The organism is Pseudomonas sp. 5.2 (assembly GCF_059025405.1).
Window position 1 is genome coordinate 1 of the sequence record NZ_JBYBHH010000019.1, and the last position, 57,671, is coordinate 57,671.

Genomic DNA, 57,671 nt, shown 5'->3' on the forward strand with positions numbered 1-57,671 from the left:
CGTTATTGGCCGAAAACAAACGTAGGAGCGAGCGTTGCTCGCGATGCGCCGCGCGGGCGGCGCTCGATCTCACAGGCGCCAAAAATTGCCTGACGAGCACCACTGGCCCCAACCCCTACCAACTCCGCTATCATGCCCAGCACGTTCCACCTCGCGAGTCCGCCATGCGCCGCCTGTTTCTCCTGCTGTTCCTGCTGCTGGCCAGCCCTGCCTTCGCCACGGGCCTGCTCGACAACCGCCCCAGCGCCACCCTCGGCGCCGCTTCGCTGTCCAACGCTGCCGATTTCCTGCCCGTGCACGAAGCGTTCAAGCTCAGCCTGATCCAGGCCGATGCCCAGAGCATCAAGCTGCGTTTCGTCGCCACCGACGGCTACTACCTCTACCGCCACCGCTTCAATTTCCGCACAGAGCCGGCCGACGTGGCCGTGGGCACGCCCAACATCCCCAAAGGCGAAGCCAAGCACGATGAGTTCTTCGGTGACGTCGAGGTGTACCACGGCGTGCTCGACATCGAACTGCCCCGCACCGACCCTCGCGCGTTCACCCTGCTGGTGGGCTACCAGGGCTGCGCCGACAAGGGCCTGTGCTACCCCCCGGAAACCGCGCGCCTGAGCATCGATGGCGAAGGTGGCATCCCCAGCGCGGCACCGGCCACAGGTGAACAGGCCTGGAGCTGGAAATCCCTGTTGCTGTTCTTCCTCGCCGGCGTCGGCCTGACCTTCACCCCTTGCGTGCTGCCGATGCTGCCCATCCTCTCGGGCGTGGTGCTGCGTGGCCAGGCAAACGGCTTGCGCGGCCTCGCGCTGTCGCTTGCTTACGTGGTATCGATGGCCGCCAGCTTCGCCGTGCTGGGCGCGCTGATGGGCCTGTTCGGCGCGGGCTTGAACCTGCAGGCACGGCTGCAGTCGGCCTGGGTGCTGGTGCCTTTCGCGTTGTTCTTCGTGGTGTTCGCCCTGGCCATGTTCGGCCTGTTCGAATTGAAGCTGCCGCAGGCCTTGAACAATCGCCTGGACTCGCTCGCCCACCGCACCAAAGGTGGCTCGCTAGTCGGCGCGGCAGTGCTGGGCGTGCTTTCCAGTTTGCTGGTGTCGCCCTGCGTGTCGGCGCCACTGGCCGGTGCCCTGCTTTATATCAGCGCCAGCGGCGATGCCCTGGGGGGTGCACTGAAACTGTTCGCTCTCGGCCTGGGCATGGGTGCGCCATTGCTGCTGGTGGCTACCGGTGGCGCAGCCTGGTTGCCGAAGAGCGGCCCTTGGCTGAACACGGTGAAAAACGCCATTGGTGTGCTGTTGTTGGGGCTGGCCATCGGCTTGCTCAGCCGCGTGCTGCCTGGCCAGGTGACGTTGCTGCTGGTCGGCTTCCTGGCTGCCGGCGTGGCGCTGTTCCTCGGTGCCCTGGAATTCGTCATCAAAACCCCGCGCCAACGCCTGGCGCAATTGCTCGGCCTGGCGTTGCTGGTCTACGCCCTGGCCTGCTGGTACGGGGCACTGAACGGCCAGGGCGACCCCCTGCGCCCCTTGCCTGCCCCCGCAGTGGCCACGGGCAGCGCCAGCCCGGCCGTCAAGGCCGATGCCTGGCAGACCCTCACCACCCCCGCCGCGCTCGACGCGGCACTGGCCCAGGCCAAGGCCGCGGGCCAGCCGGTGTTGCTGGACTGGTACGCCGACTGGTGCATCAGCTGCAAGGTGATCGAGCACGACGTACTCACTGCGCCGCAGGTGCAATCGCAACTGAGCGCCTTCAAATTGCTGCGTTTCGACATCACCGAGAGCAACGCCGAGCAACGTACGCTGCTCGACCGCTACCAGCTGTTCGGCCCGCCTGCGCTGCTGTTCTTTGCGGCGAACGGCAGCGAAATGACCGCTGATCGGGTCATAGGCGAGATAAACGCCGGCGATTTCGCCGAGGTTCTGACGCGCGTGCGCGGCAAACTCGGTCTATAACTTCCGGCGAGCTGCGAAAAATCCTCGAGACAGTGACCAGATTTAATTATCCGGTCACATACTTCGCGCGAATCTCGGACATCGTGCTGGCTATTGCCGGGAACTGGACACTTGCCGTCGCTTTACGGCACACTCGCCGCGCTGTGTCGAATTGCCCTACAAATCCAAGGAATCCGCAGATGGCTACGCTACTGGTGCTTCACGGCCCCAACCTCAACCTGCTCGGGACCCGCGAGCCGGGCCACTACGGCGCCGTGACCCTGGCCCAGATCAACCAGGACCTGGAGCAACGTGCCCGCGCCGCGGGCCACCATCTGCAGTACCTGCAGAGCAATGCCGAATACGAACTGATCGACCGCATTCACGCCGCACGCAACGAGGGTGTGGACTTCATCCTGATCAATCCGGCTGCTTTCACCCACACAAGTGTCGCATTACGTGACGCATTGCTTGCGGTGAGCATCCCATTCATCGAAGTGCACCTGTCCAACGTGCACAAACGCGAACCGTTCCGTCACCACTCCTACTTTTCCGATGTGGCCGTAGGGGTGATTTGCGGCCTGGGCGCCAGCGGTTATCGCCTGGCCCTGGAGTCCGCGCTGGAACAACTGGCTGCCAACGCACAGCCCTGATGACAGAGACCCTGGCCTAAGTGGGCCGGGGTTTGAGAGAAACGTTTTAGACACGTTTTCAATTACGCCCCCTGACCGAACCTTTGGGAGTTGATGATTAATGGATATCCGTAAAGTCAAGAAACTGATCGAACTGCTGGAAGAGTCTGGCATCGACGAACTGGAGATCAAGGAAGGCGAAGAGTCGGTCCGTATCAGCCGTCACAGCAAGACCCCAGCTGCCCAGCAGTTCTACGCACCCGCCCCAATGGCTGCTGCCCCTGTAGCTGCCCCGGCTGCCGCTGCCGCTGCCCCTGTCGCCGAAGCTGCTGCCCCGGCGCTGAAAGGCACCGTGGTTCGCTCGCCAATGGTCGGTACCTTCTACCGCAAGCCATCGCCGACCTCGCCTAACTTCGCTGAAGTTGGCCAGTCGGTGAAAAAAGGCGACACCCTGTGCATCGTCGAAGCGATGAAGATGATGAACCACATCGAAGCCGAGATCGGCGGTGTCATCGACGCCATCCTGGTAGAAGACGGCCAGCCGGTTGAGTTCGACCAGCCGCTGTTCACCATCGTTTGAACCGCGGAGAGCCAACGATGTCTGCGAAGCTCGAAAAAGTCCTGATCGCCAACCGCGGGGAAATTGCCCTGCGGATCCTGCGTGCCTGCAAAGAGCTGGGCATCAAGACCGTCGCCGTGCACTCCACGGCTGACCGCGAACTGATGCACCTGGGCCTGGCAGACGAGTCGGTCTGCATCGGTCCCGCGCCATCCAAGGATTCGTACCTGCACATCCCGGCGATCATCGCTGCCGCCGAAGTGACTGGCGCCACCGCGATCCACCCGGGCTACGGCTTCCTGGCCGAAAACGCCGACTTTGCCGAGCAGGTTGAGAAATCCGGTTTCGCCTTCATCGGCCCGAAAGCCGACACCATTCGCCTGATGGGCGACAAGGTTTCGGCCAAGGACGCGATGATCAAGTCCGGCGTACCGACCGTACCAGGCTCTGACGGCCCGCTGCCGGAAGACGAAGAAGTCGCCCTGGCGATCGCCCGTGACGTCGGCTACCCGGTGATCATCAAGGCCGCCGGTGGCGGTGGTGGTCGCGGCATGCGCGTGGTGCACAAGGAAGAGGACCTGATCTCCTCGGCCAAGCTGACCCGTACCGAAGCCGGTGCTGCGTTCGGCAACCCGATGGTCTACCTGGAGAAGTTCCTGACCAACCCACGCCACGTGGAAGTTCAGGTACTGTCCGACGGCCAAGGCAACGCCATCCACCTGGGCGACCGTGACTGCTCGCTGCAGCGCCGTCACCAGAAGGTTCTGGAAGAAGCGCCAGCACCGGGCATCGACGAGAAGGCCCGTCAGGAAGTCTTCAAGCGTTGCGTCGATGCGTGCATCGAAATCGGCTACCGCGGTGCAGGTACTTTCGAGTTCCTGTACGAGAACGGCAGCTTCTACTTCATCGAGATGAACACCCGCGTACAGGTTGAGCATCCGGTGTCGGAAATGGTCACTGGCATCGACATCGTCAAGGAGATGCTGAGCATCGCCGCTGGCAACAAGCTGTCGTTCCGCCAGGAAGACGTGGTGATTCGTGGTCACTCGCTGGAGTGCCGGATCAACGCTGAAGACCCGAAGAAGTTCATCCCGAGCCCAGGCAAGGTCAAGCACTTCCACGCCCCAGGTGGCAACGGCGTTCGCGTCGATTCGCACCTGTACAGCGGTTATTCGGTTCCGCCGAACTACGACTCGCTGATCGGCAAGCTGATCACCTACGGCAAGGACCGCGAAGAAGCCATGGCGCGCATGCGCAATGCTCTGGACGAGATCGTCGTCGACGGCATCAAGACCAACATCCCACTGCACCGCGACCTGGTGCGTGATGAAGGTTTCTGCAAAGGCGGCGTCAACATTCACTACCTCGAGCACAAACTGGCCAGCCAGGAGTGATCGCGTAGTGTGATGTACCAAAACCCCGGACCTGTTCCGGGGTTTTTTTATGGGCTTTAGGGATAGGTGGTGCTGGCAGGTGCATGCCTTGAGGGGGGGTGTTGCCGGTGAGATCGAGCGCCGCCCGCGCGGCGCTTCGCAGCACAAGGCTGCTCCTACATCTGTTTCGGGCCAGTGAGGCCTGTGATATTGGCGCGCGACCGCCTCGTTGGTTCGACTCGATATCGTGTCAGGCGCCAAGGGACCGCGCGCCGATGCCACAGGAATATTGGCCCGAAACAGATGTAGGAGCAGCCTTGTGCTGCGAAGCGCCGCGCGGGCGGCGCTCGGCCTCACAGGCGCTGAAAATCCTGAGACGAACCCATCACCCTTTCATTCTAGGCATCTCGATCCGGTGCTCATGCACCCGCCGATACAGCGTCGCCCGCGATATCCCCAACGCCCGCGCCGCATCAGCCGGCTTCCAGCGGTGCCGGATCAGCGCATCCAGCAACAACTGCCGCGCCGGGCTGGAGGCCTCCGTTTCAGTAGAAGCAACCGCATCGCCGCGTACCTCCTGCGGCAAATCCTCAAGCCGCACCCACCCGCCCTCACTCACCGCACAGGCATAACGCAACACCTGCCGCAGTTGGCGCAGGTTCCCCGGCCAACGGTAAAGCAGCAGCGCCTGCAATGCATCGTCCGCCAACACCACCTCTACCCCGCACGCTTCGGCTTCTTCGGCTAACAGTTGATGAATCAAACCCAGCCGATCCTCACGCTCACGCAACGGCGGCAGCGCGAACCGGGCGTTGGCCAGGCGGAAGTACAGGTCCTCACGAAAACGCCCATCCGCCACCATTGCCGCCAGGTCTCGGTGTGTCGCACAGATCACCTGGATGTCCACCCGCTCACGCCGCGCCGCGCCCAAGGGCGCCACTTCGCCCTCCGCCAGCACGCGCAGCAGCCGGGTTTGCAGGTTCAGTGGCATGTCGCCGATTTCGTCGAGAAACAGGGTGCCGCCATCAGCTTGCTGTAAAAGCCCTTGCATACCTTTGCTCGAGGCGCCGGTGAAGGCCCCGGCTACATAGCCGAACAGCTCGCTCTCGATCAGGCTCTCAGGGATGGCCGCACAGTTCAGCGTGACGAAAGGCCCCTCGCGCCGCTGGCTTTGCCGGTGCAACTGGCGGGCGAAAACCTCTTTGCCCGAGCCCGTTTCGCCTTGCACCAGCACCGCCAGGCTACAGTCCTTGACCCGCGTGGCCAGGCGCAGGTGCTGCTCGATGCGCGCGTCCTGTGCCTGGCGCAAAGGCTGCGGGCGCGGGCGCCGTTGCGGTGCGCTGACGCGGCCATACAGTTCGCCCCAGCCTGGCAAGCGTTGGGCCGAGGCCTCGTTACTGCAGCGCAGCTGGCCCAGGTCGAACAGCTCGCTGATATGCTCAGGCAAGCGGCCAAGGCGCTCCACCAGGCGCTGCCGGGCCAGGCTGTTGATTGCCTGCAGCCGGCCATCTGCATCCCAGGCCAGCAGGTAGTCGGGCTGGCTTTCGACATAGCCCGGCGTGCCATGCGCGCGCATCACCCAATGGCCCTGGGCACTGTGCATGAAGAAGGCGTTTTCTATCTCGCGCGCGGTCTGCTCGACCAACTGCCGAATCAGGTGCTGGCTGCGGCGGTCGTCCGGGGATTGCAAGGCCGAGACATCCACCACGCCCAGCAGCTCGCCCAGTGGATCGAATACCGGTGCCGCCGTGCAGGTCAGGCCGATGAAGGCGGCGCGAAAATGATCGCGCTTGTGCACCGTGACCGGCGCCTTGCTGGTCAGCACAGCCGCCACCCCGCAGGTACCCTCCTCGCCTTCCGACCAGCAGGTGCCCAGGTACAACCCGGCCTTGCGGCAGTCATTGCGGATGGCGGACTCAACCCGGTAATCGATAGTCTGCCCCTGGGCATCGGTGAGCAGCACGCAATAGTCGGCGCCGCGGACCTGCTCATGCAGCCGTGCCACGGCGTCGCCGGCGATGCGCAGAAACAGCTCGGCACGTTCGCGGCATTCGTTGAGCAGGCTTTGCGAAAGGATGCGTGGGCCCTGCTGGGAGCCTGGGTCGAGGCGATACAGGTGCATGGAGCGGCGCCAGGAGTCGAGGATCAGCGGCGGCACCGGTGCCTGTGGCAGGCGGTCGGCGTTTTTCAGCACCCGGCTGACGCAGTCGACATGGGCTCGGGAGTTCGCGGCAAGCATTCAGGCCCTCCGGTTCTCATTGCTGTTTTTATCGTTGTGCGGCCATTAAGCGCTTCCGGGCATGCCCCGACAAGCACTGTGTGAATACCGGCTCGCTTGAGACGCAGCGTCTCAGCGTCTCGGCAAAAGCCGCCGCAGCCTGGCACCCCGCGTCTCGCCGGGCATGCTGGGCGCACGCCCTTTCCTACGCACAGACCGCTCTGGCACAGCCACTTCAGGCAGATGAAACAAAGCTGGCACCTCCCTTGCTCTGTCCCTGACAAACAAGAATTCGAGGTGCGCCATGCCGCAACCCACCACGACTGTCGGGATCATTGCCAACCCTGCCTCCGGCCGCGACCTGCGCCGCCTGACCGCCAGTGCCGGGCTCTATTCGAGCACCGACAAGGCGTCGGCGATCCAGCGGCTGCTGGCCGCCTTCGGTGCCACCGGCATCGGCCGGGTGCTGCTGCCAACCGACATGACCGGCATCGCCGCCGCCGTGCTCAAGGCCAGCCAAGGCCCCGCTGCCCGCGACCAGCACTGGCCGAATATCGAGGTGCTCGACCTGCCATTGACCCAGACCGTTGCCGATACCCGCCTGGCCACCCGACGCATGGTCGGCCAAGGCGTGGCGATGATCGCGGTGCTCGGCGGCGACGGCACCCACAAGGCAGTGGCAGCAGAAGCCGGTGACATCCCACTGCTGACCTTGTCCACCGGCACCAACAATGCCTTCCCGGAATTACGCGAAGCCACCAGCGCCGGCCTGGCGGGCGGCTTGCTCGCCAGCGGCCGCGTGCCCGCCAGCATCGGCCTGCGCCGCAACAAGCGCTTGCGGGTGAAGGTGCCCGAGCAGCAGTTGGACGAGTGGGCACTGGTGGAAGTCGCCGTGTCGCCCCAGCGTTTCATTGGCGCCCGCGCCCTGAGCCGCAGCGAAGACCTCAGCGAGGTGTTCGCCTGCTTCGCCGAACCCCATGCCATCGGCCTGTCGGCCCTGTGCGGCTTGTGGTGCCCGGTGTCACGCCAGGACCCGCACGGCGCCTGGGTGCGCCTGAACCCCGGCGCCGAGCAGGCCCTGCTCGCGCCCCTGGCGCCTGGCCTGCTGCAAGGCTGCGGCATCACCGCCAGCGGCGTGCTGACGCCGGGCGTCGCCCAACGCCTGAGCCTAAGCAGCGGCACCCTGGCCTTGGATGGCGAACGCGAGATCGAATTCGCCGAGCACGACACCCCCACCATCACCCTGGACCACCAAGGCCCGCTCACCGTGGACGTCGAGGCCGTGCTGGCCCACGCCGCCCGCCATCACCTGCTGGCCGTGCCGCGCGGCCACCGGCTACACCCTGCAACCGCGTGTTGAGACAACCCTGGAGAACAACAAGATGTCCAATCAACTCAGTACAGAACAACTACTGCATGCCTATGAAGTGATGCGCACCATCCGCGCTTTCGAGGAACGTCTGCACGTGGAATTCGCCACCGGCGAAATCCCCGGCTTCGTCCACCTCTATGCCGGCGAAGAAGCGTCCGCCGCAGGCGTCATGGCCCACCTGCGTGACAGCGACTGCATCGCCTCGACCCACCGCGGCCATGGCCACTGCATCGCCAAGGGCGTAGACGTGTACGGCATGATGGCCGAGATCTACGGCAAGAAGACCGGCGTGTGCGGCGGCAAGGGCGGCTCGATGCACATTGCCGACCTGGAAAAAGGCATGCTCGGTGCCAACGGCATCGTCGGGGCCGGTGCGCCATTGGTTGCAGGCGCCGCGCTGGCCGCCAAGCTCAAGGGCCGCGATGACGTGTCGGTGGCCTTCTTCGGCGACGGTGCCTCCAACGAAGGCGCCGTGTTCGAAGCCATGAACATGGCCTCGATCATGAACCTGCCGTGCATCTTCGTCGCCGAGAACAACGGCTACGCCGAGGCCACGGCGTCGAACTGGTCGGTGGCCTGCGACCACATTGCCGACCGCGCTGCCGGCTTTGGCATGCCGGGCGTGACCATCGATGGCTTCGACTTCTTTGCCGTGTACGAAGCCGCAGGCGCTGCCATCGAGCGGGCCCGGTCCGGGCAAGGCCCCTCGCTGATCGAGGTCAAGCTCAGCCGCTACTACGGCCACTTCGAAGGGGATGCGCAAACCTACCGCGCCCCGGATGAAGTGAAGAACCTGCGCGAGTCCCGTGATTGCCTGATGCAGTTCCGCAACAAGACCACCCGTGCCGGCCTGCTCAGCGCCGAGCAACTCGACGCCATCGACGCGCGTGTCGAAGACCTGATCGAAGACGCCGTGCGCCGCGCCAAATCCGATCCCAAGCCACAGCCCGCCGACCTGCTCAGCGACGTCTACGTCAGCTACCCCTGAGCCGCGGATTACAAGAACAAGAGGAGAATCACCATGGCAAGAAAGATCAGCTACCAGCAGGCCATCAACGAAGCCTTGGCCCAGGAAATGCGCCGCGACAGCACCGTGTTCATCATTGGCGAAGACGTGGCTGGGGGTGCCGGTGCGCCCGGTGAAGAGGACGCCTGGGGTGGCGTGCTGGGCGTGACCAAGGGCCTGTATCACCAGTTCCCTGGGCGGGTGCTCGACGCGCCGCTGTCGGAAATCGGCTATGTCGGCGCCGCCGTGGGTGCCGCAACCCAAGGCCTGCGCCCGGTGTGCGAACTGATGTTCGTCGACTTCGCCGGCTGCTGCCTGGACCAGATCCTCAACCAGGCCGCCAAATTCCGCTACATGTTCGGCGGCAAGGCCGTGACCCCGCTGGTGATGCGCACCATGTACGGCGCTGGCCTGCGCGCTGCGGCCCAGCACTCGCAGATGCTCACCTCGCTGTGGACACACATCCCCGGCCTCAAGGTGATCTGCCCGTCCTCGCCATACGATGCCAAGGGCTTGTTGATCCAGGCGATACGCGACAACGACCCGGTGATCTTCTGCGAGCACAAGCTGCTCTACAGCCTGCAGGGCGAGGTGCCGGAAGAGGTCTACAGCGTGCCGTTCGGCGAAGCCAACTTCCTGCGCGACGGCGACGACGTGACCCTGGTGACCTACGGGCGCATGGTCCATGTGGCGCTGGAAGCCGCCAACAACCTGGCCCGCCAAGGCATCGACTGCGAAGTGCTGGACCTGCGCACCACCAGCCCGCTGGATGAAGACAGCATCCTGGAGAGTGTCGAGAAAACCGGCCGCCTGGTGGTGATCGACGAAGCCAACCCGCGCTGCTCCATGGCCACCGACATCAGCGCACTGGTGGCGCAGAAAGCCTTCGGCGCCCTCAAGGGCCCGATCGAGATGGTCACCGCGCCGCACACGCCGGTGCCGTTCTCCGATGCGCTGGAAGACCTGTACATCCCCGACGCGGCGAAGATCGAGGCCGCCGTGCGCAAAGTGATCGAAGCTGCAAGGAGCGCCGCATGAGCCAGATCCATACGCTGACCATGCCCAAGTGGGGCCTGTCGATGACCGAGGGCCGGGTGGACACCTGGCTCAAGCAGGAAGGTGACCCCATCAACAAAGGCGACGAAGTGCTGGACGTCGAGACCGACAAGATCAGCAGCAGCGTCGAAGCCCCCTTCAGCGGTGTACTGCGCCGCCTGGTGGCCCAGCCAGATGAAACCCTGCCGGTCGGCGCGTTGCTGGCGGTGGTGGTGGAAGGCGAAGCCGACGAGGCCGAGATCGATGCCGTGGTGCAGCGCTTCCAGGCCGAATTCGTCGCCGAAGGTGGCGCCGACCAGGCACAAGGGCCAACCCCGCAAAAAGCCGACGTGGGCGGCCGCCTGTTGCGCTGGTTCGAACTGGGCGAAGGCGGAACGCCGCTGGTGCTGGTGCATGGCTTTGGGGGTGATTTGAACAACTGGTTGTTCAACCACCCGGCGCTGGCGGCCGAGCGCCGCGTCATCGCCCTTGACCTGCCGGGGCACGGGGAGTCGGCCAAGGCGCTGCAACGCGGCGACCTGGATGAACTGAGCGAAACCGTGCTGGCACTGCTCGACCACCTGAACATCCCCCGCGCCCACCTGGCCGGGCACTCGATGGGCGGCGCTGTCAGCCTCAACGTGGCGCGCCTGGCGCCACAGCGGGTGGCCAGCCTCACCCTGGTGGCCAGTGCTGGGCTTGGGGCTGCAATCAACGGGCAGTACCTGCAAGGTTTCGTGGCTGCAGCGAACCGCAATGCACTCAAGCCGCAAATGGTGCAGTTGTTTGCCGACCCGGCGCTGGTCACCCGGCAATTGCTGGAGGATATGCTCAAGTTCAAGCGCCTGGAGGGCGTCGATGCGGCGCTGCGCCAGCTGGTGTCGGCCATCGCCGAGGGCGACCAGCAGCGCCACGACCTGCGCGGTGTGCTGGGGCAGCACCCGGCGCTGGTGATTTGGGGCGGCAAGGACGCGATTATCCCGGCCAGCCATGCCGACGGGCTGGAAGCCGAAGTGCTGGTACTGCCGGACGCTGGCCATATGGTGCAGATGGAGGCGGCTGAACAGGTCAACCGGAAGATGGTGGATTTCTTGCGGGGGCATTGAGGGAATGAGGGGCATGGCTTGGGGTGGTGTCTGGGTTTAGAAGTGCATGCCTTGAGGGGTTCTGCGCCTGTGAGATCGAGCGCCGCCCGCGCGGCGCTTCGCAGCACAAGGCTGCTCCCACATCTGTTCCGGGCCAGTGACGCCTGTGCCAGCGCACGCGGCCGCCTTGTTTGTCCGACGCGATATTGAGGCGGGCACCAAGAAGGCCGCGCGCCCATGCCCCAGGAATAATTGGCCCGAAACAGATGTGGGAGCAGCCTTGTGCTGCGAAGCGCCGCGCGGGCGGCGCTCGATCTCAGAGGCGCTGCCCTAATCAAGGCATGCACCTGTCAGCCCCCACCTAATCCCCCGACATGCACCCCGCCATCGCGCGATCTGTAAGGTATTTCCGAACCTGAAACGAAATGCTTCAGCTCTCATCATCAAGCGAATTATCCTACGAGCCTGTCGGAGGTCGCTCCATTGTCGGGGAAACATCTCAGGGATAACGTCTCAGGGTCGCCATGTTTGGTGACCGGGCGTGAGAAACCCGAAGGTGTGTGATTGCGGCATTCGTCATGGCAGCCGTGCGCGGGCAGGCTTCGGCCTGGCCGAGCTCACACGTCCTCGGATTTCTCACCCCGTGCACGGTCGCCACCCTAGTCCCGTGAGAAAGGACCCTGTGGAGGCTATTTTCTGAACCGACGTGTGAGTTGTGATTATGAAGAAGATTGTCCCAGATCCACCCAAAACGCTGACTTCCCGCCCCTTCTACAGCATCAACCAAGACATGCCCTCGGTAGACGCCGTGATCCATGCTCTCCAGTTGATGAGCGGTATCGAAGACACCCTGGACGAATACATCTGCGCCAATGCGGGTGAGCCAGGCATCAACATGCTGGTCAATGCGGTGTATCACGTACAGATGACCAAAGCGCTGGCCGAGTTGCTGTTGCGTCGCCAGGCCGGGAATATCACCTAGCATTGATACTGCACCGCCCTCAAGGACAGCGCAGATACTGTAGGAGCGGCCTTGCCGGGGCACTCCTACAAAGACTGCGGGCCTGTTGTTTATCTGCTTATGCCCTATCTGTCTCAGCCCCCCATTCTGCGTCATACTCGGCAGACCTATTGCCCGGTCTCCACCATGCGTCCACTGCTCCCTGTCACCCTGATCCTGTTGCTCGCCGCGTGCGGAGATGGCGAATCGCTACTGCCTCCGGACGCGCGCCTGCCCGACGGCGGGCGTTACCGGGGCGAGGTGGTCAATGGCCTGCTGCAAGGCGAGGGCCGCATCGACTACCCCAATGGCAGCTGGTACGCCGGCAGTTTCAAGGACGGCCAATGGCATGGTCAGGGCGAGTGGCACGGCCAAAACGGTGAAGTCTACCGGGGCCAGTTCGCCGAGGGCCTGTTCCAGGGTCTCGGCGACTTGACCACGCCAGGCAGCCACTATGCCGGCACCTTCAGCCATGGCCGACGCGACGGTGAAGGTACCCTCAAGCAAGCCGACCAGACCTACCGCGGCCAGTTCAAGGACGACCAGTACGAAGGCGCAGGCGAGCTGGAGCTGGCCGACGGCAGCCGCTACCAGGGCCTGTTCGCCAAAGGCAAACCGAACGGCGCCGGCGTGCGCAGCGACGCCAGCGGCAACCAGTTCAGCGGCCGTTTCGTCGATGGCCTGCTGCAAGGCAGCGGCACCTACGACAGCGTCGACGGCGAGCAGTACATCGGGGAGTTCAAGGACAACCGCCTGGAAGGCCGCGGCCGCTATGAAAGCGCCGAAGGTGACGTGTGGATCGGCGAATTCAAGGATGGCTCACTGGTGGGCGAAGGTGAACTGCTCGGCAGCGATGGCAGCCATTACAAAGGCGGTTTCGTTGACTGGCACTTTTCTGGCCAAGGCAACCTGCAACTGGCCGACGGCAGCCAGTACATCGGCACCTTCGAAAACGATGCCTACCATGGCAAAGGCCGGCTGACCCTGAGCAACGGCAAGGTCGAGGGTGGCACTTGGGTCAATGGCGTACGCGTGCGCGACGAAAAGGGCACGCTGTTGCCCGACCCGCTGGACCTGGCCCTGCTCAACCAGGGCCGCCTGCTGGAGGACGCACTGGCACGGGTGCCGCCGACCGCGCCGGCCATCCAGTTATACAGCCTGGTCGTGGCCGGCGATGGCCAGCAAAGCGTGTTCCTGCGCGAAGCCGACTACGTCAGCAACATGCTCAAGGTCCGTTTTGGCGCCCGCGGCCAGGTCACCCTGGTCAACCACCGGGACCACATGGCCAGCCGCCCCATGGCCACCCGCGAGAACCTCACCCGCGCCGCCCGTACCCTGGCCGAACGCAGCGGCCCCGAGGACCTGGTGTTCATCTACCTCACCAGCCACGGCAGCCACGACCACCAACTGGTGCTCGACCAACCCCGCCTGCAACTGGCCGACCTGTCCGCCGACGAGCTGGCCAGTGCCCTGGCACCGCTGAAAGAGCGCGACAAGGTAATCGTCATCTCGGCCTGCTATTCAGGGGGCTACATCGCGCCGCTCAAAGATGATCGCACGGTGATCATGACCGCCGCCCGCGCCGATCGGGTGTCGTTCGGTTGCTCGGAGGAAGCCGACTTCACCTACTTTGGCGATGCCCTGTTCGCCGAGGCGCTGAACCAGACCGACGACCTGAAACAGGCGTTTGAACTGGCACGCGCCAGCGTTGCCGAAAGAGAACGAAAGGACGGTTTCGAAGCCTCTGAACCGCAGCTTTGGGCGCCGCCAGCAGTACTGGCACACTGGCAGCACCTACGCCGGCAACAGGCCGAGGAAGCGTTACGCAATGCTGCACAAGCGACGGTGGAGCAGCAGGAAAAAAAGCCTGGCAACCACTAAGCTTGTGTGTAACAAGGGAGAGACATCATGTATTTGACGCCTCAGCATGTCCTGCTTGCCGGTGCCACGGGTCTGACGGGTGAACACCTGCTAGACCGCCTACTCAACGAACCGACCATCAGCCGGGTGCTGGCCCCTACGCGCCGGCCGCTGGCCGAACACCCGCACCTGGAAAACCCAGTGGGCGACCCGGCGGTGTTTCTTCCTCAGCTGGCCGGGCGTGTCGATATCGCCTATTGCTGCCTGGGCACCACGCTCAAACAGGCCGGCTCCGAATCGGCTTTCCGCGCCGTCGACCTGGACATGGTCGTGGCCTTCAGCAAGCGCGCCCGGGAACTCGGTGCACGCCATTTGCTGGTTGTCAGCGCAGTGGGCGCCGACCCTAAATCATCGATCTTCTACAACCGCGTCAAGGGCGAAATGGAAGAGGCGCTCAAGGCCCAGGACTGGCCACAGCTGACCATCGTCCGCCCGTCGGTGCTGCTGGGTGATCGCATTGAGCCGCGCTTTGGCGAGCAACTGATTTCACCGCTTTCCAAGCTGATACCTGGGAAGTATCGGGGTATCGAGGCGTGCACCCTGGCACGGGCGCTGTGGCGCCTGGCGCTGGAGGAAGAAGACGGGGTGCGGGTGATCGAGTCGGATGAACTGCGCCGCCTGGGCAAAAACTAGCGCCGCGCGCGCTCCCGCACGGATTACGCGTTAATACCGTAATCAAAGCCCGCCGGTGGCCTGGAAGCCGACGCCTGCTGCCGTCAGCAACGACAACGGCAGCAGCAGCGTATCCAGTAACAGGCTACCGGGCAGATCCAGGCCTGGGTAGGCGGGCGCCAGCGCGCCGAAATGATCTTTCGGGCAGCACCCGCCGTTCATCACATACAGGTCCAGCCGCGTTCCGGCATACACCACCGGCGCGCCCGGCTTGTTGGCATCCAGCGTACGCACCGTGGCGCAGCCACTGAGCAGCGCCAACGCGACCAACCCCGACAGTGCTCGCTTCAATCATCCGCCCCAAAGTGATGTTCACCCCAACGCGGCAGCATGTCCTGAGGGATGTCCAGCAGGTTGAGAATGCGTGCAACGACGAAATCGATCAGGTCGTCGATGGTCTGCGGCTGATGGTAGAAGCCTGGGGCCGCAGGCAAGATCACGGCACCCATCTGCGACAGCTTGAGCATGTTCTCCAAGTGGATCGTCGAGAACGGGGCTTCACGCGGCACCAGGATCAACTGGCGGCGCTCCTTCAAGGTGACGTCGGCGGCCCGCTCGATCAGGTTGTTGCAAGCGCCGGTGGCAATCGCCGACAAGGTACCCGTAGAACACGGCACCACCACCATCGCCGCCGGTGCGCCAGAGCCCGAGGCCACCGGCGACATCCAGTCTTCCTTGCCATACACGCGGATCTGGCCGTCGGCAGCGCCGGTGTATTCGGTCAGAAACGCCTGCATCGCCTGGGGCTTGGGCGGCAGCAACACATCGGTTTCGGTGGACATCACCAGCTGCGCGGCCTTGGAAATGAGGAAATGCACCTCACGGTCCTCACGCACCAGGCAATCGAGCAGGCGCAGGCCATATTGCGCGCCAGAGGCGCCCGTCATGGCCAGGGTGATGCGCGCCGGCCCGCTCACTTGAGCGCCTCGGCCAGTTTGCCGTGCAAGCCGCCGAAGCCGCCGTTGCTCATGATCACCACGTGGGTGCCCGGCCGTGCCTGGCCCTTGATGCGCTCGATGATCGCTTCGAGGCTGTCGGCAACCACGCTCGGCACGGTGCACTGCGCCGCCGTGGCGGCCAGGTCCCAGCCCAGGTTAGCCGGTGCGTACCAGATCACCTGGTCGGCATCGTTGACGCTTTCCGGCAGGCCATCGCGGTGGGCACCCAGCTTCATCGAGTTGGAGCGCGGCTCGATCACCGCAATCACCGGTGCTTCACCTACGCGCTTGCGCAGGCCGTCGAGGGTGGTGGCGATGGCGGTCGGGTGGTGAGCGAAGTCATCGTAGATGGTCACGCCCTGCACTTCAGCGACCTTCTCCATGCGCCGCTTGACGCTTTTGAAGGCGCTCAACCCGGCGATACCCATGGCCGGCACTACACCGACATGGCGGGCCGCAGCCAGGGTTGCCAAGGCATTGGCGACGTTGTGCTGACCGGTCAGCGCCCAATCGACCACGCCCTGTGCCTCGCCCTCGAACAGCACTTCGAAGCGCGACCCATCGGGGCTGAGCAGGCGCGCCTGCCATTGGCCGCCTTCACCGGTGGTTTGCACCGGGGTCCAGCAACCCATGCCGATGACCCGCTCCAGCGCCTGTTCGGTGGTCGGATGGATCACCAGGCCTTCGCTCGGGATCGTGCGCACCAGGTGGTGGAACTGGCGCTCGATGGAGGCCAGATCGGGGAAGATGTCCGCGTGATCGAACTCAAGGTTGTTGAGAATCGCGGTGCGCGGGTGGTAGTGGACGAACTTCGAGCGTTTATCGAAGAACGCACTGTCGTACTCGTCGGCCTCGACCACGAAGAACGGCGTGTCGCCCAAGCGCGCGGACACCGAGAAGTTCTGCGGCACGCCGCCGATCAAGAACCCAGGGCTCATGCCGGCATGCTCCAGCACCCAGGCCAGCATGCTGCTGGTGGTGGTCTTGCCATGGGTACCGGCAACGGCCAATACCCAGCGGCCCTGCAGCACGTGGTCAGCCAGCCACTGAGGGCCAGAGACATAGGGCAGGCCCTTGTTCAACACGTATTCCACCGCCGGGTTACCCCGCGACATGGCGTTGCCGACCACTACCAAGTCGGGTGCCGGGTCTAGCTGAGCCGGGTCATAGCCCTGGGTCAGCTCGATGCCCTGGGCTTCGAGCTGGGTGCTCATCGGGGGATAGACATTGGCGTCGGAGCCGGTGACGCGGTGGCCAAGCTCTTTGGCCAGGACCGCCAGGGAACCCATGAACGTGCCGCAAATACCGAGAATGTGAATATGCATGGTCGACCTCGCAAAACATCGAGGCAGGGTAGCCCAGGGCGCGGGAAATCGCACCCGCTGTTTCGCTCAGCCGACCCGGGTGATGCCGTGTTTGCGCAGTTTTCGATACAAGGTATTGCGGCTGATGCCCAGGTGCTCGGCAACGCGGGTCAAGTGCCAGTGTTTTGCCTCCAGCACTGACAGCAGAGCTTCGCACTCAGCGTCCTCAAGGCGCACTGGCGCGCTCTTGTGGGTGAGACTGTTTTGCTCTTCGTGTGGGAGCGTGCTTGCCCCGCGAACACCGGCAAAGCCGGTGCCATCCACCGCGTTGCCTGCTTCGCGGGGCAAGCCCGCCCCCACAGCGGCCGCATTACTCCGGAAAGTCACGGGCAGGTCGGAGAACCCGATGAAGGTGTTATCGCAAAGCGCCACGAGCGTGCGCAATACATTGCGCATCTGCCGCACGTTCCCCGGCCAGGCAAAGTCCAGCAACGCCTGACGCGCACAGGGCTCCAGTTCGACCCGTTGCCCCTGGGCCTCCTGACGCAGCAAAAAGTCCAGCAACTGGCCCTTGTCACTGCGCTCACGCACTGAGGGCAAGGCCACTTCCAGCCCGTTCAACCGGTAATACAGGTCTTCGCGGAAGCTGCCCTGCGCCACCCGCTCCAGCAGGTCGCGGTGGGTCGCGCTGACGATGCGCACGTCCACGGCCTGGGGCTCACCGCCAATCGGCACCACCTGGCGCTCTTCCAGGACCCGCAACAGGCGCGTCTGCAAGGCCAGTGGCATGTCACCAATCTCGTCCAGCAACAACGTGCCGCCGTCGGCCTGCAGCAGCTTGCCGCGCATGCCTTCCTTGCGTGCGCCGGTAAAGCTGCCACCGCGATAACCGAACAGCTCGCTTTCGATCAGGCTCTCTGGGATCGAGGCGCAGTTGATCGCCACGAACGGCTTACCGCGACGCTGGCTGGCCTGGTGCACGGCCTGGGCGAATGCCTCCTTGCCGCAACCGGTCTCGCCACGCAACAGCAGCGGCACATCACGCTCGAATACCCGCACGCAGCGGCGGAAGTCGTTTTGCAACGCCGGGTCGAGCAGGCAGATGCCTGGCGCTTCAGCACGCTGGGGCTGGGGCTGGCTGAGCGGTACTGACCAGACCGGCGTACGCGCCTGGCCTCGCAGGCTGGCAAACACCTGGCGGCCGTCGCGTGTCTGCAACGGCCAAACAGTACTGCCGCCAGGCACGGCGCGGCTGAACAGTTCGTCGTGGCTGCAGGCAAAAAACCGCTCCACCGGTTGCCCCAGCACGCCACCGCGAACGGTGCCCAGCAGGTTGAGCGCGCTCTGGTTGGCGGCGCAAATCCGCCCGTCACCCTCGAAGGCCAGCAAGCCCTCGCTGAACAAGCCGACCGACTCAGCCTGCAGATGAAAGCGCAGCAGCCACTGCTGCTGGAAATGACGCAGGAAATAACAGCTCTCGATCATCTTCGCCGAGAGGTTGACCAAGGCCATGGTGTGAAACTGGCTCTGCCGCGACACATCGGGCCGCGCCGACGACACGTCGAGTACCGCCAGCAGTTCGCCGTGCGGGTCGAACACCGGGCTTGCCGAGCAGGTCAGGCCGGTGTGGCGGCCACGAAAGTGTTCGTGCTGATGAATGGTCAGGGCCTGGCGCTCGACCAGGCAGGTGCCGATACCGTTGGTGCCTTCGCGCGCTTCGCTCCAGTCGGCGCCCAGCCACAGCCCTGCCCGCTCGAAGATGCGCCGCTCGCTGGGGGCGCTGACACAGTTGAGGATCACCCCGCGGGCATCGGTCAGCAGCACCGCATGGCCGGCGCCAGAGAGCTGCTGATGCAGGCTGTTCATCTCGGCGTCGGCAATTTTCAGCACCTGGTGCAGGCGCTCGCGGGTCTCCAGCAAGCGCCCGTGCTCAAGCACCACGGGGGCCTCGATCAGCGTCGGGTCGAGGTGGTAATCCTCGAGGCAGCGCAGCCAGGACCGGGCGATCGCCGGGTCACTGCCGCCCGCCCCGGCTTCACCGTGGGCAACGGTATGCACTTGCTGGGCATGGCGACTCAAGTGATTGCTCTGCATGTGTTGTGGTTCTCCGCAGATCGAGCGTTCAGCCAGCATCCTCCACCCGGCGGGCCTTTGCAATGCACCTGCCGGCAGCGTGTCGCAAATGGCACAAAGTGTCACACAGGCCGTACCAGGGCTGGCACAGCGGGCTTTCACAGCCCTCTGAAAATTACGCTAAGTGCTTGATTTAGCAGAACCTCAAAACACTGGCCCAACCTTTGCTCTACGCTTTTCAACTCCCTAACAAACACAATAGCCAGGAGACACACCATGCGTTACGCACATCCCGGTACCGAAGGCGCGAAGGTTACGTTCAAGAGCCGCTACGGCAACTACATCGGTGGTGAATTCGTAGCTCCGGTCAAGGGGCAGTACTTCGAAAACACCTCCCCGGTGAATGGCAAGCTGATCGCAGAGTTTCCCCGCTCCACTGCCGAAGACATCGAAAAAGCCCTGGATGCCGCCCACGCCGCCGCCGATGCCTGGGGCCGCACGTCCGTCCAGGACCGCTCCAACGTGCTGCTGAAAATCGCCGACCGCATCGAGCAGAACCTTGAAGTCCTGGCTATTACCGAAACCTGGGACAACGGCAAACCTATCCGCGAAACCCTCAACGCCGACATCCCGCTGGCGGTCGATCACTTCCGTTACTTCGCCGGTTGCATCCGTGCCCAAGAGGGCGGCGCTGCCGAAATCAACGAAGGCACCGTCGCCTATCACATTCACGAGCCTCTGGGCGTGGTCGGGCAGATCATCCCGTGGAACTTCCCGCTGCTGATGGCCGCGTGGAAACTCGCCCCAGCCCTGGCCGCAGGCAACTGCGTGGTCCTCAAACCCGCCGAGCAGACCCCGCTGGGCATCACCGTACTGATGGAGCTGATCGGCGACCTGCTGCCCAAAGGCGTGCTGAACGTCGTCCAGGGGTATGGCCGTGAAGCGGGCGAAGCGCTGGCCACCAGCAAACGCATCGCCAAAATCGCCTTCACCGGTTCGACCCCGGTCGGCTCGCACATCATGAAATGCGCCGCCGAAAACATCATCCCGTCTACCGTCGAGCTGGGCGGCAAGTCGCCTAACGTGTACTTCGAAGACATCATGCAGGCCGAGCCGAGCTTCATCGAGAAGGCCGCCGAAGGCATGGTGCTGGCATTCTTCAACCAAGGCGAAGTGTGCACCTGCCCGTCGCGTGCCCTGGTGCAGGAGTCGATCTACCCGCAGTTCATGGAAGTGGTGATGAAGAAGGTCCTGCAGATCAAGCGTGGGGATCCGCTGGACACCGACACCATGGTCGGCGCCCAGGCGTCGCAACAGCAGTTCGAGAAGATCCTGTCGTACCTGGAAATTGCCAAGGAAGAAGGCGCCGAGCTGCTGACCGGCGGCAAGGTGGAAAAACTCGAAGGCGCGCTGTCGACCGGTTACTACATCCAGCCGACCCTGCTCAAGGGCAACAACAAGATGCGCGTGTTCCAGGAAGAAATCTTCGGCCCGGTGGTCAGCGTCACCACCTTCAAGGACGAAGCTGAAGCCCTGGCGATTGCCAACGACACCGAGTTCGGCCTGGGTGCCGGTGTGTGGACCCGCGACATCAACCGCGCCTACCGCATGGGCCGTGGCATCAAGGCTGGCCGCGTGTGGACCAACTGCTACCACCTGTACCCGGCGCATGCCGCGTTTGGCGGTTACAAGAAGTCCGGCGTTGGGCGTGAGACCCACAAGATGATGCTCGATCACTACCAGCAGACCAAGAACCTGCTGGTGAGTTACGACATCAATCCGTTGGGCTTCTTCTAAACCTGGGATAACTGCGGGGGCTGCTTGCAGCCCACCGCAGCGGTTCATCACCACCACAAGCCAACGCGGTTCCCGTGCACGAACCGCTCTGGCTCGCTTCCTGCAGTACCTATCACCATGGGCTGGAAGTCCCTCCGGCCACCAAGAAAAACAACAGGTGAAACTATGCCAAGCGATCATTCCGGTAATGTGCCGGCAGGCTCTTCTGTCGACTTCGAAAAAGTCGGTTCGGACTATTTCCAGCAACGTGAACTGAAAAAAGGCGCAGCCGGCTGGGTGCTGTTGGTCGGCCTCGGGGTCGCCTATGTGATCTCCGGCGACTACGCCGGGTGGAACTTCGGCCTGGCCCAAGGCGGCTGGGGCGGTATGTTCCTCGCCACCCTGCTGATGGCCACCATGTACCTGTGCATGTGCTTCTCGTTGGCCGAGTTGTCGTCGATGATCCCCACTGCAGGCGGCGGCTACGGCTTTGCCCGCAGCGCCTTTGGCCCATGGGGCGGTTTTCTTACCGGCACGGCCATCCTCATCGAATATGCCATTGCCCCGGCGGCCATCGCCGTGTTCATCGGCGCCTATTGTGAGTCACTGTTCGGCATCGGCGGCTGGGTCATCTACCTGGCGTTCTACATCGTGTTCATCGGCATCCACATCTTCGGCGTCGGCGAAGCGCTGAAGCTGATGTTCATCATCACCGCCATTGCCGCCATTGCCTTGGGCGTGTTCCTGGTGAGCATGGTGCCCCATTTTGATGCAGCCAACCTGTTCGACATCGCCAAGACCGACGCCGCTGGCGCCAGCAGTTTCCTGCCGTTCGGCTATGTCGGCGTGTGGGCCGCAATCCCTTACGCCATCTGGTTCTTCCTCGCCGTCGAAGGCGTGCCGCTGGCCGCCGAAGAAACCAAGAACCCAAAACGCGACCTGCCCCGCGGCCTGATCGGCGCGATGCTGGTGCTGCTGGCCTTCGCCCTGCTGATTCTGGTGATCGGCCCTGGCGCGGCGGGCTCCGAAGCGCTCAAGGCCTCCGGTAACCCACTGGTCGAGGCACTGTCCAAAGCCTATGGCGGTTCCACCTGGATGGGCAGCTTCGTCAACCTGGTCGGCCTGGCTGGCCTGATTGCCAGCTTCTTCTCGATCATCTATGCCTACTCGCGGCAGATCTTCGCGCTGTCCCGCGCCGGCTACCTGCCGCGCAAACTCTCCGAGACCAACAAAAGCAAGGCGCCGGTCCTGGCCCTGATCATCCCTGGCCTCATCGGTTTCGGGCTGTCGCTGACCGGCCAGGGCGACCTGCTGATTCTGGTCGCGGTGTTCGGGGCCACGCTGTCCTACGTGCTGATGATGGCTGCACACATCACCCTGCGCATCCGCCGTCCGAAAATGGAACGCCCGTATCGCACCCCGGGCGGCGTCTTCACCTCGGGCGTAGCCCTGGTACTGGCGTGCATCGCCGTGGTGGCGGGCTTCCTGGTCGACCCGCGGGTTGTGATTGGCGCCGCGGTGATCTATGGAGTATTAATTGCCTACTTTGCGTTCTACAGCCGCCACCACCTGGTAGCGGGCACACCGGAAGAGGAATTCGCCGCGATCCAGAAGGCCGAAGAGGCCTTGCACTGATCGCCGACACCTGCCGCGGGCCAGCCCCGCGGCGCTCTGGAGAATCTGTATGGCAAGTTTCGTACACACGGTAGGCCACCTGGTCTACCGCTTCGACAGCCTCAAGGACGTGATGGCCAAGGCCAGCCCTGCACGTTCTGGGGATTTCCTGGCCGGTGTCGCCGCCAGCAACGACGGTGAGCGGGTCGCCGCGCAGATGGCCTTGGCCAACATCCCGCTGACGCACTTTCTGACCGAGGCGCTGATCCCCTATGAAGAGGACGAGGTCACCCGCCTGATCATCGACACTCACGACGCCCAGGCCTTCGCACCGGTCAGCCACCTCACCGTGGGCGGCCTGCGTGACTGGCTGCTCAGCGAAGAAGCCGACGAAGACAGCCTGCGCGCGCTGGCGCCGGGCCTGACACCGGAAATGGCGGCGGCGGTGTCGAAGATCATGCGCGTCCAGGACCTGATCCTGGTGGCGCAGAAGATCCGCGTGGTTACCCGTTTCCGCGGCACCATGGGCCTGCGCGGGCGCCTGTCGACCCGCCTGCAACCCAACCACCCGACCGACGAACCCGCTGGCATCGCCGCCAGCATCCTCGATGGCCTGCTGTACGGCAACGGCGACGCCATGATCGGCATCAACCCGGCCACCGACAGCATCGCCTCGATCTGTGCCCTGCTGGAAATGCTCGATGCAATCATCCAGCGCTACGACATCCCCACCCAGGCCTGCGTGCTGACCCACGTCACCACCTCGATCGAAGCAATCAACCGTGGCGTGCCGCTGGACCTGGTGTTCCAGTCGATCGCCGGCACCGAAGCCGCCAACGCAGGCTTTGGCATCAACCTCAACGTGTTGCAGGAGGGTTACGAAGCGGGCCTGTCGCTCAAGCGCGGCACCCTTGGGCAAAACCTCATGTATTTCGAGACCGGCCAGGGCAGCGCCCTGTCCGCCAACGCCCACCACGGCGTCGACCAGCAGACCTGCGAAACCCGTGCCTACGCCGTGGCCCGGCACTTCAAGCCGTTTCTGGTCAATACCGTGGTCGGTTTCATCGGCCCGGAGTACCTGTACAACGGCAAGCAGATCATCCGCGCCGGCCTCGAAGACCACTTTTGCGGCAAGCTGCTGGGCGTGCCGATGGGTTGCGACATCTGCTACACCAACCACGCCGAAGCCGACCAGGACGACATGGACACCCTGCTGACCTTGCTGGGTGTGGCCGGGATCAACTTCATCATGGGCATCCCCGGCTCCGACGACATCATGCTCAACTACCAGACCACGTCGTTCCATGACGCGCTGTATGCGCGCCAGACCCTGGGCCTGAAGCCCGGCCCCGAATTTGAAGCATGGCTGGCGCGCACCGGCATCTTTACCCAGGCCGATGGCCGGGTGCGCTTTGGTGACAACCTGCCGCCGGCGTTCCGCCAGGCGTTGGCACAGCTTGCATAGGGATGACCATGGACCCTCGCACCGTAACCCCCGATAACCCCTGGCTGGCCCTGCGTACCCTGACCCCGGCGCGTATCGCCCTGGGCCGCACCGGCACCAGCCTGCCGACCGGCGCCCAATTGGACTTCCAGTTCGCGCATGCCCAGGCCCGTGATGCCGTGCACCTGCCCTTCGACCATGCCGGGCTGACCGCCCAGCTCAGTGACCGCGGGCGCGACAGCCTGGTGTTGCACAGCGCCGCCCACGACCGCGACCAATACCTGCAGCGCCCGGACCTGGGCCGGCGGCTGAACGAAGACTCGATCGAAACCCTGCGCCAGCATGCCCAGGCCAACCCGGGCGGTGTCGACCTGGCCATCGTCGTCGCTGACGGCCTCTCGGCCCTCGCCGTGCACCGCCATACCCTGCCGTTTCTGACCCGTTTCGAGGAACAGGCCGCTGCCGACGGCTGGACCAGCGCGCCGGTGGTGCTGGTGGAACAGGGCCGCGTGGCCGTGGCCGACGAGGTTGGCGAGTTACTGGGCGCACGGATGACCGTGATGCTGATCGGCGAGCGCCCGGGGTTGAGCTCGCCCGATAGCCTCGGCCTGTATTTCACCTACGCGCCGCGGGTCGGCCTGACTGACGCCTACCGCAACTGCATCTCCAACGTGCGCCTTGAGGGCCTGAGCTATGGCATGGCGGCCCACCGCTTGCTGTACCTGATGCGTGAAGCCTGTCGCCGGCAGCTTTCCGGGGTGAATCTGAAGGACGAAGCCGAGGTCCATAGCCTGGAGAGCGATACCCCCGCCAGCCAAAAAGGAAACTTTCTGCTCGGAAAAGGGTAAAAATCATGTCACGGAAGGCGGATTGCGCTTCTCGCACGCATTAGGCAGCATGCTGTTGAGAGCGGCTGGCAATCCGCTGTTTCCCCAAATGGATCCTGAGGGCCGCACATGCGTATCATCAAGGCAACCCTGGAACACCTCGACCTGCTGACCCCCCTGTTCGTCAAATACCGCGAGTTCTATGGGCAATTGCCCTATCCGGACAGCTCACGCAGCTTTCTGGAAAAGCGCCTGAAGCGGGACGAGTCGGTGATTTACCTGGCACTGGCGGATGACGATGCCAACAAATTGCTCGGCTTCTGCCAGCTGTATCCAAGCTTTTCGTCGCTGTCGCTCAAACGCGTGTGGATTCTCAACGACATCTATGTGGCCGAAGACTCGCGACGCATGCTGGTGGCCGACCACCTGATGCGCGAGGCCAAGAAGATGGCGAAAGAGACCAATGCCGTGCGGATGCGGGTGTCGACCAGCGCCAACAATGAGGCAGCGCAAAAGACCTACGAGTCCATCGGCTTTCGCAAGGACACCGAGTTCGAGAGCTACATCCTGCCGATCCATCAGGATTGACCAGCGCAGGCCTTATCACCTGTACCTGTAGGCGCAGCCTTGTGCTGCGAAGAGGCCGGTGCCAGCACTGTTAATCTCTACTGCTGGCACCGGCCTCTTCGCAGCACAAGGCTGCTCCTACAAGGATCGCGCATGGCCAGAGATATGGGTGGGCCTGCCAGCAGTGAGGTCGGTACAGGCAGTATGAATCTTCCCCTTCCGTAACCCGCCGCTACAAACTCCCCGGGCATGATCCTCACTTCGCCGTATAATGCCCCACTTGTCATGTGTGAAAATTTACCCATCCCCTGGTAACCGAGCCTACGCCCCAGAACACAGGTGCTGTACATGGATTTCAACCCGCTGGACCTTATCCTGCATCTCGATGCCTACCTCGATCTGCTGGTCACCAATTACGGTCCCTGGATCTACGCCATCCTGTTCACCGTGATCTTCTGCGAAACCGGCCTGGTGGTGATGCCGTTCCTGCCAGGTGATTCGCTGCTGTTCATCGCCGGCGCCGTGGCGGCCGGTGGCGGCATGGACCCAGTCCTGCTGGCGGGCCTGCTGATGGCGGCGGCGATCCTGGGCGACAGTACCAACTACGTGATTGGCCGAACGGCCGGCGAGCGGTTGTTCAACAACCCCAATTCGAAGATCTTCCGCCGCGACTACCTGCAACGCACGCATGAATTCTATGAACGCCATGGCGGCAAGACCGTGACCCTGGCGCGCTTCCTGCCCATCCTGCGTACCTTCGCGCCGTTCGTCGCCGGTATTGCCCACATGCACTACCCGCGCTTCCTGGGCTTCAGTGTCGCCGGTTCGTTGCTGTGGGTCGGAGGCCTGGTGACGCTGGGCTACTTCTTCGGCAATGTGCCGTTCATCAAGCAGCACCTGTCGCTGATGGTGGTGGGTATCATCTTCCTGTCGCTGGTGCCGATGGTGCTCGGCCTGCTGCGCGGTCGCCTGGGCCGTGCCGCCAAGGCTCACTGACCCCAGCCATGTGGTCTTTCAGCGCCTGGCGGCGTCGGCGCACCCTGAAGCGCTACCCAATCACAGCCGAGCAATGGCAGGCGGTTCGCCAACACCTGCCGTTGCTCGACGGTATCAGCGATGAAGAAGATCGCTGGTTGCGTGAAGCCTGCATCCTGTTTCTGCTTGAAAAGCACCTGACCACCCTGCCCGGTGTCGAGCTGAGCGATGAGCAGCGCCTGTTCCTCGCTGCCCAGGCGCAGCTGCCACTGCTGCACCTGGGTGACCTGAACTGGTACCAGGGTTTCCACGAAATCATCCTCTACCCCGACGACTTCAAAAGCCCTCAGCGCCACCGCGATGCCAGTGGTGTGGAGCATGTGTGGGACGGCGAACACAGCGGTGAAGCCTGGCAACAGGGGCCGGTGATCCTGGCCTGGAACGGGGTGCTGGCCAGTGGTGGCTGGGAGGCCTACAACCTGGTCATCCATGAGTTGGCGCACAAGCTCGACATGCTCAATGGCGACGCCAACGGCCTGCCGCCGCTGCACAGTGGCATGCCCGTGGATGAGTGGGCGACGGCCATGCAACAGGCCTATGACGACCTCAACCGCCAGCTGGACCTGAACCCCGACGCCGAAACGCCCATCGACCCATACGCGGCAGAAAACCCTGCAGAATTCTTCGCCGTCACCAGCGAATACTTCTTCAGCGCCCCCGACCTGTTGCAGCAGGCGTATCCGCAGGTTTACCAGCAACTGTCGCTGTTCTACCGCCAAGACCCACTGGCGCGCCTGAGCCAGTTGCAGGCCGAACACCCCGATTACCGCGAAGGCCACGCCTGACGCGGCCGCACATCAGGCCAGGCGTGGCATGCCCATGCGGAATGTGCCTATAATCGCCGCCACTTTTTGGTCAACTACGGGGGCACTGCCCAATGAGCTACAGCAAGATTCCGGCGGGCAAAGACCTGCCGAACGACATCTACGTCGCCATCGAGATCCCGGCCAACCACGCGCCGATCAAATACGAGATCGACAAGGACAGCGACACCCTGTTCGTCGACCGTTTCATGGCTACCCCGATGTTCTACCCAGCCAATTATGGCTTCATCCCGAACACCCTGGCCGACGACGGTGACCCGCTCGACGTGCTGGTCGTGACCCCATACCCAGTTGCCCCAGGCTCGGTCATCCGTGCCCGCCCGGTTGGCATCCTGAACATGACCGACGACGGCGGCGGCGACGCCAAAGTCATCGCTGTGCCGCACGACAAGCTGTCGCAGCTGTATGTCGACGTCAAGGAATACACCGACCTGCCAGCCCTGCTGATCCAGCAGATCGAGCACTTCTTCGCGAACTACAAAGATCTCGAGAAGGGCAAGTGGGTCAAGATCGAAGGCTGGGACGGCGCCGACGCCGCCCGTGCTGCGATCACCAAATCGGTCGCTGCCTACAAAGGCTGATACCGATTGCTGAAAAACCCCGCCTCGGCGGTAATGCTGTTCACTTAAGAATGCCGGGGCCGCTCTGCGGCCCATCGCGGCACAAGGCCGCTCCCACACCGACCGCGTTATGCCCCTATTTACAGGGCATGCGCGAACATTGTGGGAGCGGCCTTGTGCCGCGATGGGCCGCAAAGCGGCCCCAATACAGGCGATGGATAACTTAAGTGAACAGCATTACGCCTCGGCGGGGTTTTTTATGCGCGAGGGAACACCCTCCAGTAAAAATTCCTACATCGCCCTACTCCAACGCCCTACAACTAAGCACCTTTCGCACAAGCCGCATCAACATCCGGTTCATATGCCAGCTGGCACCCGGCCGCTACACTCGCGGCCATGAACACATCCGGTGACCGCCTCAAAGCCCTCCTGCACGAATGTGGCTTGACCCCTTCCGATTTCGCTGCCCAACGCAGCGTCACACCCCAGCACGTCAATAACTGGTTCAGACGGGGTGTTCCGTTGGCTCGCCTCGATGAAATGGCCGACTTGTTTTGCGTGCATCGCCGTTGGCTGCGCAGCGGCGAAGGCCCCAAGCACCCCAACCCGATCTTGCGCAGCGGCCCGCCACGGCCACCGCACACCAACCCGCCCACCCCGCTGTCAGCACACAGCGGCCGGCTGCTGCAGGTGCCGTTTTACGCACTGCAGCACGGCCTGCTTGCCCCCGTGGCCAACCATCACCTGCGCCTGCCCACCACGGCGTTAAAGGCGCTGGGCGTTGCTGCGCAAAATGCCATCTGCCTGGCCATGCCTGCCGCCAACATGGCCCCGCTGATCCCGCTGGAGGCCACCTTGGCGGTAGACCTGAGCATGACCGAAGTCATCGAGGGCGAGACCTATGCCTTGCTGCACAACGGCACCCTGAGGGTGAACAACCTCAGCCTCGGCCCGCACGGCACCCTGTACCTACACAGCCATGACCGGCGCAACTACGCCGTCGAGCGCTACACCCGCGCCCAGCGCCAGGCCCAAGGCCTGGAGATTCTCGGCTGGGTCTTCCACTGGTCGCATTTCCGCCGCCATCGCCCCAGCTGAAACACGCTGTGCCATTTTTTGCTGGGCATACTGCGCAAGCCCTTGTATGCTACGCGGCACATTTAGCCCCGACCGGCGCAAGCCGCGGTCCAGAGGGCTCGGCGACACCCCACACGGGCGTTGACCATCTCTATCAGGTCCTTGTGACCACACAGTTAAGGCGGTTGCGGCTTACCATAAATTAGTCGGAAGCGTCCCCGAGAAGCCGGCCACAAGCCGGCTTTTTAATTGCTACAGCCCTTGATTTAAGAGGCTCCCGTCTCGATCCCTCCGCCAGCCCATACTCTGGCCCATACGTTGGCAGCAACTCGCTCCGTTACTATCAGCAGCGACCAGCAGGGCAGCTTCGCCGCCATAGGGCTTATATAGCCGATCTGTGGGTGCAGAATGGAGGACGTGGGGAAATTTGAAGCTTCGTCAGTCTTCGTCCTGGGATTGCCCCAGTAGCTTCAGGAACTCGATAGCGAGCCTGCGATTCTTGGGAGTGAGGGCCTGGAAGTTTCTACGCACCAGGATCACCTCGTTACTCTGATCAGAAGCCTCTTCTCCACCTTCAGACTCAGACTCCGCGACAGCGTACACCTCGGATGTTTTCATACCCAGTGCATGGCTGAGCTTGTGTAACAGCTCCAGGGATGGCAGTTGCTGTGATCTCTCGATCTTGGACAGGTTGCCCGCGTAAGTCCCCGCCTCCAGAGCAACCGCCTCCAGAGTGAGGCCCTTTTCCAGTCGAACCTTGCGTATTGCGGCGCCGATATTCATCCAGCGATTCTGTGGATGGTTTTCCAACAGGGCAAAGTTACAGAGGAAAAATTTTTGCGGTTATTTTTTCCTTGTGAGAACATTTTCTGGGCCGCAGATTGCTGTAGACGCAATTTCGTGTGTCGGGATGGTCTTCAAGGGAGGAAAGCGAATGGGTGTTCAGCAAGGAAATGATCAGAAGGCAAGATATGAGCAGCAATGCATCTGCGATTATTGGATCAGACGATCACGCCTGGGCAGGCTCAGCATTCGATTTGATGGTGGACCGTTCTACATTGAGATGGTTGATTCGCTTAAGGAGGCGTTTGACTGGCACGGCCGCTTGGTCAAACGAGGAGAAAAAATCTCCGGATCAGAGTGGCTACGACGGATCGACCAAAGCGATGTTCGGATCACCGAACTCCAGAGGCGAGCCATTCAGACACTTATGTAGAGCAAGCAAGGGGTAAGCTTCTACGATCAGTAAGCCTCCCCGGCTTTCCTGGATGCCGTTTGGCTTGAGCCAGGCCGTGCGGTCCTGATTTGCCTGCTGCCAGTAATAAGTCGCTCCCGCTTCAGCTGGCGCAACAAACCCGATCGACCCCGTCATTCGCTGAAGGTTGAACTACTGCTCTCAGCCCAGCATGGTCAACTCCCACGATGGAGCATTTGGCATGCAGAATTACGAACCCCATGCCCCCCATTCTGATACCATAACGCAAATGCACAGACATCTGCGGGGCGCCATGAAATTTGACGATGTGAAGAGCGACACGCTGAACTTGAGGGTGTCACCCAGCTTCAAACTTGCTTTGAAAGCTGCGGCCGACCATGAGCAACGAAGCATGGTGAACATGTTGGAGGTTCTGGTCGCGGTTTTCTGCGAATCTAAGAACATCACTGTTCCTGCCGAACAAGTTGCTCAAACGAGGGCCCTCAAAAAGCCGAACGTCAAAGCCGAGGCCTGAACTGCAATGAGCCTCGAACGTAACACAACCTGCACACATTTGAGCTCGCAAGAGGTCAACATCCAAAATAGTAAAACAGCAATGGCGAACATCGCAGAGCTTTACAGCACCCCCTTGCCATCAACACGCACAGGCCCACTTTACAACGCCTTTTCATATCCAACAAAGATCTCGCCCGAAGTGATCGCCGTCTTTATAGCCGCGCATACAAAGCCGGGTGCGACTGTCCTCGACGCATTCGCCGGAAGTGGAACCACAGGGCTCGCAGCCCTACTATGTGATCGACCCACTGATGAGATGCGTCGTATGGCCGACTCACTCGGAGTCAAGCCGGAGTGGGGGCCGCGTACTGCCCATCTTTTCGAGATCGGCACCTTGGGGTCGTTCGTTTCAGAGACTCTCTGTCGCCCGCCAGAGCCGGAGTCATTTGCGGCTGCAGTAAATGAGCTATGCATACGGGCGGAAGAAAAACTCTCTTGGCTCTACGAGGCAAAGGATGAGAGTGGTTCAATTGGCACACTGCGTCATATTATCTGGTCCGAAGTACTCATCTGCCCGCACTGTGGCAATGAAGCTTCTTTGTGGGACGCGAGTGTGAAGACAAAGCCGTTGAGCATGTCGGACAGTTTCCACTGCAAGGGCTGCCAGAAGCTGATCGCCGTGGGAGCTTGCGAACGAGCGCTTGACTCAACTCTGGACGCATTCGGATGTAAGCAACTGACAAAAAAGCGTGTAATCGCGCGGGTGCATGGTCGGAGCGGAACGAAAAAATGGCAGCGTCCGCCTACCCCTGAAGATTATGAAGTTATCGCCCGAATCGCGAAAACCAGACCACCAAAATCAGCTCCCAACGTTGATCTTGTCTGGGGAGAACTGCACCGCTCGGGGTATCACGTTGGCATCGACAAGCTTCACCACTTCTACACAAAGCGCAACTTCATAGCGATGGCAATTCTTTTGGAGCTCGTTGGTGATTTCCCTGAGAACGTGCGCGACGCTTTGAAACTCTTAGTCCTGAGCTACAACTCGAGCCACTCAACGCTTATGACTCGCGTCGTTCTCAAAAAAGGGCAGAGCGACTTCGTTCTTACTGGGTCGCAAAGCGGCGTGCTTTATATTAGCGGACTGCCGGTTGAGAAGAACATTCTCGAAGGCGTGCGGCGCAAGTCCAAAGCATTCATCGACTCATTCAACATGCTTCATGGAAGTGGAAGCACAGTCGTCGTCCACAACGGTACCAGTGAAAGTATGCCGCTGAAACCTCATTCGGTTGACTATGTTTTCACAGACCCACCTTTCGGCGCTTACATCCCCTACGCAGAGCTTAATCAGATCAACGAGCATTGGCTTGGAAAGACTACTGACCGTTCACGCGAAGTGATTATGAGTCCCTCACAGTCCAAAGGTGTTTTGGAATATGGAGCTATGATGGCGAGCGTGTTCACTGAGATCGGGCGCGTACTTAAACCAGAGGGCTTAGCGACGGTAGTGTTTCACTCCGCGCACTCAGAGGTATGGCGGGCGCTCGCGCAGGCGTACACCACTGCCGGCTTCACAGTCGAAGCCACGAGCGTCCTAGACAAAATTCAAGCGAGCTTTAAACAAGTCGTATCGACCGTTTCGGTCAAAGGCGACCCGTTATTGTTGCTGTCGAAGCGCCCCCTTGCCAATGCAGTTGGCAAGACGGCTTCCAAGATTGCAGCAGATGTAATCCGAGATGCCGGCAACAGCTCGCTTACCGATCTGCAATTGCTTTATTCGCAATTTGTCGGCAAGTGCTTGCAGCTTGGTCGTGATGTTGAGTTGGATGCCAAAGCTTTCTATGCTCTCGCGCGGGCAGAGACCAGTTCGGGCCCCAGCCCCTCTGTAGACCTATGAAGCAAGCCCCCCAGCCATCGCTCCCTAGCTACGTGCCAGATGCAGAGCGCCGCAAACGCCTAGGCCAATACTTTACTGGCGTTGGCCTCGGCCGAATCCTGGCCGCACTCGCCCGAGCGGAGAAGGCCGAGAGCATCATCGACCCAATGGCTGGAGACGGCGATCTGCTGGCTTCGTGTCTGGAGGTTGGCGCTGCCCCGGCATCGATTGCGGGCATCGAAATCGATCGTTTTACCCGCGATGCATGCGCTAACCGGTTGCCGCAAGCCGATTGTATTCTTGGCAGCGCTTTCGACCCAGATACGATCTCGAAACTGCGAAAAACGGACTGGGACTTGGTTATTGCCAATCCCCCCTATGTCCGATATCAGTCATTTTCGGAAAAGGCAGAGGTGGACCACGCTCTTCCTACCGCAATCCAAATTCGGGCTGGCCTGCTGAGTACCTTGCCAAGTCTCTCTGCTCTGGACGCCGAAGACAAACGCCTCTTCGCGCACCTCGTAAACGGCTATTCAGGCCTGTCTGACCTAGCAGTGCCCTGCTGGATTCTTTGCGCCGCCCTCGTAAAGCTAGATGGACACCTGGCGTTGGTGGTGCCTGAATCTTGGCTGACGCGCGATTACGCGACGATCGTGCACTACCTCCTGTTCCGCTGGTTCGACATTGAGTTCGTCGTAGAAGATGAAAACGCCTCTTGGTTTAGCGACGCTCAGGTCAAGACGACGCTGATTGTGGCCAAGCGAGTAAAGCGACGCGCGTCGGCTCTTCTGCAAGCGGACAACTCCGCCTACTGCCACATCTCGATCTCCGCCGCTGCTGCCAGCCCGGAGAGTCCCATTGGGCGGATGTCACTCGCTGGAGAATTTAACCCAGAGAGAAATTTCGCAAGACTGGCTCGGTCTTGGCTACGAAATGGCGCGAGCCATCCCACCGGAGTCGCCCGCGCGCGTCCCGCGTCGATAAAGCTCGCATGCAGAAACATGCTTGCCGCCGCCTCGAAACAAAAATGGTTCACAGCAATCGGGGAAACAGCCAGCCAACCGATGGAGGGTATATACGTCTCTCAGGAGATCCATGATTGGCTTGCGCGCCAAGGCATTGCCCCCTGCTTCACTACATTCGAGTCGCAGGGAGTAGCTGTTGGCCAGGGCCTGCGCACAGGAGCCAATGGCTTCTTCTACGCTGACGGCGCGCGCTCGTCAGGGCACGTTGCTCTCTTGTTTTCGGGCCCGTTGGCGGGATTGGTCGCACGGGCACCAGATAGCATTGCTCGGCCCGTCATTCGCCGGCAATCTGAGCTTCCGGCGGGCTTCGCCGTTTCACCTGATCTCGCCACAGGCTGGGCGCTGGACCTTAGACAGCATGCGCTGCCGGAGGACTTGGGCGAAACCGATATGTTCTCATCAGCCTATGAACGCATGCCCGAGTCACTTGCGGCTGTCGTTCGGGCAGCAGGCCAGGCCAACTTCGGCACTCATGCCAAGCCGCAAAAGGTTTGGGATCTAACCGCCGTATCTCCGAACATTAGGCCCGCGGCTCGCGGCATGCCGCCGCGCCATTGGTATATGTTGCCTGACTTTGCGGCCAGGCACTTGCCGGACATTCTGTTAGCGCGAGTGAACTCATCTACTCCGAAAGCCTATTTGAACAAGGCTCGGCAATGCCTCATTGACGCAAACTTTTCGACTATATGGATTTTACCGCTCAGTAAGTGGAATGCAGCTGCTCTGCTCGCATTCATGAACAGCGCGTGGATGCAAGCGGTCCTCGAAACGTCGGCAGCAATCATGGGCGGCGGCGCCCTAAAAGTGGAAGCCACGCACCTGCGACGGCTCCCAGTTCCAGCTTTCAATGAAGAGCAGCTTTGTAAGCTATCACTGCATGGCGACGAGCTCGCCGCTACGGAGGAACACGCGAAAGTGGAAACGGCGCTAAACAACATCAACGCCGTGGTGGGGGAAGCTCTTGGGTGCGATCGCGAGGGAATCAAAGAATTGCTGAAAATCGCGCGCACGGGACAGGAAAAACGTTCAAAACACAACACAAAAAAGGGAAGGCGCGATTGTGGTGAGATATGTTGAAGCCCAGGGGAAGGCTTTCCTGAAGGAAGCCAGCGGCCTCATTCGTGACGGCAAGGCAGAGGATGTGCTCCGACACGCACTCTCAGCTAAGCTGCCGTTGATGTTCCCTGATCAGCCTTGGTGGACCAAGGCTCACGTCACTGGGACAGAGTCGTTGGCAAAGTTCCACGAACTAGGGGCCAAGAAGCATGGCTTCGTCGATGTGCTCGTGGGCGCCACAGTGATCGAATACGAGAGGGACCTGCACGCGCTGGGCACGTTCGCACACGGCATGCATCAGGTGAAGCAATACTGCGCTGGTCAGCTCAATGCGGGGACACCTCGCGACCTGCTCGTTGGCGTGCTCTCCGACACTGTTCGGTGGCACGCTTTCAGCATCTCGGATGTCAAAGATCTTTCTGCCGTTCCGGGCGCCACGAGTTTCGGTCCGGAGCATATCGAGCTCGCCGAGATCGAGTCATGTGATCTTTCTGCGGCTGGTGATGTCGAGGCTGGGAAGCTCGGGGCGTTTTTGATCCGCCATCTTGGTCGCGAAGGGGGCCGCTTGTTGGCTGCACTTACCCTCGCGAACGACTTGGGTTTCGACAGTCCTTTTTGCCAAGCCCATGTCCAGCCGATTGATGCGCTTGTGGACCATGCGTTCTCCCATGATCCCTCCTACGCCAGCATGATCACAAAACTTTGGACAGATTTCGTCTCCTACTTGGGTGGAGACGCTGCCGCCGGCAAGTTCGACAAGGCTTCGTATGTTGGGGAACTCTACATCCTCACTCTTGCCAAGCTCATTTGCGCCAACGTTCTGGATGGGAGGGCCTTGATCAGCAACGATGCAGAGTTGCAAACGATCTTGGACGGATCGTTCTTCAAAGCTCGTGGGTTGCCCAACCTTGTAGAATACGACTACTTCGGTTGGCTCAATGCCAGTCCCTATGTGAGCAACTTGATCGCAGTCGCGCGCGACATTCAAAACGACCTTCGCGCCTATGACTTCAAATCTTCCCCTGCCGAAGACCTTTTCGGCACCCTCATGGCACAGTTGGCGGCGCGCTCACAACGACTTCTGCTGGGACAGGAGTGGACGCCTTCTTGGCTGGCCGGCAAGCTTGTCGAGCGTGTCATGTCGGCGCTCCCGGAAGGAGAGCAGCCGCGCTTCGTCGATATGTGCTGCGGATCGGGAGCAATGGTCGTAGAGACGGTGAAGCGCGCTCAGCAGCGGCTACTCGCTGCCGGTAAAGTTCCAGGTGATCCTGCTGCGCTTAGCGAGCTCGCGATTGCGATTACCGCATTCGACATCGACCCATTGGCTGTGATGCTTGCCAAGGTTGGCTGGGTGCTAGCCAGTAAGGATTGGCTCGCCGCCGGACATGAGGCGCAAATTCCCGTCTATCACGCCGACTCATTGTTTGCGAATACACCTGTGACAGAGGTGTTTAGCGCGAATGGAGAAGAACAACGAAAGCTCAATCTCGACACAGAAGAGGTCGGACTCCCCCAATTCTTGATTACGGCACCGAACCAAACCTTGTTCGATGCTCTGCTTTCACGTGGATATGACATGGCGATGAGCAGCGCAGCGGCAGTGAGCACAACGCTCACCGATCAAGATATCGAGACGATGGTGGACGCGGTACTGACTGACACCGGTGTCGCGCTGGCCGCAGACTTAAGGGGCGCATCAATCGAGTTCTGTAGGAACCTGCTCAAGGCACTGGAGAAACTCCAGCGCGCTGGTCGCAATGGCATCTGGGCATTCGTGCTGCGAAACAGCTTCCGGCCGGCTCTCGTTGCGGGACGCTTCAACGGAGTGGTGACAAACCCGCCGTGGCTGGCTCTCAGCAAAATCGCGAGCAACCCATATCAAGAAGCGCTGAAAGCTAAGGCGGAGCTTCACGGCATCAAAGCTCCCGGCTCTTCGCATCTCCATGTTGAAATCGCCACCATATTCCTCTTGCATGCCATCGAACGCTATTTGACCAAGGGCGCTGTGATCGGATGCATCTTGCCAGACACGGTGCTTAACGGGTCGCACCACGAGCCATTCCGGTCGGCCGGATACCTCACTGCGAACAAGCCTGTGCAATTCACTCCTAGCGAGATATGGAAGATTGCTAACCAGACCTTCAAGAACGAAGCGATTGTGCTTTTCGGTTCCAAGTCGTATCCAAGCGGCAGAAAGACTTTCGTGGGACGGAACGTGAGCAAAGCATCTGAGACTGCGACGACTTTCCACATCGTCAAGTCTAGTGGTCGCACCGCATGGACGACTACGCCACCTAGTGCGCCGACCGTGGAAATCGAGATTAAGAAATCGATCGGCCCACTGTTTCGCCAAGGCGCCGACGTCATGCCTCGTGGCATCGTTTTTCACGCAGCAGTAAAAAGCGGCGCGGGTTGGAACTTAGGGCCAATCAACACTGGCTCACCCTACTACTTCCTAAGATCAGACGGCCATCGACTTAAAGATTTCGCACTGACTGCAACCGGGGTTAGTGACCAAGTGATGTTCGACGTGCTGATCTCAAAGCACTTGGCACCGTATGAGCTTGCTACCGGCGCCAAAGCGCTTCTACCGTTTCAGCATGGGATAAACGGCTGGGGGCCTCGCACTGGACCGGGGATCGCTGCGCTTGGCGGGGCGACGGGTGGCGCGATCAAAGCTGCCTTAACTGCCATAAACGAAAGCGTCGATGAGTTTTTCGAGACGGTGGACACGGACCGCAAAAAGCTATCCGCCCAAGGCTGGACCGGTCGGGATTGGCTGGTGTTCGCCTCGGCAGGTGGCAAGCTGCCGTGCGCCGCGTATGTGCACGGCGCTCAGATCCCTTCTGACAAGACTATCATCGACCAGACTCTCTATTGGGGGCGAGTTGCGACCGAGGATGAGGCAATCTATATCACCGCGTTGATAAACAGCCAAGCGGTCATCAAGGTTATACAGGCCCATCAGCCACGCGGAGCCTTTGGCGAACGCCATATCCATAAGTTGGCATTCGATCGAACTCCGACGTTTGACGCCGCAAACCCAGACCACCGAGCGATCGTTGATGCTGGGAAGGTGTTGCTATCCGAATGGGCCGTCCGACGCACGCAACCTGACATACAACTCATGCTATCGCCGCAGAAACACATGGTCACGCGCCGAAAAAAGATCCGAGCGGCGCTTGAGCAACTGCCTGGCTGGGATGCCTACCAGGCAGCATGCTCCAACCTGTACGGTGTTTGAGTCCGAGTAGAGTTGATCAAGCGGGTCTAGAAGGGATTCGCCCGCGACTGTCTTGCGCTGGCTCGAAATACCGTTCTCACCCTCAGTCAGATGCGTGTCTTGTGGCTAAGAGAAGGCAGTACGTAGAGGCTGCCTTCTTGCCGGGCCATGGCCGATAGACATCCTCACTCGTGGGTTTGGACATGCCGCCAGTCTTGCTGTCCGTCAGGCTCGGGGTCCCTAAGGTGTGGCAGCAAAGCCACGCCCTACCCGATGCTTACGGTGTCCGGAGGCATAAACAAATCCGGTGATGGCTGCCTGACACAAAGGGACAGAAACCCTAATGTTTCTCCAAGGTTTTTCGTGACTAAAATGGCAAAGGCGATATCTGTCCGATATCGCCTTTGCCAGAGGACATCACTACAACCGTAAAACCATCAAGTTTGAAGTCGATCAGCCACCCATTGCTCAACCTCAACCGAATCCCACCCCACCGCCCTTGCGCCAATCCGCCTACACAGGGGGAAACCTCCTACTCTCATCAGTGCGTAGATATGACTGCGTCGGAATCCGCAAAGTTGCTCCGTCTCTTTGAGTCGAATAATCCGACGGCCCCCCCGCTGCACCACCGCATCTTGAACGTCTTTTTGACCGTGTTTCATTCCCTCAAACCTTGCGCCTTATTGGTGCTCAATGGATTCATAGAAAGGGAATCTACGCACAATCACGCGCACGTTAACTTAACATGCGGGCTTTTTTCTGCTTGTTCAAAACGCGCCGCACCTGGGAAACCGAATGCTTGACCCGTGCGGCTATGACAGCGCTGGGAAGCCCTTGCTCTGCCAGCCGAATTGCTTTCTGATGCCAGTCGGGAATCGCTTTCTTCTCTCGATTTTTCTCCACAACCCTACGTTTTTTCTCCACCGTGTACTGCTTAGCACGAAGAGCTATGGTGGTCATCTTGCTGCTGACCTCATTTCGAATGTCATGAACCAAAAAATGTATCGTTTCTAAGCTGACGCTAACCTCACCCGTAAACTCCCTTCTTTTCTCAGGCGTGCTCATCGCACTCTGGTCAAGCGCAAGCGCTTCGAAAGCAGTCTTTTCCTCACCACCACATTCATCTAGTTGTTGAGCCCACTGTTCGATGTTCTCCCAACTGAGTTCAGCACCCTCTAGCGTTGCCTCACTGGCGAACAGCAGGAGCAGTTCTGCGACTACCTTTCCATCCATGTCTACCGCCTCTACAGCGCGCGTTTTGTTTCAAAAGGGATGACATTACCGAGATACGGGGTAGTGACGAATGCTGCCCACGAGTTCATCAACCGCCGACGCTTAACTAGCAAATCCGAGCGTGAATACGCCCCCTCGGTCTGGTCGCGCTCGTCATGCGCCAATGCCAGCTCACAAACTTCACGCGGATGATTCGTTTCCTCGCCAGCCCAATCGCGAAAGGAGCTGCGGAAACCGTGACGAGTGATGTCGCCATGCCCCATGTCATGCAGCAGATTCCGAATGGCATTGGTATGCATCACCCCGCTCTTCCCTCGCCCTGGGAAGAGAAAGTTACTTTCCTCAACGCGCGGCAATTCCCGCAACATCTCGACGACCTGAGGCGCCAATGGAATGCTGAAGGCTTTTCTCATCTTCATCCGATCAGCCGGCAGCACCCATAAGCCAGCCTCCAAGTCGAACTCCGGCCATCTGGCCCCTTGCACCATCTGAGCCCGAGCAGCAGTGAAGATGAGCAAGCGAGCTGCTACAGCTGCGCGGAATTCACTTTCAGCCAGTTGCTGCATGAGCGCAGGCACTTCCTTCCAGCTCATCGCGGCAAAGTGCTCTCGTATCCGTGCTTTCTTTTTATCGGCCTTGTTCAGCAGCTTATCTAGATGGCCGCGCCAGCGAGCTGGGTTTTCCCCCTCTCGCAGATTGCGTGCCTTAGCAGCATCCAGAACCAACTCGATCTGCCCACGCACCTCATCTGCAGTTCGCGTTTTGGTGGACCAAATAGGCTGGAGAACCTTGAGCACCTGGTCGGTATCGATCTCACCGACTGGCACCTTACCGATCACGTCAAAGGCATACAACTCCAGCTTCCTTAGCCAGCCCCTCCGCCATTTCTCAGACCATCCAGGGCCATGAGCATCGGCATATTCCTTCGCCATCTGCTCGAACAGCACGCGCTTCGCATCCTCGGCGCGATGCTGGGTAATCAGGCGATCACGCTCGTCATCTCGGGCGCTCTTGGGGCAAACTCCATTAGCTAGCAGCTTACGTGCGTCAGCGTGTTTGATGCGGGCCCCCGGCAACGATACCTCTGGGTAAATCCCCAGCCCCATGTCGGTCGATTTCTTGTTGAGCTTGTATCTGTAAATCCAGCTCGTACCGCCGCTCTCACCCACCTTGAAGTACAGGCCATCCCCGTCGTTTTCAAAACACTTCGTACCAGCCCTGGCAAGTTGCTCCACCTTCTTGACCGTCAGCTTCCCCATGAGTCCTCCGCCTACGCCCATCCTTCCAGCCCACACCCCAGCCCATACTTTGGAGACTGGCTTTCATTGGCGATATCTGGTCTTTAGTGGACGAACATACACGTAAAACCCAGTAAAACCCAATGGTTATAGGGATTTCTTATAAAATCAGTGGAGTTATCTGGACAACCTATAAGCCGGCCACAAGCCGGCTTTTTAATGCCTGCTTGAAAGCCATCCCCTGCTAAAACCCGCTTTAGCAAGACCACTCAAAGGCGATGGCAAACCCGCCGTGCCACCGCCCTCACCTACCTTCAAAACCTAGTCACCACCCCCATCCGTACCGTCCGCCCGGGAGCCGGCATGAAGCTCTGCGCCAGCGGGTCCAGGTAATAGCGATCGGTCAGGTTCTGCAGCGAAACATTCACCTCGGTGTTCTCAAGCAGCGTGTACTTGAGGAACAGATCGAACAGCGCCACCGAGCGGTACTCGACCTGCGGCGTGGTAGCGCCGGACTGCCAGGGCTTGTCGAGGGTACTGGTAGGCCCGGAGGTGTAGGTCACGCGCCCGCCTACCGTCAATGCTTCGTCGAAGAAACGCAGGCCAGTGGTCAGGTTGGCGGAGAACCGTGGTGGGTTCTGGGTGTTGGTGTAAGAGCCCATGTAGCTGCCCGGTGTGCAGTTTGGCGTGTCTTGGGTTTTCTGGTACGGGTTGGCGGTGGCGCGCAGTTTGCCGGCAAAGTCCGCGTCGCAGGTCTCGGTCTTGAGGTAGTAGGTGGCCGAGAGGTCGGCGAACACACGGCCGGCATCGTAGTTTGACTGCAGTTCAAGGCCGCGGGTGCTGAAGCTGTCGGTGTTGCTGAAGCTCATCTGGCCCCACAGGCCAGGGCTCGGGTCGTAATAGCGGGTGATGTAGTGCTTGATCTTGTTGTCGAAGAAGGCCAGCTTGATCGCGGCTGAGTCGTGATCGGTAAAGAGGTTGTCGCGCAAGGCGCTGACGCCGATTTCCCAGCTCTGCGAGCGCTCGGGCTTGAGGCTTTTGCCGGGGCTGACTTGCTGGGTGCCCTGGCTGGTCTCGAACAGTGACGGCAGGCGCAGGCCTTGGGTGTAGGTGACATAGAAGTACGTGTCAGGCATCAGCTCGACATTGATGCCGAATGCCGGCGAAAAGCCGCCACCGCTGCTGCTCCCCTGCGGGGTATGGTCGTAGCCTGTGACCACGCTGCTGATGCTTTCGGGGCTGACCTGAACGCTGGTCGCGCCGAAGTCATTGAAGCGCACACCGTTGAATGGCTCGTTGCTGTTGCTGAAGACGATGCCGTTGTTCAGCCGGGGGTCGGTGGCGTCGGTGTACTGGCCATTCTGGTCGGGGAACCAGGTCATGCTGCCCCAGCCCTTGGGGCCACTCGCCGAGATGTAGCGCACGTCGCGGTCCTCGCGGCGGGCGGTGGCCAGCACGGTATTGTCTTTGGTGCGGAAGTGGCTGTAACGCCCCCCGCCCCACAGGGTCAGTTGCTCGATCGGTTGGTACTCGAGCTTGCCATTGAAGCTGAACTCCTGCCGCGAAGCATCACGCAGGGTGCGGTTGGCATCGACGTCGTGCTGGGTGATCAGCACGCTTTTCTGCGGTTGCAGGTCTTCCAGCTGGAACGCGCCGCCCAGGTCAAGCTTGAAGTCGCCATGGGCCGTTTCGAACCTGGAGATGTTGTTCAGGTCGCCGCCAATACGGCGGTTGTCCTGGCGTGTCCAACTGCGGTCAGAACGAAACAACTGGGAAACCGGCGCCGTCCATGCCGAACTCAACGAGCTGGTTTTAGCGTCGGTCATCCACAGGTTGCTGGTCAGGTCGACCCACGGGTTACCGGCGGGCAGGTAGTGGTAGCGTGCGGTGTAGGTATCGATCTTCACCTCGCCCAAGGGGTACTGATAGATACCGGCGGTACCGAAGCGGTAGATATCTGAGGGCATGATCTCGGCAGTGCGCCCGTCGTAGCGGCGGTAGCCCAAGTCCAGGGTGTGATCGTCGGTTATCCGCCAGGTCGCCTTGAGCAGGTACGAGTCGGTTTTCGATGAGGAGTTGAGCACTTCCTCGCCCGCGTTATAGGTCATCGCCACGCTGGGCTGTTCACTGCCGTAATCGTTGTAGAGGCGGTAGCGGTCCTGGCCTTTCTTGCCGGAAAAGTAGTTGCCTTGGTTGCGGTGCGCGTAGGCCGCCACCACATCCAGCTGTTCGGTGGTAAAGGCAAACGCGGCGCTGCCCGATTCGGCTTCAGAGCCGAACAGGCTGGCGCGGTTGTCGCGCGGAGGCGCCGACAGGCTTTCATCCTTGGAACTGGAACTGCGATGGGCGGGGGCTACGCCGTTGTCCCAGAGGTCGCCCTTGAGGCGCACGCCAACCTGGTTGCCGTCGACCAGAATGTCCTGCACGCCGATCGTCTGCATTTCCACCGTGCCGCCAATCGCTCCGGATTTGGTTGACGGCCCTTTGTTCACGGTCAGGCTGCTGATCAGGTCGGGGTCGATGTAGCTGCGTTGCTGCGTGCCGCCATAACCGCGATAGACATCCAGGGCCTGCTCCGAACCATCGACCTTCACCGCTACCCGGCTCTGCCCCTGGATACCGCGAATGTTGACGTCCAGGGCGCCGCCGTTGCGGGTGTCACCGACTTGCACACCCGGCACACCGTTGAGCAGGTCGCCCACGGAGACCCGGCCGAAGCGGTCGATCTGTTCGCTGCTCAGGTGCACCGATGAGCGTGGGGCCCGGTAAGTATCCGCTTGAGGTCCCTGTGCGGCAGCGTCGACCATCGTCGGCGACAACTCTGCTGCGGCACGCGTTGCAGCGCCCTGCGCCATCAGCACGTAGCTGCCGGTCGAGCTCGCCACCAACTGCAGCCCGGTATTGGCCAGCAACCGCTGGATGCCCTCACTGACGGTGTACCGCCCCTTCAGGGCCGGCGCCGTACGCCCGCGGGTCAGGTCAGGATCATAAGACACCAGCAGCCCGGATTGGCTGGTGAAACTGCCCAGCGCTGCGCCCAGCGGGCCTTTGGCAATGTTGTAGTCACGCGGCGTGGCATCGTCCAGGCGGGTCGCGGCGACCGCAGCCGTGCCGGCACCCTGGGCCAGGGCCAGGCTGCTGTTCAGCAAGCCGGCGCCACAGCAACTGATCATCGTGCAACGCAGGGCGAAGGTGATGGGCGACAGGTAAAGTCGAGGGCGTGGAGCAGGTGAAGGACAACGTACTGGGAGCATGCTTTTCTCGCTCGTAGGGTGTGCGCCCACCACTGGCTGCGGGCTGTTACCTCCTCTGTCGCACGAGATCGAAAAAAGGATATGTGTGCAGGGCCACCAGCTGAATTTGCCGGTTCGGCCTTGTGATCTGAGTAATTCTAGTGATAATGGTTTTCATTTGCGACAGTCTTGTACCGACTCAACCCACGATGAATGCGCCCTTCTCCCCGCCGAACAGTACCGAGCCGTGCAGCGTCGAGACGTTGTACATCGAGAATCACGCCTGGTTACGTAACTGGCTCGCCTATCGGCTGAGGTCGTGGGGACGCGGGGTGGCCGATGACCTGGCGCATGACATTTTCCTGCGGGTGCTTACCAGCCGGGAGGGCGCGCGAGTCGAACCGATCCGTCAGCCACGCGCCTACCTAACCCGCATCGCCAATTGTGTGCTGGTCAGCTGGCGGCGCCGGCAGTCGCTGGAACGTGCCTGGCTCGAAGCGTTGCAGTTGCTGCCAGAACCCGAGCACCCTTCGCCTGAACTGCAAAGCGTGATCCTCGAGACCCTGCACGAGATCGACACGCTGCTGGATACGCTGCGCCCCCGCGTGAGGCAGGCGTTTCTGATGGCGACGCTGGACGGCATGAAGCAGAAGGACATTGCCGTGGCCCTGAACATCGCGCTGCCGACGGTCAAGAAGTACATCCACGAGGCCTACCTGGCCTGCCTGACGCAGATGCCCGATGAATAACCGCACGGCCCCGCTTGACGATGCCATCCCCCAACAGGTGCTTGCCCAAGCGGCCTCATGGCTGATGCTGATGCAGGAAGGGCCGCTGCTGCCAGCGCAACAGCGCGAATTGGAGCGCTGGCGGCGTGCCAGTGCTGAGCATGAACGGGCGTGGCAAAGGGCACAGCGCCTGCTCACACGCCTGGGCAGCCTGCCTCCAACGCTGGCCAAGCAGACCTTGGATCGCCCGACAAGCAGGCGCGCTGTGCTGCGCGGGCTGCTTCTGCTGATCGGTGCCGCACCGCTCAGCTGGTGGGCATGGCGCTCAGGCATTGGCAACGATTACCAGACGTCTGTGGGCGAACGCCAACACGCACGGCTCGCCGACGGCACACAGATCACCCTCAATAGCGACAGCGCCGTGGACGTGCTTTTCAACAGCGCGCAACGCTTGCTGCACCTGCGCCGTGGCGAGGTGTACATCGCGACCGCTGCCGACCCACGCCCGCTCATGGCACAGACCCAGCAAGGCCAACTGCTCGCGTTGGGTACGCGATTCAGCGTGCGCCAGCTGGCCGATGAAACCTTGCTAGCGGTGTACGAAGGCGCCGTACAGGTTCGCCCGGAGCACGCCCGCGTGGCCACTGGCGAAAACATCATCCGTGCTGGGCAACAAGTTCGTTTCAGCCGCGAGCGCATGGGGCTCATCGAGCAGGCCCGGGAGACCACCCTGGCGTGGCGCAACGGCTTGCTGGTGGCCGACGACATGCCAGTACGGCTGTGGGCGCATGAATTGATGCGCTACACCGACCAACAGCTTGAGTGCGACCCCGCGCTGGGTGAGCTGCGGGTGTCTGGCACATTCCCCATCGATGACTTGCCGCTGGCCTTGGCCATGCTGGCACAGACCTACACGCTGCAGGTTCGACACACCGGCAGGCACGTATTCATTAGCCGTTGATCAACACCAACGACCGAGCGAGATTCCCCGATGAGCAAAATGCCCTTGTACCTGGCCATGGCACTGGCCCTCGCTGCACCAGCAGCCCTGGCGCAACCGGTGCGCGATCAGAAAATGGACACGTCGCTGCTGCAGCGCCAGAACCTGGCCTATCGCTTCAGCCAGCATGACCTGGATTCGGCCGATGGCCAGCGCCATTACCGTCTATGGATCGGCCAGCCGAATCGCCCGGCGCCCGCGGCGGGCTACCCGGTGTTGTGGATGCTCGACGGCAATGCCGCGCTGGGTGCCCTGGACAGCGAACAACTGGGCAAGCTTGCCGCAGGCCAAGCCCCGTTGCTGGTCGCCGTGGGCTACCAGACCGACCAACGCATCGAACGTGCCGGGCGAACGTATGACTACACCCCCGCACTGCCTGGGCAAGCGGAACAGCGCGACCCGCTGACGGGCCAGCCCAGCGGTGGCGTGGAGGCGTTCTTCGACCTGCTGAGCCAGCGCATGCGGCCGATGGTCGCCGCTGTAGCGCCGATCGACCTGCAACGGCAAACACTGTGGGGGCATTCCTATGGTGGGCTGGCGGTGCTGCATGCACTGTTCACCCGGCCGGCCGAGTTCACTGACTACGCGGCGGCCAGCCCGTCACTGTGGTGGCATGACGGGGCGATTGTTCGGGAAGCCCAGGGGCTGCAGCAGCGCTTGGGTGGCAGCCGCCCGAGGCTGGTGCTGATGCGCGGTGGCGATGAGTCGTCGAACCCGCGTGCGGCGGTGAAGGGCGACGCGGAGCGGCCGGCGCGTGAGCTGGTAGCGGACCTGGCCAAGGTGCCTGGGTTGCAGGTGCGCTTCGAGCGGTTCGACGGGTTGGGGCATGGGCCGATGTTGCCGGCCTCGCTGAAAAGCGTAATTGAAGGGATGTCTCGGTAAACCTGCGCGGGCCTCTTCGCGGGGCAAGCCCGCTCCCACAGGTTACCCCTCCGGCCCTGAGGGCAGTGCAGATTCTGTGGGAGCGGGCTTGCCCCGCGAAGAGGCCGGCCCGGTCACCCCTTCACACACACCACCTGGCGCAGCGTGTGCACCACCTCCACCAGGTCGCGCTGCGCACGCATCACCGCATCGATGTCCTTGTAGGCCATCGGTATCTCATCGATCACCGCCTTGTCCTTCCGGCACTCCACATGCGCAGTGGCCCGTCGCTGGTCTTCCACAGTGAAGCGGCTCTTGGCCCGGGTTCGGCTCATCACCCGCCCGGCCCCATGGCTGCAAGAGCAGAACGCCTCTTCATTGCCCAACCCGCGCACGATGAAACTCTTTGCCCCCATCGAACCGGGGATGATGCCCAACTGCCCTTTCTGCGCCGACACCGCGCCCTTGCGCGTCACCAGCACTTCGCGCCCGAAATGCTGCTCGCGCTGCACATAGTTGTGGTGACAGTTCACCGCCTCCAGGCTGGCCTCGAACGGCCGGCCAAGCACCTTGCGGGTCGCGGCAACCACTGCCAGCATCATCAGTTCGCGGTTCTGCCGGGCAAAGTCCTGCGCCCACTCAACCGCTTCGACGTAGTCGGCAAAGTGGCGGCTGCCTTCCTCGAAGTACGCCAGGTCCTTGTCCGGCAGGTTGGCCAGGTGCTGGCGCATGTCGGCATGGGCCAATTCGATGAACAGGTTGCCGATGGCATTGCCAACGCCACGCGAGCCGCTGTGCAACATGAACCACACGCGGTCGGCCTCATCCAGGCAAACCTCGATGAAGTGATTGCCGCCGCCCAGGGTGCCCAGGTGATGCCGGTTATTGGTTTTCTCCAGCCGCGGGTACTTGTCGGTGATGGCCTTGAAGCGCGTTGCCAGCGTGCCCCAGCGTTTGTCAGCCTTGGCTGGCACGTTGTCCCAGGCGCCTTGGTCGTGGCGGCCGAAGGTCTTGCCATGGGGCACGGCCTGCTCGATCGCCGTGCGCAAACCGTGCAGGTTGTCGGGCAGGTCGCGGGCGTGCAGCGAAGTCCGCGCGGCGATCATGCCGCAGCCGATGTCCACGCCAACGGCGGCGGGGATGATCGCGCCAACGGTGGGGATCACGCTGCCGATGGTCGAGCCCTTGCCCAGGTGCACATCCGGCATCACGGCCAGGTGCTTGAAGATGAACGGCAATTTGGCTGTGTTCAGCAACTGCTGGCGCGCTTCGTCTTCGATCGGCACGCCGTCGGTCCACAACTTGATTGGCTTGCCGCCGGCGACCTGGAGAATGTCCATGCTGTCGATTCCGAATAGAACATGCCTGCCATGATACCGCCGATGCTCGCCTAAGGTCTTAGCCGGGCGGGTTGCCAGCAGGGTGGCTCTGTGGGGTATGCTTGCCGGGTCTTCAGGGCGGGGTGTAAGTCCCCACCGGCGGTAAATCGAAAGATGAGCCCGCGAGCGCCCCGGCCATGCCGGGGGTCAGCAGATCTGGTGAGACTCCAGAGCCGACGGTCATAGTCCGGATGAAAGAAGGCGTCAGGCAGGGGCCATTCGGGCGCCCCTGCGCGCGCGTTTTGTTCGCCCCGAGACGTTCATCGATCATTTACGAGGAGCGTTTCATGTCCCCTATGCTGCAAAAGCAATACCCCAACATTTCTGCCGCCATCGCCGCTTTTCAGGCCGGGCGCCCCGTACTGCTGCTGGACGACGATGACCGCGAGGACGAAGCGGACATCATTGCCGCCGCCGAAAACATCTCGTTGCAAACTATGGCCATGATGATTCGTGACTGCAGCGGCATCGTTTGCCTGTGCCTGGACGAAGCGACCGTGGACGCCCTGCAACTGGCGCCGATGGTGCAGAACAATCAGGCGCGCCATGGCACCGGGTTCACCGTCACCATCGAGGCGGCGGACGGCATCACCACCGGCGTTTCGGCACAAGACCGTGTCACCACCATCGCTGCGGCGCTCAGCTCGACCGCCGAGCAACGGCATATCGTCAGCCCTGGGCATGTGTTCCCGCTGCGCGCGCGCAATGGTGGTGTGCTGACCCGCCGTGGCCATACCGAAGGTTCGGTCGACCTGGCGCGCCTGGCCGGGCTGCGGCCGGCAGCGGTGCTGTGCGAGTTGATGAACCCCGACGGCAGCATGGCCCGTGGGGAGCAGGTGGCGGTGTATGCGCGGCAGTACAATATGCCGGTGCTGACCATTGAAGAGCTGGCGCGGTACCGCGAGGCGATGGTGGAGCGCGAAGCGGCTACGGCTTGATGGCTTCCAAGCGCTTGGCTTAAGGAAGATGGCGGCGCGCACATCGGGCGCCGCCAGCGCGGCGCTTCGCAGCACAAGGCTGCTCCTACATTTTTTTGGGCCAATTATTCCTGCGACAAACGCGCGTGATCGCCTTTATCACAGGCATGACTGGCCCAAACCAGATGTAGGAGCAGCCTTGTGCTGCGAAGCGCCGCGCGGGCGGCGCTCGATCTCGAATGCGCAACAACTATCACGCCCGACCGCATAGCCCTACCCACACAAGTTTGCTCCCCCTGCCCCGCTCTGCTAGTGTCGCGCCGTTCAGAACGCCACCGAGACAGTCGCCATGGCCCGCAAAAAAGCCTCCCTCGATTTCGAGCAATCCCTCGCAGACCTGCAAGCCCTGGTCGAGCGCCTGGAGAACGGCGAGTTGTCGCTGGAAGATTCGCTGGCCGCCTTCGAGCAAGGCATCGCCCTGACCCGCGATTGCCAGGGCGCACTGGCCCAGGCTGAGCAGAAAGTGCAAATCCTTCTGGAACGCGACGGTGAGCTGGCAGCCCAGCCCTTCGACGCGGAGCCGGAAGCATGATCAGCACCTACCAGGCCAACTGCCAGGCCCGCGTCGACGCCGCCCTCGAACCGCTGTTTCAAGCACCTACCAAAGAACTCGAGCGCCTCTACGCCGCCATGCGCTACAGCGTGATGAACGGCGGCAAGCGTGTACGCCCGCTGCTCGCCTACGCGGCCTGCGAAGCCCTGGGTGCACCTGCCGAACAGGCCAACGGTGCAGCGTGCGCGGTCGAACTGATCCACGCGTATTCGCTGGTGCATGACGACCTGCCGGCGATGGATGACGACGACCTGCGTCGCGGCCAACCGACCACCCACAAAGCCTTCGACGAAGCCTGCGCCATCCTCGCCGGTGACGGCCTGCAGAGCCTGGCCTTCAGCGCCCTGCTCGACCCGCGCCTGAGCCCACAGTCCGACGCCCTTCGCCTGGCCATGGTCCAGGCCCTGGCCAAGGCTGCCGGCCCGGCGGGCATGGTGGGGGGCCAGGCCATCGACCTGGGCTCGGTGGGGATCAAGCTGGACCAACAGGCGCTGGAATTCATGCACCGGCACAAGACCGGCGCGCTGATCGAAGCCAGCGTGCGCCTGGGCGCCCTGGCCAGCGCCCGCGCCGAGCCGGCGCAACTGGATGCCTTGCAGACCTACGCTCAGGCCATTGGCCTGGCGTTTCAGGTGCAGGACGACATCCTCGACGTAGAAAGCGACACCGCCACCCTGGGCAAACGCCAGGGTGCCGACATCGCCCGAGACAAACCGACCTACCCGGCCCTGCTTGGCCTGGAGGCCGCCAAGGCCTATGCAATCGAACTGCGCGACCAGGCGCTGGCCGCATTGCAAGGGTTTGGTGAAACTGCCGAGCCGCTGCGGGCGCTGGCGCGCTACATCGTCGAACGCCGCAACTGATTCAACGGGGCCGCCATGCGGCCCATCGCCGGCAAGCCGGCTCCCACAGCAAAACGGTGAACGTGTGGGAGCTGGCTTGCCGGCGATGGGCTGCAAAGCAGCCCCGTGCTACCCCCTCTCAATGGGCACTTTTCCCACAATGGGGTAAACTGCCGCGTCTTCACACCTATAACGACTCGCCTGATGCCCACGACGTTTCAAGAGATCCCCCGCGAACGCCCGGTCACGCCGTTGCTCGACCGCGCTGACACGCCTGCCGGCCTGCGCCGGCTGGCCGAAGCCGACCTGGAGACCCTGGCCGACGAGTTGCGCCAGGAACTGCTCTACACCGTGGGACAGACCGGTGGGCATTTTGGCGCCGGCCTGGGCGTGATCGAGCTGACGATCGCCCTGCACTACGTCTTCGACACCCCGGACGACCGGCTGGTGTGGGACGTCGGCCACCAGGCCTACCCGCACAAGATCCTCACCGGCCGCCGCCAGCGCATGCTCAGCCTGCGCCAGAAGGACGGCATCGCCGCCTTCCCGCGCCGTAGCGAGAGCGAGTACGACACCTTTGGCGTCGGCCACTCCAGCACCTCGATCAGTGCAGCGCTGGGCATGGCCATCGCCGCCCGCCTGCAGAACAGCGCACGCAAGTCGATCGCGGTGATCGGCGACGGTGCCCTGACCGCCGGCATGGCCTTCGAGGCGTTGAACCACGCCCAGGAAGTCAACGCCGACATGCTGGTGATCCTCAACGACAACGACATGTCGATTTCGCGCAATGTCGGCGGCCTGTCCAACTACTTGGCCAAGATTCTCTCCAGCCGCACCTACGCGAGCATGCGCGAGGGCAGCAAGAAGGTGCTTTCGCGCCTGCCAGGCGCGTGGGAAATCGCCCGTCGCACCGAGGAATATGCCAAAGGCATGCTGGTCCCCGGCACCCTGTTCGAAGAACTGGGCTGGAACTACATCGGCCCGATCGACGGCCACGACCTGCCGACCATGATCGCCACCCTGCGTAACATGCGTGACCTCAAAGGCCCGCAGTTCCTGCACGTGGTGACCAAGAAGGGCAAAGGCTTCGCCCCGGCCGAGGTCGACCCGATCGGCTACCACGCCATCACCAAGCTCGAGCCCGCCGACAAGCCCGCCGCGCCGAAAAAGCCCAGCGGGCCCAAGTACTCCGCCGTGTTCGGCCAGTGGCTGTGCGACATGGCCGCCAGCGACAATCGCCTGGTTGGCATTACCCCGGCGATGAAGGAAGGCTCCGACCTGGTCGACTTCAGCGAACGCTACCCGGAGCGCTACTTCGACGTGGCGATTGCCGAGCAGCACGCGGTCACCCTGGCCGCCGGCATGGCCTGCGAAGGCAGCAAGCCGGTGGTGGCGATCTATTCGACGTTCCTGCAGCGCGCCTATGACCAGCTGATCCACGACGTGGCGGTACAGAACCTCGATGTGCTGTTCGCCATCGACCGCGCCGGCCTGGTGGGTGAAGACGGCCCGACCCATGCCGGCAGCTACGACTTGTCGTACCTGCGCTGCATCCCCGGCATGCTGGTGATGACCCCGAGCGACGAGAACGAACTGCGCAAGATGCTCACCACCGGCCACCTGTACAACGGCCCGGCGGCAGTGCGCTACCCGCGCGGCACCGGCCCCAACGCACCGATCAGCGGTGACCTTACGCCCCTGGAAATCGGCAAGGGCGTCATCCGCCGCCAGGGTGAGAAAGTCGCCCTGCTGGTATTTGGCGTGCAACTGAGCGAAGCCTTGCAAGTTGCCGAGCAGATCAATGCAACCGTGGTCGACATGCGCTTCGTCAAGCCACTGGACGAGGCACTGGTACTCGAATTGGCGGGCAGCCATGAACTGCTGGTGACTATCGAAGAAAACGCCATCATGGGCGGTGCAGGGGCTGCCGTGGGTGAGTTCCTGGCTAGCCAGGCCCTGGTCAAGCCACTGCTGCACTTGGGCTTGCCGGACATTTATGTCGAGCATGCCAAGCCTGCGCAGATGCTGGCTGAGTGCGGGCTGGATGCTGCTGGCATCGAGGCTTCGGTTAAAGCGCGTATGGCCAAGCTCGGCTTGTAACCCCTGGGGCCGCTTTGCGGCCCATTCGCGGGGCAAGCCCGCTCCCACAGGTCATCACTGCTCTAGATACAGTGGCAAACCTGTGGGAGCGGGCTTGTCCCGCGAATACTATGGTAATGCCCATGAAAATCCCGAGCTTCACCGCCACCCTCCTGTGCCTGCCGCTGCCGCTTCTAGCCGCTGAACGCGACGACGCCCTGAAACTCCCCGATGTGCTGATCAGCGCCAACCGCCAAGTCGAGTCGCGCACCGCCACCAGCGCCGCCAACACTGTCTTCACCCGCACCGACATCGACCGCCTGCAACCCACCAGCGTCACCGACCTGCTAGCCCGCGTCCCCGGCGTGCAAGTCGCTCCCACGGGGGGTCGCGGCAGCCTGCCCGGTATCTTCATCCGCGGCACCAAGGCAGCGCAAAGCCTGGTACTGGTCGATGGCGTGCGCATCGCCAACGCCACCTCCGGCGACAGCGGCCTGCAATTTCTCGACGTCGACCAGATCGAGCGTGTCGAAGTACTGCGCGGCTCCCGCTCGGCGATCTACGGCAGCGATGCTATTGGCGGCGTGATTCAGATCTTCACCCGGCGCAGCAGCGGCCCTGGCCTGCAACCGCGCCTGCGCCTGGCCGCCGGCAGCAACCAGACCTTCCAACGCAGCCTGGGCCTGGCCGGTGGCGACGGCGCTACCCGCTTCAACCTGGGCGCCAGCCTGGACGAAACTGCTGGCATCGACGCCACCGGCCCGTCCTTTGCCAGCGATGGTGATCACGATGCGTACCGCAACAGGTCATTCAACCTGAGCCTCAGCCACACCTTCGGCGAACGCTTCGAGGCCGGCCTCAACCTGCTCGACAGCCATGGGCGCAGTGAATACGACAACCCGTTCGGTGGCTTCAACCCGGTCACCTTCGAAAGCTTCGGGCAAAAGCCCTATACCGATTTCAGCGTCAGCAGCCTGGGCACCTACTTCGATGCCCAGCTCAACGACAGCTGGCATTCGCGCCTGGAACTTGCCCACAGCGAAAACCGTGACGACAAGCGCGACAAGCTTAGCGATGAGCGCTTCGTGTTCAACACCTATCGTGATCAACTCACCTGGCAAAACGACCTGGCCTTGAATGACCAGCACACGCTGCTGATCGGCGGGGATTGGTACGAAGACCGCGTGCACGGCAGCACTGACTTCACCGAAGACAGCCGCTGGAACCGGGCGGCCTTCGTTCAACATCGGTACCGGGGTGAGCGGTTTTCCACCGAGCTGGGCGTGCGCCGCGACCAGAACCAGCAGTTCGGGGGCCAGACCACCTGGAGCGGTAGCCTTACCGTACCCGTGAACGCGTCCAACGATGTGCTGCTGTCCTACAGCGAAGGCTTCCGAGCGCCGACGTTCAACGACCTGTATTACCCAGAATTCAGCAACCCAGACCTGAGCCCTGAGCACTCCAAAAGCTACGAACTGCAATGGCGCAGCCAGCTCACCTCGGACAGCCGCCTGGAGACGTCGCTGTACCGCACCGACCTGCGCGACGCGATCATCTTTGGCCAGGACTCGATCCCGCGCAACGTCGCCTCGGCGCGCATCAACGGCGTTGAGTTGTCCCTCGACCAGCAATGGGGCGCATGGCGCAGCCAGCTCGGCCTGGCGCTGATCGACCCGCGCGACCGCGACAGTGGCCATACCCTCGCCCGCCGCGCTCGCCGTACCGTGAGCCTGGACCTGGACCGCGAATTTGGACGGTTCAGCGTGGGCGGGAGCTGGCAAGCCGTCAGCGCCAGCTACGATGATGAAGCCAACCGCAACCGGCTCGCCGGCTTTGGCCTGCTCGGCCTGCGCGGTAGCTGGGCGGCAACGGATGAACTGAAACTGGAAGCGAAGCTGGACAACTTGCTGGACCACACCCACAGCCGCGCCCTGTACAGCTATGAAGGCGCCAGCCATAGCTACCGCGAAGAAGGCCGTACCGTGCTGTTCAGCGTTACCTGGACGCCGGCGCTTTAGCTTCGAGCAACGCGCACAAGCGGGCGGTGGCCTCGATCATCTGCCCACTGGGCCGTTCCAGCCCTTTGTCGGGCACGACCAGCAAGCGCTCATCGGCCACTGCACGCAGGCGTGGCCAGGCCCTCCAGCTGTCCAACTGCGCCTGATCACCCGCCAGAATCACCTGCGGGTCTTGCAGCAGTACAGACTCCACGCTCACCTGAGGCGCTGGCTGGTTGAGGTCGGCGAACACATTACGCGCGCCACATACGGCCAGCGCGTCGCTGACCACCTGCCTGCCACCCAGGGTGTACAAGGGCTGATCCCAGACTTGGTAGAACACGCGCAGCGGCTGCTCACGCCGATACTGCTGGCGCAGTTGCCGCAGCCTGTCACGCAGGGCCTGGGCGTATTGCTGGCCCTGCCCTTCGCGGCCGACGCGCAGGGCGATGGCCTCGATCTGATCGATCAACTGGTCGATGTCGTGGGGTTCGGCGCTGAAGGTGGCGATGCCCAGGCGCTTGAGCTGATCACGCTGTGCTGGTGCCACACTGCTGGGCCAGAGCAGCAACAAGTCAGGCTGCAAGCTGAGCAGACGCTCCATGTTCAGTTGGCCTTGGCGGCCGACCGAAGGCACCTCACGCAATGCTGGCGGGCGATCACCGCCGTCGAGCACGCCGACCAATAGGTCATCGGCGTGCAGCTCAAGCATGATTTCGGTCATCGAAGGCGCCAGGCTGACCACCCGTAGCGGCTCGCCGGCGCTGGCGCTACAGGCGCACAGCGCCAGCAGCCAGAGAAGGCTGCGCATCAGCCCAGCTGACGTGGGATGCGGTACAGGTAGAGCACCACCACGGTGGACAGCGCCAAAAGGATTTGCGGCACGGCCTCCAGCCCCACCAGCACCGACAGCGCGGCAACCCAGGCGGGGAAGCAGGCATACAGCATGGCGATGCGCCGCACCCGCGCCAGGGTGATCCAGGCTGCCGGCTCTTCGGTGCTGCCGAGCACCTTGGAGGTCGCGATCAGCGCACGCTTGTAGGCACCGAAGCGCGGCAGGCTAAGGAACATGGTCGCCGCACCCGCGATGAACAGTGGCATGGCCAGCACCGGAATCAACGCATCACCGCCACCAAACGCCCAGGCCATCACCGGCAGCGGCACCAGGCCCACCGCCAGGTATTGCCACCAGGCCAGTGCCAGGCGCCGCTTGACCTCGGCGCGGGTCACGCCTGGGGCACCTCGCCCTGGTGTTCGTTGCCCAGCATGTGGCCGAGCTTGCCGGCTTTGGTCGCCAGGTAGTAGCGGTTGTGCGGGTTATGGCCGGTGTGCAGCGGCACGCGTTCGGCGACGACGATGTTCATGTCGGTCAGTGCCTTGACCTTGCGCGGGTTGTTGGTCATCAGGCGCAGGGATTTCACACCCAAGTGTTCGAGCATCGGCAGGCAGATGGCGTAGTCACGCTGGTCGGCAGCGAAGCCCAGGCGCTCGTTGGCTTCGACCGTGTCGGCACCACCGTCCTGCAGCTCATAGGCGCGGATCTTGTTCAACAAGCCGATGCCACGGCCTTCCTGACGCAGGTACAACAGCACACCACGGCCTTCACGTGCGATGGCCTGCAGTGCGGCTTCCAGTTGCGAACCGCAGTCGCAGCGCTGGCTGAACAGGGCATCGCCGGTCAGGCACTCGGAGTGCAGGCGCCCCAACACCGGTTCACCGTCAGCGATATCACCCAGGCTGAGCACCACGTGCTCACGGCCGGTGGCTTCTTCGAGGAAGCCATGCATGGTGAAAGTCGCGAACGGGGTCGGGAGTTTAGAGGCGGCAACAAAGACGACGGGCACGTTGTGCTCCTGAAATAAGTAGTAAATTTCTCGTGGGGCGATTGTATCAGCAGGTCGGCGCCAGTGCGCTGGCTGAATACCGCGGTTTAAGATCGAAAAGTTCGATGCTTATTTTTCCGCACCCCCTGTAGGAGCAGCCTTGTGCTGCGAAGAGGCCCGCTGGAGCACCACCGATCGTTGCGCTTGTCACCGGCCTCTTCGCAGCACAAGGCTGCTCCTACAGCGGCTTGCTGTCGGCAGTGAAGGGATACGGCTGCTTCCAGTGTTCGAAAATCGGCTTCAACTCACCACTGCGCACCAGCTCGGCCATGCGCTTGTCGAACAGCTCCAGCAGTGCCTTGGCCTCATCGTTATTGGCGAACGCCAGGTACAACGGCAGTTCGGCAACGTGGCTTTTACGAAAGCGTGCAGGCTCCGACGCCTGGCCAAGCACGTAGTCGACCTCGGTCAGCGCATCGATGTAGAAGTCCACACGGTCGTGCTCGAGCATCGGCAAAATGCCCTCACGGCGTTGAATCTCGCGGTAGTCATGGGCATTGGGCAAGTAGCTGGCGTAGTCGTAGCCACGCACCCAAGCCAGGCGATACTGGCCAACCGTACTCGGCGTAGGCACCGGCTTGCTGGCAAGCCCCAAGGCATAGATGTGGTCCATGTCGAAGTGCCAGCGCGGGTAGAGATTATCCTCGCTCTCGCCCTTGTAGGAGCCTACCCAGGCATCAGCTTCGCCCCGCTTTACTAGCCCCACTGCACGGCTGTAGGGCGCGCCCTGCGTAACGACCTTGACCCCGGCCGGCTCGAACACCTTGCGCAGCACATCCCAGGCAACCCCGGTACCGTTGGCGTTGGTGTAGTCGAGCCATTCTTCGCTGACCAGATGGACCTGCTTTGGCACACCTTCGGCCGCCCCCACCCAGGGAGCACAACCCAGCAGCATTGCCAACAGCACAGTCCTTATGGCCATTCACGCGCTCCCTGCCTCAGGCAACCGCCCACACCAGAACTTGCATGCCCAGCCAAGCGAACACGCCGGCCAGGATATCGTCGAGCATGATCCCGACCCCTCCATGCACATGACGGTCGATCCAGCGAATCGGCCACGGCTTGAGGATGTCGAAGAAACGGAACATCAGGAACCCTGCCAGCAACCATTGCCAGCCTTCTGGCACCAGCCAGAGGGTGATCCACATGCCGACCATCTCGTCCCAAACAATGCCTTCATGATCGTGAACGCGCAAGTCATTGGCGACCTTGCCGCACAGCCAGAAGCCAAACAGCATGGTAATGCCCAGCAGCAACCAATAGCCCCAATCCGGCAACATCTGCCACAGCGGAATGAAGGGTATGGCCACCAGCGAACCCCAGGTGCCCGGTGCCTTGGGCAAGGTGCCGGAACCGAAGCCGAAGGCGATGAAGTGCCAGGGGTTGCGCCAGACCGAGGGCGGAACGAACTCCGCAGGCACCTGATTGGGGTGATCGGTCACGGTGTCTCCCTAAAATGTTGATAGCCGCGTTGCCGCGGGGTGATGTCCTGGCCCTGCCCGTCACGCAGGCTGACGCCCTGGCCTTCGAGCACCCGCCCGATGACATGGAACGTCGCCAGGCCTTGGGCCTGCAGGGATGAAAGCTGAGCCGGCGGCAAGGTGAACGCCAGCACATAGTCGTCACCCCCGGTCAAGGCAGCCTGCACGGCAGCCTCATGACCGAGGAAGCCCTGCAAAGCGGATGACACCGGCACCTGGTCCAGGTTCACCTCGAGCGCCACGCGGGACGCCTTGGCGATATGCCCGCAGTCGGCCAGCAGGCCGTCGGAAATATCCAGTGCGGCCGTAGCACGCCCGCGCAACAGCTGGCCCAAGGTGAATTGCGGCGAGGGCGACCAGTAGTGGTCGAGCAACGGCTGGGCAAGGGCAGCATCGGCCTGGCGCTCGCCCAGGACCAGCGGCAAGGCGCCCGCAGCGTTGCCCAGTTCACCGCCCACACACA

48 protein-coding genes, 1 pseudogene and 1 riboswitch (1 of these 50 running past the window's edge) are annotated in these 57,671 nt (G+C 62.2%); of the genes and pseudogenes, 32 read left to right on the forward strand and 17 right to left on the reverse strand.

Annotated elements, in window-relative coordinates; translation table 11 throughout:
• The first annotated feature begins 164 nt into the window (after positions 1-164).
• The 4 genes from AC5PZ0_RS23730 (at position 165) to accC (ending at position 4,507) form a co-directional block, all read left to right on the forward strand.
• Positions 165-1,943: a protein-disulfide reductase DsbD gene (locus AC5PZ0_RS23730; RefSeq protein WP_493855845.1), complete on the forward strand. Its 1,779-nt coding sequence runs from the start codon at positions 165-167 to the stop codon at positions 1,941-1,943.
• A gap of 179 nt (positions 1,944-2,122) precedes the next feature.
• Positions 2,123-2,575 carry a type II 3-dehydroquinate dehydratase gene (gene aroQ / locus AC5PZ0_RS23735; protein ID WP_008093086.1) on the forward strand — a complete coding sequence of 151 codons (453 nt, stop codon included), beginning with the start codon at positions 2,123-2,125 and terminating at the stop codon, positions 2,573-2,575.
• Positions 2,576-2,675: 100 nt separating this feature from the next.
• Entirely contained in the window at positions 2,676-3,134 is a 459-nt protein-coding gene (gene accB, locus AC5PZ0_RS23740) for an acetyl-CoA carboxylase biotin carboxyl carrier protein (RefSeq protein ID WP_027594950.1), read from the forward strand.
• A gap of 17 nt (positions 3,135-3,151) precedes the next feature.
• Positions 3,152-4,507 (forward strand): acetyl-CoA carboxylase biotin carboxylase subunit, encoded by a 1,356-nt coding sequence (accC, locus tag AC5PZ0_RS23745; protein WP_099428241.1) that lies wholly within the window; start codon positions 3,152-3,154, stop codon positions 4,505-4,507.
• Positions 4,508-4,871: 364 nt separating this feature from the next.
• Here the strand turns inward: accC and AC5PZ0_RS23750 are convergent, their stop codons facing one another.
• Positions 4,872-6,725, reverse strand: a complete 1,854-nt coding sequence (locus AC5PZ0_RS23750) for a sigma-54-dependent Fis family transcriptional regulator (protein ID WP_493855846.1) — start codon at positions 6,723-6,725, stop codon at positions 4,872-4,874.
• 283 nt (positions 6,726-7,008) lie between these two features.
• On the opposite strand from AC5PZ0_RS23750, the pseudogene AC5PZ0_RS23755 reads away from it, so the two are divergent.
• From AC5PZ0_RS23755 to AC5PZ0_RS23785, 7 genes and pseudogenes are all read left to right on the forward strand, one after another.
• Positions 7,009-8,048, forward strand: a pseudogene (locus AC5PZ0_RS23755) (ATP-NAD kinase family protein); the annotation flags it as partial.
• Positions 8,049-8,086: 38 nt separating this feature from the next.
• Complete coding sequence (locus tag AC5PZ0_RS23760; RefSeq protein WP_027594944.1) at positions 8,087-9,064, forward strand: thiamine pyrophosphate-dependent dehydrogenase E1 component subunit alpha; 978 nt, start codon at positions 8,087-8,089, stop codon at positions 9,062-9,064.
• A 33-nt stretch (positions 9,065-9,097) separates the two neighbouring features.
• Positions 9,098-10,120, forward strand: coding sequence for an alpha-ketoacid dehydrogenase subunit beta (locus AC5PZ0_RS23765; RefSeq protein ID WP_493855847.1), 1,023 nt, complete (start codon positions 9,098-9,100; stop codon positions 10,118-10,120).
• A complete protein-coding gene (locus AC5PZ0_RS23770) occupies positions 10,117-11,223 on the forward strand; it encodes an acetoin dehydrogenase dihydrolipoyllysine-residue acetyltransferase subunit (RefSeq protein ID WP_493855848.1) in 1,107 nt (368 codons plus the stop codon). The genes AC5PZ0_RS23765 and AC5PZ0_RS23770 overlap by 4 nt, the downstream gene beginning before the upstream one ends.
• A 700-nt stretch (positions 11,224-11,923) precedes the next feature.
• Positions 11,924-12,184: a hypothetical protein gene (locus AC5PZ0_RS23775; RefSeq protein ID WP_493855849.1), complete on the forward strand. Its 261-nt coding sequence runs from the start codon at positions 11,924-11,926 to the stop codon at positions 12,182-12,184.
• A gap of 165 nt (positions 12,185-12,349) precedes the next feature.
• Positions 12,350-14,083, forward strand: a complete 1,734-nt coding sequence (locus tag AC5PZ0_RS23780) for a C13 family peptidase (protein ID WP_493855850.1) — start codon at positions 12,350-12,352, stop codon at positions 14,081-14,083.
• A gap of 27 nt (positions 14,084-14,110) precedes the next feature.
• Entirely contained in the window at positions 14,111-14,755 is a 645-nt protein-coding gene (locus AC5PZ0_RS23785) for an oxidoreductase (RefSeq protein ID WP_027594940.1), read from the forward strand.
• A 42-nt stretch (positions 14,756-14,797) separates the two neighbouring features.
• On the opposite strand, the gene AC5PZ0_RS23790 is transcribed toward AC5PZ0_RS23785, so the two are convergent.
• The 4 genes from AC5PZ0_RS23790 to AC5PZ0_RS23805 form a co-directional block, all read right to left on the reverse strand.
• Entirely contained in the window at positions 14,798-15,085 is a 288-nt protein-coding gene (locus AC5PZ0_RS23790; protein ID WP_027594939.1) for a YceK/YidQ family lipoprotein, read from the reverse strand.
• Positions 15,082-15,711: a flavin prenyltransferase UbiX gene (gene ubiX / locus AC5PZ0_RS23795; protein ID WP_027594938.1), complete on the reverse strand. Its 630-nt coding sequence runs from the start codon at positions 15,709-15,711 to the stop codon at positions 15,082-15,084. The genes AC5PZ0_RS23790 and ubiX overlap by 4 nt, the downstream gene beginning before the upstream one ends.
• Entirely contained in the window at positions 15,708-17,057 is a 1,350-nt protein-coding gene (mpl, locus tag AC5PZ0_RS23800; RefSeq protein WP_085274005.1) for a UDP-N-acetylmuramate:L-alanyl-gamma-D-glutamyl-meso-diaminopimelate ligase, read from the reverse strand. The genes ubiX and mpl overlap by 4 nt, the downstream gene beginning before the upstream one ends.
• 66 nt (positions 17,058-17,123) lie before the next feature.
• Complete coding sequence (locus tag AC5PZ0_RS23805; protein ID WP_493855851.1) at positions 17,124-19,130, reverse strand: sigma-54-dependent Fis family transcriptional regulator; 2,007 nt, start codon at positions 19,128-19,130, stop codon at positions 17,124-17,126.
• A gap of 255 nt (positions 19,131-19,385) precedes the next feature.
• On the opposite strand from AC5PZ0_RS23805, the gene exaC reads away from it, so the two are divergent.
• The 9 genes from exaC (at position 19,386) to AC5PZ0_RS23850 (ending at position 28,854) form a co-directional block, all read left to right on the forward strand.
• Positions 19,386-20,906: an acetaldehyde dehydrogenase ExaC gene (gene exaC, locus AC5PZ0_RS23810; RefSeq protein WP_493855852.1), complete on the forward strand. Its 1,521-nt coding sequence runs from the start codon at positions 19,386-19,388 to the stop codon at positions 20,904-20,906.
• 165 nt (positions 20,907-21,071) lie between these two features.
• Entirely contained in the window at positions 21,072-22,520 is a 1,449-nt protein-coding gene (eat, locus tag AC5PZ0_RS23815; protein ID WP_099428234.1) for an ethanolamine permease, read from the forward strand.
• A 49-nt stretch (positions 22,521-22,569) separates the two neighbouring features.
• Entirely contained in the window at positions 22,570-23,964 is a 1,395-nt protein-coding gene (locus AC5PZ0_RS23820) for an ethanolamine ammonia-lyase subunit EutB (protein ID WP_027594933.1), read from the forward strand.
• 8 nt (positions 23,965-23,972) lie between these two features.
• Positions 23,973-24,791, forward strand: a complete 819-nt coding sequence (gene eutC, locus AC5PZ0_RS23825; protein ID WP_099430860.1) for an ethanolamine ammonia-lyase subunit EutC — start codon at positions 23,973-23,975, stop codon at positions 24,789-24,791.
• Positions 24,792-24,899: 108 nt separating this feature from the next.
• Positions 24,900-25,358 (forward strand): GNAT family N-acetyltransferase, encoded by a 459-nt coding sequence (locus tag AC5PZ0_RS23830; RefSeq protein WP_027594931.1) that lies wholly within the window; start codon positions 24,900-24,902, stop codon positions 25,356-25,358.
• A gap of 327 nt (positions 25,359-25,685) precedes the next feature.
• Positions 25,686-26,333, forward strand: coding sequence for a DedA family protein (locus AC5PZ0_RS23835; protein WP_027594930.1), 648 nt, complete (start codon positions 25,686-25,688; stop codon positions 26,331-26,333).
• Between the two features lie 8 nt (positions 26,334-26,341).
• Complete coding sequence (locus AC5PZ0_RS23840; RefSeq protein WP_085274008.1) at positions 26,342-27,157, forward strand: M90 family metallopeptidase; 816 nt, start codon at positions 26,342-26,344, stop codon at positions 27,155-27,157.
• Positions 27,158-27,249: 92 nt separating this feature from the next.
• Complete coding sequence (gene ppa / locus AC5PZ0_RS23845; RefSeq protein ID WP_016497835.1) at positions 27,250-27,777, forward strand: inorganic diphosphatase; 528 nt, start codon at positions 27,250-27,252, stop codon at positions 27,775-27,777.
• A 375-nt stretch (positions 27,778-28,152) separates the two neighbouring features.
• Complete coding sequence (locus AC5PZ0_RS23850) at positions 28,153-28,854, forward strand: LexA family transcriptional regulator (protein WP_099428232.1); 702 nt, start codon at positions 28,153-28,155, stop codon at positions 28,852-28,854.
• Positions 28,855-29,271: 417 nt separating this feature from the next.
• Here AC5PZ0_RS23850 and AC5PZ0_RS23855 read toward each other — a convergent pair whose 3' ends face one another.
• Positions 29,272-29,616, reverse strand: coding sequence for a helix-turn-helix domain-containing protein (locus tag AC5PZ0_RS23855; RefSeq protein ID WP_493855853.1), 345 nt, complete (start codon positions 29,614-29,616; stop codon positions 29,272-29,274).
• Between the two features lie 653 nt (positions 29,617-30,269).
• Between AC5PZ0_RS23855 and AC5PZ0_RS23860 the strand changes: the two genes are divergently transcribed.
• From AC5PZ0_RS23860 to AC5PZ0_RS23875, 4 genes are read left to right on the forward strand one after another with little or no spacing between them, the layout of a single operon-like run.
• Entirely contained in the window at positions 30,270-30,563 is a 294-nt protein-coding gene (locus tag AC5PZ0_RS23860) for a hypothetical protein (protein WP_493855854.1), read from the forward strand.
• 6 nt (positions 30,564-30,569) lie between these two features.
• Complete coding sequence (locus AC5PZ0_RS23865; RefSeq protein WP_493855855.1) at positions 30,570-32,441, forward strand: DNA methyltransferase; 1,872 nt, start codon at positions 30,570-30,572, stop codon at positions 32,439-32,441.
• Positions 32,438-34,522: an N-6 DNA methylase gene (locus AC5PZ0_RS23870; RefSeq protein WP_493855856.1), complete on the forward strand. Its 2,085-nt coding sequence runs from the start codon at positions 32,438-32,440 to the stop codon at positions 34,520-34,522. Before AC5PZ0_RS23865 ends, AC5PZ0_RS23870 begins: the two co-directional genes overlap by 4 nt.
• Complete coding sequence (locus tag AC5PZ0_RS23875; protein ID WP_493855857.1) at positions 34,509-37,745, forward strand: DNA methyltransferase family protein; 3,237 nt, start codon at positions 34,509-34,511, stop codon at positions 37,743-37,745. The genes AC5PZ0_RS23870 and AC5PZ0_RS23875 overlap by 14 nt, the downstream gene beginning before the upstream one ends.
• Before the next feature lie 416 nt (positions 37,746-38,161).
• On the opposite strand, the gene AC5PZ0_RS23880 is transcribed toward AC5PZ0_RS23875, so the two are convergent.
• From AC5PZ0_RS23880 to AC5PZ0_RS23895, 4 genes are all read right to left on the reverse strand, one after another.
• Positions 38,162-38,386, reverse strand: coding sequence for an AlpA family phage regulatory protein (locus AC5PZ0_RS23880; protein ID WP_493855858.1), 225 nt, complete (start codon positions 38,384-38,386; stop codon positions 38,162-38,164).
• A 73-nt stretch (positions 38,387-38,459) separates the two neighbouring features.
• A complete protein-coding gene (locus AC5PZ0_RS23885) occupies positions 38,460-38,957 on the reverse strand; it encodes a hypothetical protein (RefSeq protein WP_493855859.1) in 498 nt (165 codons plus the stop codon).
• A gap of 11 nt (positions 38,958-38,968) precedes the next feature.
• A complete protein-coding gene (locus tag AC5PZ0_RS23890) occupies positions 38,969-40,216 on the reverse strand; it encodes a tyrosine-type recombinase/integrase (protein WP_493855860.1) in 1,248 nt (415 codons plus the stop codon).
• A gap of 293 nt (positions 40,217-40,509) precedes the next feature.
• Entirely contained in the window at positions 40,510-43,368 is a 2,859-nt protein-coding gene (locus AC5PZ0_RS23895) for a TonB-dependent receptor (RefSeq protein ID WP_493855889.1), read from the reverse strand.
• A gap of 269 nt (positions 43,369-43,637) precedes the next feature.
• Between AC5PZ0_RS23895 and AC5PZ0_RS23900 the strand changes: the two genes are divergently transcribed.
• Genes AC5PZ0_RS23900 through AC5PZ0_RS23910 form a run of 3 tightly spaced genes read left to right on the forward strand, consistent with a single transcriptional unit; the run spans position 43,638 to position 46,038 of the window.
• Complete coding sequence (locus AC5PZ0_RS23900; RefSeq protein ID WP_099452776.1) at positions 43,638-44,177, forward strand: sigma-70 family RNA polymerase sigma factor; 540 nt, start codon at positions 43,638-43,640, stop codon at positions 44,175-44,177.
• Positions 44,170-45,117: a FecR domain-containing protein gene (locus AC5PZ0_RS23905; RefSeq protein ID WP_493855861.1), complete on the forward strand. Its 948-nt coding sequence runs from the start codon at positions 44,170-44,172 to the stop codon at positions 45,115-45,117. The genes AC5PZ0_RS23900 and AC5PZ0_RS23905 overlap by 8 nt, the downstream gene beginning before the upstream one ends.
• A gap of 30 nt (positions 45,118-45,147) precedes the next feature.
• Entirely contained in the window at positions 45,148-46,038 is an 891-nt protein-coding gene (locus AC5PZ0_RS23910; protein ID WP_493855862.1) for an alpha/beta hydrolase, read from the forward strand.
• Positions 46,039-46,151: 113 nt separating this feature from the next.
• Here AC5PZ0_RS23910 and AC5PZ0_RS23915 read toward each other — a convergent pair whose 3' ends face one another.
• Entirely contained in the window at positions 46,152-47,366 is a 1,215-nt protein-coding gene (locus tag AC5PZ0_RS23915; RefSeq protein ID WP_493855890.1) for an RtcB family protein, read from the reverse strand.
• A 95-nt stretch (positions 47,367-47,461) separates the two neighbouring features.
• Positions 47,462-47,603: riboswitch (FMN riboswitch) on the forward strand.
• A gap of 80 nt (positions 47,604-47,683) precedes the next feature.
• Here AC5PZ0_RS23915 and ribB point away from each other — a divergent pair.
• The 5 genes from ribB to AC5PZ0_RS23940 all read left to right on the forward strand — a co-directional run bounded on the left by ribB (position 47,684) and on the right by AC5PZ0_RS23940 (position 53,865).
• Entirely contained in the window at positions 47,684-48,334 is a 651-nt protein-coding gene (gene ribB, locus AC5PZ0_RS23920) for a 3,4-dihydroxy-2-butanone-4-phosphate synthase (protein WP_027594919.1), read from the forward strand.
• A gap of 328 nt (positions 48,335-48,662) precedes the next feature.
• Positions 48,663-48,905, forward strand: coding sequence for an exodeoxyribonuclease VII small subunit (locus tag AC5PZ0_RS23925; RefSeq protein ID WP_027594918.1), 243 nt, complete (start codon positions 48,663-48,665; stop codon positions 48,903-48,905).
• On the forward strand, positions 48,902-49,789 hold the full coding sequence (gene ispA, locus AC5PZ0_RS23930; protein ID WP_027594917.1) for a (2E,6E)-farnesyl diphosphate synthase: 888 nt from the start codon (positions 48,902-48,904) through the stop codon (positions 49,787-49,789). The genes AC5PZ0_RS23925 and ispA overlap by 4 nt, the downstream gene beginning before the upstream one ends.
• Positions 49,790-49,972: 183 nt before the next feature.
• Complete coding sequence (dxs, locus tag AC5PZ0_RS23935; RefSeq protein WP_493855863.1) at positions 49,973-51,868, forward strand: 1-deoxy-D-xylulose-5-phosphate synthase; 1,896 nt, start codon at positions 49,973-49,975, stop codon at positions 51,866-51,868.
• A gap of 122 nt (positions 51,869-51,990) precedes the next feature.
• Positions 51,991-53,865: a TonB-dependent receptor domain-containing protein gene (locus AC5PZ0_RS23940; protein ID WP_493855864.1), complete on the forward strand. Its 1,875-nt coding sequence runs from the start codon at positions 51,991-51,993 to the stop codon at positions 53,863-53,865.
• Here AC5PZ0_RS23940 and AC5PZ0_RS23945 read toward each other — a convergent pair.
• The 6 genes from AC5PZ0_RS23945 to thiL all read right to left on the reverse strand — a co-directional run.
• On the reverse strand, positions 53,843-54,655 hold the full coding sequence (locus AC5PZ0_RS23945) for a cobalamin-binding protein (protein WP_493855865.1): 813 nt from the start codon (positions 54,653-54,655) through the stop codon (positions 53,843-53,845). The two genes, AC5PZ0_RS23940 and AC5PZ0_RS23945, sit on opposite strands and share 23 nt — an antisense overlap.
• Positions 54,655-55,074, reverse strand: coding sequence for an MFS transporter (locus AC5PZ0_RS23950; protein ID WP_252826562.1), 420 nt, complete (start codon positions 55,072-55,074; stop codon positions 54,655-54,657). Before AC5PZ0_RS23950 ends, AC5PZ0_RS23945 begins: the two co-directional genes overlap by 1 nt.
• Positions 55,071-55,688 (reverse strand): GTP cyclohydrolase II, encoded by a 618-nt coding sequence (ribA, locus tag AC5PZ0_RS23955; protein ID WP_027594912.1) that lies wholly within the window; start codon positions 55,686-55,688, stop codon positions 55,071-55,073. The genes AC5PZ0_RS23950 and ribA overlap by 4 nt, the downstream gene beginning before the upstream one ends.
• A 217-nt stretch (positions 55,689-55,905) precedes the next feature.
• Positions 55,906-56,649, reverse strand: coding sequence for a substrate-binding periplasmic protein (locus AC5PZ0_RS23960; RefSeq protein WP_493855866.1), 744 nt, complete (start codon positions 56,647-56,649; stop codon positions 55,906-55,908).
• Between the two features lie 16 nt (positions 56,650-56,665).
• Positions 56,666-57,169: a phosphatidylglycerophosphatase A family protein gene (locus tag AC5PZ0_RS23965; protein WP_027594910.1), complete on the reverse strand. Its 504-nt coding sequence runs from the start codon at positions 57,167-57,169 to the stop codon at positions 56,666-56,668.
• Positions 57,166-57,671, reverse strand: partial view of a thiamine-phosphate kinase gene (gene thiL, locus AC5PZ0_RS23970; RefSeq protein ID WP_493855867.1) — the 3' portion only. It continues 463 nt past the right edge of the window; only the last 506 of its 969 coding nucleotides appear in the window; its start codon lies off the right edge, out of view — the gene reads right to left on this strand; the stop codon is at positions 57,166-57,168. The genes AC5PZ0_RS23965 and thiL overlap by 4 nt, the downstream gene beginning before the upstream one ends.

Bases quoted from the DNA above. Each gene is read 5' to 3' on its own strand.
- AC5PZ0_RS23890 (WP_493855860.1), bottom strand. From the start codon at position 40,216: ATGGGGAAGCTGACGGTCAAGAAGGTGGAGCAACTTGCCAGGGCTGGT.
- dxs (WP_493855863.1), top strand. From the start codon at position 49,973: ATGCCCACGACGTTTCAAGAGATCCCCCGCGAACGCCCGGTCACGCCG.
- AC5PZ0_RS23770 (WP_493855848.1), top strand. From the start codon at position 10,117: ATGAGCCAGATCCATACGCTGACCATGCCCAAGTGGGGCCTGTCGATG.
- AC5PZ0_RS23960 (WP_493855866.1), bottom strand. From the start codon at position 56,649: ATGGCCATAAGGACTGTGCTGTTGGCAATGCTGCTGGGTTGTGCTCCC.
- AC5PZ0_RS23830 (WP_027594931.1), top strand. From the start codon at position 24,900: ATGCGTATCATCAAGGCAACCCTGGAACACCTCGACCTGCTGACCCCC.
- AC5PZ0_RS23905 (WP_493855861.1), top strand. From the start codon at position 44,170: ATGAATAACCGCACGGCCCCGCTTGACGATGCCATCCCCCAACAGGTG.
- AC5PZ0_RS23860 (WP_493855854.1), top strand. From the start codon at position 30,270: ATGCAGAATTACGAACCCCATGCCCCCCATTCTGATACCATAACGCAA.
- AC5PZ0_RS23880 (WP_493855858.1), bottom strand. From the start codon at position 38,386: ATGAAACACGGTCAAAAAGACGTTCAAGATGCGGTGGTGCAGCGGGGG.
- mpl (WP_085274005.1), bottom strand. From the start codon at position 17,057: ATGCATATTCACATTCTCGGTATTTGCGGCACGTTCATGGGTTCCCTG.
- AC5PZ0_RS23820 (WP_027594933.1), top strand. From the start codon at position 22,570: ATGGCAAGTTTCGTACACACGGTAGGCCACCTGGTCTACCGCTTCGAC.
- accC (WP_099428241.1), top strand. From the start codon at position 3,152: ATGTCTGCGAAGCTCGAAAAAGTCCTGATCGCCAACCGCGGGGAAATT.
- AC5PZ0_RS23855 (WP_493855853.1), bottom strand. From the start codon at position 29,616: ATGAATATCGGCGCCGCAATACGCAAGGTTCGACTGGAAAAGGGCCTC.
- AC5PZ0_RS23765 (WP_493855847.1), top strand. From the start codon at position 9,098: ATGGCAAGAAAGATCAGCTACCAGCAGGCCATCAACGAAGCCTTGGCC.
- eutC (WP_099430860.1), top strand. From the start codon at position 23,973: ATGGACCCTCGCACCGTAACCCCCGATAACCCCTGGCTGGCCCTGCGT.
- ribB (WP_027594919.1), top strand. From the start codon at position 47,684: ATGTCCCCTATGCTGCAAAAGCAATACCCCAACATTTCTGCCGCCATC.
- AC5PZ0_RS23865 (WP_493855855.1), top strand. From the start codon at position 30,570: ATGAGCCTCGAACGTAACACAACCTGCACACATTTGAGCTCGCAAGAG.
- eat (WP_099428234.1), top strand. From the start codon at position 21,072: ATGCCAAGCGATCATTCCGGTAATGTGCCGGCAGGCTCTTCTGTCGAC.
- AC5PZ0_RS23835 (WP_027594930.1), top strand. From the start codon at position 25,686: ATGGATTTCAACCCGCTGGACCTTATCCTGCATCTCGATGCCTACCTC.
- AC5PZ0_RS23945 (WP_493855865.1), bottom strand. From the start codon at position 54,655: ATGCGCAGCCTTCTCTGGCTGCTGGCGCTGTGCGCCTGTAGCGCCAGC.
- AC5PZ0_RS23760 (WP_027594944.1), top strand. From the start codon at position 8,087: ATGTCCAATCAACTCAGTACAGAACAACTACTGCATGCCTATGAAGTG.
- accB (WP_027594950.1), top strand. From the start codon at position 2,676: ATGGATATCCGTAAAGTCAAGAAACTGATCGAACTGCTGGAAGAGTCT.
- AC5PZ0_RS23840 (WP_085274008.1), top strand. From the start codon at position 26,342: ATGTGGTCTTTCAGCGCCTGGCGGCGTCGGCGCACCCTGAAGCGCTAC.
- AC5PZ0_RS23850 (WP_099428232.1), top strand. From the start codon at position 28,153: ATGAACACATCCGGTGACCGCCTCAAAGCCCTCCTGCACGAATGTGGC.
- AC5PZ0_RS23885 (WP_493855859.1), bottom strand. From the start codon at position 38,957: ATGGATGGAAAGGTAGTCGCAGAACTGCTCCTGCTGTTCGCCAGTGAG.
- AC5PZ0_RS23870 (WP_493855856.1), top strand. From the start codon at position 32,438: ATGAAGCAAGCCCCCCAGCCATCGCTCCCTAGCTACGTGCCAGATGCA.
- AC5PZ0_RS23780 (WP_493855850.1), top strand. From the start codon at position 12,350: ATGCGTCCACTGCTCCCTGTCACCCTGATCCTGTTGCTCGCCGCGTGC.
- AC5PZ0_RS23895 (WP_493855889.1), bottom strand. From the start codon at position 43,368: ATGATCAGTTGCTGTGGCGCCGGCTTGCTGAACAGCAGCCTGGCCCTG.
- AC5PZ0_RS23910 (WP_493855862.1), top strand. From the start codon at position 45,148: ATGAGCAAAATGCCCTTGTACCTGGCCATGGCACTGGCCCTCGCTGCA.
- AC5PZ0_RS23785 (WP_027594940.1), top strand. From the start codon at position 14,111: ATGTATTTGACGCCTCAGCATGTCCTGCTTGCCGGTGCCACGGGTCTG.
- ispA (WP_027594917.1), top strand. From the start codon at position 48,902: ATGATCAGCACCTACCAGGCCAACTGCCAGGCCCGCGTCGACGCCGCC.
- AC5PZ0_RS23925 (WP_027594918.1), top strand. From the start codon at position 48,663: ATGGCCCGCAAAAAAGCCTCCCTCGATTTCGAGCAATCCCTCGCAGAC.
- AC5PZ0_RS23730 (WP_493855845.1), top strand. From the start codon at position 165: ATGCGCCGCCTGTTTCTCCTGCTGTTCCTGCTGCTGGCCAGCCCTGCC.
- AC5PZ0_RS23940 (WP_493855864.1), top strand. From the start codon at position 51,991: ATGAAAATCCCGAGCTTCACCGCCACCCTCCTGTGCCTGCCGCTGCCG.
- AC5PZ0_RS23775 (WP_493855849.1), top strand. From the start codon at position 11,924: ATGAAGAAGATTGTCCCAGATCCACCCAAAACGCTGACTTCCCGCCCC.
- AC5PZ0_RS23900 (WP_099452776.1), top strand. From the start codon at position 43,638: ATGAATGCGCCCTTCTCCCCGCCGAACAGTACCGAGCCGTGCAGCGTC.
- exaC (WP_493855852.1), top strand. From the start codon at position 19,386: ATGCGTTACGCACATCCCGGTACCGAAGGCGCGAAGGTTACGTTCAAG.
- AC5PZ0_RS23750 (WP_493855846.1), bottom strand. From the start codon at position 6,725: ATGCTTGCCGCGAACTCCCGAGCCCATGTCGACTGCGTCAGCCGGGTG.
- ppa (WP_016497835.1), top strand. From the start codon at position 27,250: ATGAGCTACAGCAAGATTCCGGCGGGCAAAGACCTGCCGAACGACATC.
- AC5PZ0_RS23805 (WP_493855851.1), bottom strand. From the start codon at position 19,130: ATGCAGAGCAATCACTTGAGTCGCCATGCCCAGCAAGTGCATACCGTT.
- aroQ (WP_008093086.1), top strand. From the start codon at position 2,123: ATGGCTACGCTACTGGTGCTTCACGGCCCCAACCTCAACCTGCTCGGG.